At 71.7% G+C, this 57,055-nt stretch carries 47 protein-coding genes (1 of these 47 cut by a window edge); 21 read left to right on the top strand and 26 right to left on the bottom strand.

From position 1 onward, the window contains the following. Positions 1–328, bottom strand: the start of a protein-coding gene (locus tag AB0F03_RS30830) for a response regulator transcription factor (RefSeq protein ID WP_361997811.1). The gene continues 395 nt to the left of window position 1, outside the view; 328 of the gene's 723 nt are visible here — the first part of the coding sequence; it begins with the start codon at positions 326–328; its stop codon lies beyond the left edge, outside the window. Positions 329–555: 227 nt separating this feature from the next. Here AB0F03_RS30830 and AB0F03_RS30825 point away from each other — a divergent pair, with 227 nt between their 5' ends. Genes AB0F03_RS30825 through AB0F03_RS30810 form a run of 4 tightly spaced genes read left to right on the top strand, consistent with a single transcriptional unit; the run spans position 556 to position 3,397 of the window. After that, entirely contained in the window at positions 556–2,103 is a 1,548-nt protein-coding gene (locus AB0F03_RS30825; RefSeq protein ID WP_361997810.1) for a tryptophan halogenase family protein, read from the top strand. Then, positions 2,103–2,348, top strand: coding sequence for a hypothetical protein (locus tag AB0F03_RS30820; protein ID WP_361997807.1), 246 nt, complete (start codon positions 2,103–2,105; stop codon positions 2,346–2,348). Before AB0F03_RS30825 ends, AB0F03_RS30820 begins: the two co-directional genes overlap by 1 nt. Next, positions 2,335–2,910, top strand: a complete 576-nt coding sequence (locus AB0F03_RS30815) for a flavin reductase family protein (RefSeq protein WP_361997804.1) — start codon at positions 2,335–2,337, stop codon at positions 2,908–2,910. The genes AB0F03_RS30820 and AB0F03_RS30815 overlap by 14 nt, the downstream gene beginning before the upstream one ends. A gap of 1 nt (position 2,911) precedes the next feature. Next, positions 2,912–3,397, top strand: a complete 486-nt coding sequence (locus tag AB0F03_RS30810) for a YbaK/EbsC family protein (RefSeq protein WP_361997802.1) — start codon at positions 2,912–2,914, stop codon at positions 3,395–3,397. A 58-nt stretch (positions 3,398–3,455) separates the two neighbouring features. On the opposite strand, the gene AB0F03_RS30805 is transcribed toward AB0F03_RS30810, so the two are convergent. From AB0F03_RS30805 to AB0F03_RS30785, 5 genes are read right to left on the bottom strand one after another with little or no spacing between them, the layout of a single operon-like run. Further along, positions 3,456–4,658 (bottom strand): FAD-dependent oxidoreductase, encoded by a 1,203-nt coding sequence (locus AB0F03_RS30805; RefSeq protein WP_361997799.1) that lies wholly within the window; start codon positions 4,656–4,658, stop codon positions 3,456–3,458. Then, positions 4,648–5,640 (bottom strand): L-tyrosine 3-hydroxylase, encoded by a 993-nt coding sequence (locus AB0F03_RS30800; RefSeq protein ID WP_361997797.1) that lies wholly within the window; start codon positions 5,638–5,640, stop codon positions 4,648–4,650. The genes AB0F03_RS30805 and AB0F03_RS30800 overlap by 11 nt, the downstream gene beginning before the upstream one ends. After that, positions 5,637–6,137 (bottom strand): VOC family protein, encoded by a 501-nt coding sequence (locus tag AB0F03_RS30795; RefSeq protein ID WP_361997796.1) that lies wholly within the window; start codon positions 6,135–6,137, stop codon positions 5,637–5,639. Before AB0F03_RS30795 ends, AB0F03_RS30800 begins: the two co-directional genes overlap by 4 nt. 23 nt (positions 6,138–6,160) lie before the next feature. Beyond that, the gene (locus AB0F03_RS30790) at positions 6,161–7,966 is read right to left on the bottom strand and encodes a gamma-glutamyltransferase family protein (protein ID WP_361997793.1); all 1,806 of its coding nucleotides are present in this window, start codon (positions 7,964–7,966) and stop codon (positions 6,161–6,163) included. 13 nt (positions 7,967–7,979) lie between these two features. After that, positions 7,980–9,347: a TrpB-like pyridoxal phosphate-dependent enzyme gene (locus AB0F03_RS30785; protein ID WP_361997790.1), complete on the bottom strand. Its 1,368-nt coding sequence runs from the start codon at positions 9,345–9,347 to the stop codon at positions 7,980–7,982. Between the two features lie 200 nt (positions 9,348–9,547). Between AB0F03_RS30785 and AB0F03_RS30780 the strand changes: the two genes are divergently transcribed. Continuing rightward, positions 9,548–9,922: a nuclear transport factor 2 family protein gene (locus tag AB0F03_RS30780; RefSeq protein WP_361997787.1), complete on the top strand. Its 375-nt coding sequence runs from the start codon at positions 9,548–9,550 to the stop codon at positions 9,920–9,922. A gap of 88 nt (positions 9,923–10,010) precedes the next feature. On the opposite strand, the gene AB0F03_RS30775 is transcribed toward AB0F03_RS30780, so the two are convergent. Next, positions 10,011–10,772 carry a DeoR/GlpR family DNA-binding transcription regulator gene (locus AB0F03_RS30775; RefSeq protein ID WP_361997784.1) on the bottom strand — a complete coding sequence of 254 codons (762 nt, stop codon included), beginning with the start codon at positions 10,770–10,772 and terminating at the stop codon, positions 10,011–10,013. An 89-nt stretch (positions 10,773–10,861) separates the two neighbouring features. Between AB0F03_RS30775 and AB0F03_RS30770 the strand changes: the two genes are divergently transcribed. Continuing rightward, entirely contained in the window at positions 10,862–12,064 is a 1,203-nt protein-coding gene (locus AB0F03_RS30770; RefSeq protein ID WP_361997782.1) for an MFS transporter, read from the top strand. 295 nt (positions 12,065–12,359) lie between these two features. Here AB0F03_RS30770 and AB0F03_RS30765 read toward each other — a convergent pair whose 3' ends face one another. The 4 genes from AB0F03_RS30765 to AB0F03_RS30750 are packed head-to-tail and all read right to left on the bottom strand — an operon-like array spanning position 12,360 to position 17,239. After that, positions 12,360–13,541: an XdhC/CoxI family protein gene (locus tag AB0F03_RS30765; protein WP_361997779.1), complete on the bottom strand. Its 1,182-nt coding sequence runs from the start codon at positions 13,539–13,541 to the stop codon at positions 12,360–12,362. Beyond that, positions 13,534–15,672, bottom strand: coding sequence for a xanthine dehydrogenase family protein molybdopterin-binding subunit (locus AB0F03_RS30760; protein ID WP_361997776.1), 2,139 nt, complete (start codon positions 15,670–15,672; stop codon positions 13,534–13,536). Before AB0F03_RS30760 ends, AB0F03_RS30765 begins: the two co-directional genes overlap by 8 nt. Further along, positions 15,669–16,661 (bottom strand): xanthine dehydrogenase family protein subunit M, encoded by a 993-nt coding sequence (locus tag AB0F03_RS30755; RefSeq protein WP_361997773.1) that lies wholly within the window; start codon positions 16,659–16,661, stop codon positions 15,669–15,671. The genes AB0F03_RS30760 and AB0F03_RS30755 overlap by 4 nt, the downstream gene beginning before the upstream one ends. Beyond that, the gene (locus tag AB0F03_RS30750) at positions 16,658–17,239 is read right to left on the bottom strand and encodes a 2Fe-2S iron-sulfur cluster-binding protein (RefSeq protein ID WP_361997771.1); all 582 of its coding nucleotides are present in this window, start codon (positions 17,237–17,239) and stop codon (positions 16,658–16,660) included. Before AB0F03_RS30750 ends, AB0F03_RS30755 begins: the two co-directional genes overlap by 4 nt. 282 nt (positions 17,240–17,521) lie before the next feature. Here AB0F03_RS30750 and AB0F03_RS30745 point away from each other — a divergent pair, with 282 nt between their 5' ends. Continuing rightward, positions 17,522–18,100 carry a TetR/AcrR family transcriptional regulator gene (locus AB0F03_RS30745; RefSeq protein ID WP_361997768.1) on the top strand — a complete coding sequence of 193 codons (579 nt, stop codon included), beginning with the start codon at positions 17,522–17,524 and terminating at the stop codon, positions 18,098–18,100. Positions 18,101–18,535: 435 nt separating this feature from the next. Here AB0F03_RS30745 and AB0F03_RS30740 read toward each other — a convergent pair whose 3' ends face one another. After that, entirely contained in the window at positions 18,536–19,708 is a 1,173-nt protein-coding gene (locus AB0F03_RS30740) for an alpha-lytic protease prodomain-containing protein (RefSeq protein ID WP_361997766.1), read from the bottom strand. Positions 19,709–20,059: 351 nt separating this feature from the next. On the opposite strand from AB0F03_RS30740, the gene AB0F03_RS30735 reads away from it, so the two are divergent. Beyond that, a complete protein-coding gene (locus tag AB0F03_RS30735) occupies positions 20,060–20,869 on the top strand; it encodes an SGNH/GDSL hydrolase family protein (RefSeq protein ID WP_361997764.1) in 810 nt (269 codons plus the stop codon). Between the two features lie 19 nt (positions 20,870–20,888). Here AB0F03_RS30735 and AB0F03_RS30730 read toward each other — a convergent pair whose 3' ends face one another. The 4 genes from AB0F03_RS30730 to AB0F03_RS30715 form a co-directional block, all read right to left on the bottom strand. Beyond that, the gene (locus AB0F03_RS30730; RefSeq protein WP_361997761.1) at positions 20,889–21,845 is read right to left on the bottom strand and encodes a hypothetical protein; all 957 of its coding nucleotides are present in this window, start codon (positions 21,843–21,845) and stop codon (positions 20,889–20,891) included. A gap of 280 nt (positions 21,846–22,125) precedes the next feature. After that, on the bottom strand, positions 22,126–22,614 hold the full coding sequence (locus AB0F03_RS30725) for a glutathione peroxidase (protein WP_361997758.1): 489 nt from the start codon (positions 22,612–22,614) through the stop codon (positions 22,126–22,128). 36 nt (positions 22,615–22,650) lie between these two features. Further along, positions 22,651–23,850, bottom strand: a complete 1,200-nt coding sequence (locus tag AB0F03_RS30720; RefSeq protein ID WP_361997755.1) for a DegT/DnrJ/EryC1/StrS family aminotransferase — start codon at positions 23,848–23,850, stop codon at positions 22,651–22,653. Beyond that, on the bottom strand, positions 23,847–25,553 hold the full coding sequence (locus tag AB0F03_RS30715) for a carbamoyltransferase C-terminal domain-containing protein (protein ID WP_361997753.1): 1,707 nt from the start codon (positions 25,551–25,553) through the stop codon (positions 23,847–23,849). The genes AB0F03_RS30720 and AB0F03_RS30715 overlap by 4 nt, the downstream gene beginning before the upstream one ends. Positions 25,554–25,825: 272 nt before the next feature. Between AB0F03_RS30715 and AB0F03_RS30710 the strand changes: the two genes are divergently transcribed. Both AB0F03_RS30710 and AB0F03_RS30705 read left to right on the top strand, forming a co-directional pair. Continuing rightward, positions 25,826–26,944 carry a radical SAM protein gene (locus AB0F03_RS30710; protein WP_361997750.1) on the top strand — a complete coding sequence of 373 codons (1,119 nt, stop codon included), beginning with the start codon at positions 25,826–25,828 and terminating at the stop codon, positions 26,942–26,944. 57 nt (positions 26,945–27,001) lie between these two features. Further along, the gene (locus AB0F03_RS30705) at positions 27,002–28,081 is read left to right on the top strand and encodes a class I SAM-dependent methyltransferase (RefSeq protein WP_361997747.1); all 1,080 of its coding nucleotides are present in this window, start codon (positions 27,002–27,004) and stop codon (positions 28,079–28,081) included. On the opposite strand, the gene AB0F03_RS30700 is transcribed toward AB0F03_RS30705, so the two are convergent. From AB0F03_RS30700 to AB0F03_RS30690, 3 genes are read right to left on the bottom strand one after another with little or no spacing between them, the layout of a single operon-like run. After that, positions 28,082–28,609, bottom strand: coding sequence for a hypothetical protein (locus AB0F03_RS30700; RefSeq protein WP_361997745.1), 528 nt, complete (start codon positions 28,607–28,609; stop codon positions 28,082–28,084). Further along, the gene (locus AB0F03_RS30695) at positions 28,609–29,244 is read right to left on the bottom strand and encodes a hypothetical protein (RefSeq protein WP_361997743.1); all 636 of its coding nucleotides are present in this window, start codon (positions 29,242–29,244) and stop codon (positions 28,609–28,611) included. The genes AB0F03_RS30700 and AB0F03_RS30695 overlap by 1 nt, the downstream gene beginning before the upstream one ends. 58 nt (positions 29,245–29,302) lie before the next feature. After that, positions 29,303–30,244, bottom strand: a complete 942-nt coding sequence (locus tag AB0F03_RS30690; protein ID WP_361997740.1) for a PIG-L family deacetylase — start codon at positions 30,242–30,244, stop codon at positions 29,303–29,305. A gap of 570 nt (positions 30,245–30,814) precedes the next feature. Between AB0F03_RS30690 and AB0F03_RS30685 the strand changes: the two genes are divergently transcribed. The 7 genes from AB0F03_RS30685 to AB0F03_RS30655 all read left to right on the top strand — a co-directional run bounded on the left by AB0F03_RS30685 (position 30,815) and on the right by AB0F03_RS30655 (position 40,241). Beyond that, positions 30,815–32,716, top strand: coding sequence for a KedN5 family methylcobalamin-dependent radical SAM C-methyltransferase (locus AB0F03_RS30685; protein WP_361997737.1), 1,902 nt, complete (start codon positions 30,815–30,817; stop codon positions 32,714–32,716). Between the two features lie 79 nt (positions 32,717–32,795). Beyond that, positions 32,796–33,023: an acyl carrier protein gene (locus AB0F03_RS30680; protein ID WP_361997734.1), complete on the top strand. Its 228-nt coding sequence runs from the start codon at positions 32,796–32,798 to the stop codon at positions 33,021–33,023. A 59-nt stretch (positions 33,024–33,082) separates the two neighbouring features. Next, positions 33,083–34,006 carry a glycosyltransferase gene (locus AB0F03_RS30675; protein WP_361997731.1) on the top strand — a complete coding sequence of 308 codons (924 nt, stop codon included), beginning with the start codon at positions 33,083–33,085 and terminating at the stop codon, positions 34,004–34,006. Continuing rightward, a complete protein-coding gene (locus AB0F03_RS30670) occupies positions 34,003–35,766 on the top strand; it encodes a beta-ketoacyl synthase N-terminal-like domain-containing protein (protein WP_361997729.1) in 1,764 nt (587 codons plus the stop codon). The genes AB0F03_RS30675 and AB0F03_RS30670 overlap by 4 nt, the downstream gene beginning before the upstream one ends. Beyond that, a complete protein-coding gene (locus AB0F03_RS30665; RefSeq protein ID WP_361997727.1) occupies positions 35,759–37,486 on the top strand; it encodes a radical SAM protein in 1,728 nt (575 codons plus the stop codon). The genes AB0F03_RS30670 and AB0F03_RS30665 overlap by 8 nt, the downstream gene beginning before the upstream one ends. 49 nt (positions 37,487–37,535) lie before the next feature. Beyond that, positions 37,536–39,272 carry a radical SAM protein gene (locus tag AB0F03_RS30660; RefSeq protein WP_361997724.1) on the top strand — a complete coding sequence of 579 codons (1,737 nt, stop codon included), beginning with the start codon at positions 37,536–37,538 and terminating at the stop codon, positions 39,270–39,272. Between the two features lie 3 nt (positions 39,273–39,275). After that, positions 39,276–40,241 (top strand): Gfo/Idh/MocA family oxidoreductase, encoded by a 966-nt coding sequence (locus AB0F03_RS30655; protein ID WP_361997723.1) that lies wholly within the window; start codon positions 39,276–39,278, stop codon positions 40,239–40,241. A 43-nt stretch (positions 40,242–40,284) separates the two neighbouring features. On the opposite strand, the gene AB0F03_RS30650 is transcribed toward AB0F03_RS30655, so the two are convergent. From AB0F03_RS30650 to AB0F03_RS30630, 5 genes are all read right to left on the bottom strand, one after another. After that, entirely contained in the window at positions 40,285–41,049 is a 765-nt protein-coding gene (locus AB0F03_RS30650) for an alpha/beta hydrolase (RefSeq protein ID WP_361997721.1), read from the bottom strand. Positions 41,050–41,267: 218 nt separating this feature from the next. Next, positions 41,268–46,547 carry a beta-ketoacyl synthase N-terminal-like domain-containing protein gene (locus tag AB0F03_RS30645; protein ID WP_361997719.1) on the bottom strand — a complete coding sequence of 1,760 codons (5,280 nt, stop codon included), beginning with the start codon at positions 46,545–46,547 and terminating at the stop codon, positions 41,268–41,270. Continuing rightward, positions 46,544–47,605 carry a ketoacyl-ACP synthase III family protein gene (locus AB0F03_RS30640; RefSeq protein WP_361997717.1) on the bottom strand — a complete coding sequence of 354 codons (1,062 nt, stop codon included), beginning with the start codon at positions 47,603–47,605 and terminating at the stop codon, positions 46,544–46,546. Before AB0F03_RS30640 ends, AB0F03_RS30645 begins: the two co-directional genes overlap by 4 nt. Further along, a complete protein-coding gene (locus tag AB0F03_RS30635; protein WP_361997715.1) occupies positions 47,595–49,112 on the bottom strand; it encodes a class I adenylate-forming enzyme family protein in 1,518 nt (505 codons plus the stop codon). Before AB0F03_RS30635 ends, AB0F03_RS30640 begins: the two co-directional genes overlap by 11 nt. Next, the gene (locus AB0F03_RS30630) at positions 49,109–50,428 is read right to left on the bottom strand and encodes an aminotransferase class III-fold pyridoxal phosphate-dependent enzyme (protein WP_361997713.1); all 1,320 of its coding nucleotides are present in this window, start codon (positions 50,426–50,428) and stop codon (positions 49,109–49,111) included. Before AB0F03_RS30630 ends, AB0F03_RS30635 begins: the two co-directional genes overlap by 4 nt. Before the next feature lie 175 nt (positions 50,429–50,603). Here AB0F03_RS30630 and AB0F03_RS30625 point away from each other — a divergent pair, with 175 nt between their 5' ends. Together AB0F03_RS30625 and AB0F03_RS30620 are read left to right on the top strand one after the other, a co-directional pair. After that, positions 50,604–51,356, top strand: a complete 753-nt coding sequence (locus AB0F03_RS30625) for an SDR family oxidoreductase (protein ID WP_361997711.1) — start codon at positions 50,604–50,606, stop codon at positions 51,354–51,356. Between the two features lie 36 nt (positions 51,357–51,392). Then, positions 51,393–52,043: a histidine phosphatase family protein gene (locus tag AB0F03_RS30620; RefSeq protein WP_361997709.1), complete on the top strand. Its 651-nt coding sequence runs from the start codon at positions 51,393–51,395 to the stop codon at positions 52,041–52,043. Positions 52,044–52,208: 165 nt separating this feature from the next. On the opposite strand, the gene rsgA is transcribed toward AB0F03_RS30620, so the two are convergent. Then, the gene (rsgA, locus tag AB0F03_RS30615) at positions 52,209–53,333 is read right to left on the bottom strand and encodes a ribosome small subunit-dependent GTPase A (protein ID WP_361997707.1); all 1,125 of its coding nucleotides are present in this window, start codon (positions 53,331–53,333) and stop codon (positions 52,209–52,211) included. A 609-nt stretch (positions 53,334–53,942) separates the two neighbouring features. Here rsgA and AB0F03_RS30610 point away from each other — a divergent pair. Then, positions 53,943–55,136, top strand: coding sequence for an FAD-dependent oxidoreductase (locus tag AB0F03_RS30610; protein WP_361997705.1), 1,194 nt, complete (start codon positions 53,943–53,945; stop codon positions 55,134–55,136). Between the two features lie 10 nt (positions 55,137–55,146). Next, a complete protein-coding gene (locus AB0F03_RS30605; protein ID WP_361997703.1) occupies positions 55,147–56,085 on the top strand; it encodes a sigma-70 family RNA polymerase sigma factor in 939 nt (312 codons plus the stop codon). Positions 56,086–56,249: 164 nt separating this feature from the next. On the opposite strand, the gene AB0F03_RS30600 is transcribed toward AB0F03_RS30605, so the two are convergent. Beyond that, on the bottom strand, positions 56,250–56,735 hold the full coding sequence (locus AB0F03_RS30600; RefSeq protein ID WP_361997914.1) for a DoxX family membrane protein: 486 nt from the start codon (positions 56,733–56,735) through the stop codon (positions 56,250–56,252). Positions 56,736–57,055 lie beyond the last annotated feature (320 nt).

Here is a 57,055-nt window from a genome sequence, read left to right as displayed (position 1 = left end):
TCGCGTCATTACTCAGCAGCAGCATGCGCGAGACACCGGCACCGGCATAGTGGGCGGCCCGGTGCATCAGGTGCACCACGTCGATGGACCGGCAGGCGGTGTTGATCACGAGCACGTCCAACGACGAGTCGAGAGTGGCTTCGAGCGCCGTCGCGCTGTCCCGGGCGCTGCCGATGAGCGTGAGGTCGGGGTAGGCCCGCAGAACATCGACGAGCCCGGCGTGCACGAGGCTGGAGTCGTCGATCAGGAAGATGCGCAGGGGCGCCCGCTTCTCGCCACCGTCCAGGCCGTCCGATGTTGGATTCCGGTCGGTTCGAGCGTCACGCACGAGGCCCTCCTGTGCCGCGAGCCGCAGCCTTGGACCGAATCGAACAAAGCGTCATCCTCTCCCACACCCCCAGTCCGGAGTGCGCGTTTTTTCGCCATATCCGATTGGCAAGTGCATGAAGGCGGGAATTGGCTACTTCGACCTAGTCCGTTCGACGCGATGTCCTGCCGCGATCCGTCCGATCTGCCGAAGACGCCGCCCGGCGCTCGCGCCTAGGGTCACCCGACATGACACAGAGCGTGGTGATCCTGGGTGGTGGAACGGCTGGGTGGATGACCGCCTCCTACCTACGGGCGGCCTTCGCGGACAGCGTCGACGTCACCGTGGTGGAGTCCCGGCGGATCGGTACCATCGGGGTCGGGGAGGCGACCTTCAGCACGGTCCGCCACTTCTTCGACTACCTCGGTCTCAGCGAGGCCGACTGGATGCCGGAATGCAACGCCACATACAAACTGGCGGTACGGCTGGAGAACTGGCGCGCACCTGGCACGTACTTCTACCATCCGTTCGAACGGATGCGGGTCGTCGACGGGGTGCCCCTCACCGACTGGTGGCAGAAGGTCGGCGAGACGGACCACTTCGACCGGGACTGCTTCCTCATACCCTGGCTCTGCGACGCGAAGGCATCCCCCAGGTACCTGGACCACCGGCTGTTCGAGCAGGATTTCGACGAGGACCCCCACCGTCCCCTCTACCGGACCACGCTCGCCGAGCAGAACACCCAGTTCCCCTACGCGTACCACTTCGACGCCTCCCTCCTCGCCGACTTCCTGAGCCGCTACGCCGTCGAGCGCGGTGTCCGCCGGATCATCGACGACGTCGTGGACGTACGGCTCGACGAGCAGGGCTGGATCGACCACCTCGTCACCCGGGAGCACGGCGACCTGACCGCCGACCTCTACGTCGACTGCTCCGGATTCCGCAGCAGGCTGCTCGGCGACGCCCTGGAGGAACCGTTCATCTCCTTCCAGGACTCCCTCCCCAACGACCGCGCGGTGGCCCTGCGGGTCCCCGTCGACACGGCCGTACAGGGCATCAGGCCGTGCACCACGGCCACCGCCCAGGAGGCGGGATGGATCTGGACCATCCCGCTGCTCGACAGGATCGGCACCGGATACGTCTACGCGGCCGACTACTGCGAACCCGAGGACGCGGAGCGCCTCCTGCGTGACTTCGTCGGACCGGCGGCGGCGGACCTGGAAGCCAACCACATCCGCATGCGGATCGGCCGCTCCCAGCGGGCCTGGGTCAACAACTGCGTGGGTATCGGGCTGTCCGCCGGGTTCGTCGAACCGCTCCAGTCGACCGGGATCTTCCTCATCCAGCACGCGATCGAACAGCTCGTCAGGTACTTCCCCGGCACGAACCGCGACCGGGTGCTGCGCGACACCTACAACCTCAGCACGGCCAGGGCGGTCGAGGGCGTCCGTGAGTTCCTGATTTTGCACTACCGGGGTGCCGCCCGCGTGGACAACGACTACTGGCGCGACGCGAAGAAGCGCCCACTGCCCGACGACATGGCGGTGCGCCTGGAACAGTGGACGAGCAGACTCCCCGACAACAACACCACCTACCCCTACTACCACGCCTTCGAGCCCTACAGCTACGTCTGCATGGCCCTCGGGCTCGGCGGCCTGCCGCTGCGTCACCCGCCCGCGCTCGACCTGGTCGACACCCGCGCGGCACGGCACGAGCTGACCCGGGTACGGCAACAGGCGCGCAAGCTCGTGGAGACGCTGCCCAGCCAGGTGGAGTACCTCTCTGGGCTGCGCTGATGATGGTCGCCGCCCAGTCCCTGGCGGCGCTGTCCGTGGCGCCGGCCGTGGCCCGGCCGGCCCGCCGGACGGCGACGCCCGTACGCCGGCCACCGCTCACCGGGGACATCGCGCACGGCCCGGTCCCGATGGCGTCGGTGATCACGGTCGTCACCGGCCCGCTGCCGGTGCTCGCGATCGGGTGCCCCGCCGCCGGAGCACCGCCACGGCCCGCGTCCCAGGAGCCGTTCCATGACGGGGTCTGACACGGCCACTCAGGACACGACTGCGGGTGAGGAGGGCTTCAGGGCCCTGATGTCCCTGTTCCCCACCGGCGTTGCGGTGATCGGGGCCCTCGACAGGGCCGGCCGGCCCTGGGGCATGACCTGCTCGTCGCTGTGCAGCGTCTCCCTCAGTCCGCCCACACTGCTGGTGTGCGTGCGCAGCGGCAGTCCCACGCTGGACGCACTGGAGAGCACCGGGGCGTTCAGCGTCAACCTGCTGCATCACTCCGCCCGGGACGTCGCGGAACTGTTCGCCTCCGGCGACCCGGACCGCTTCCGGCGGACGGCCTGGCATCTGCCCGGCACGGCGGCCGGCCCCCATCTGCGGGACGCCGCGCACGCCGTGGGCGACTGCCGGGTGGACAGCGTGCGGCAGGTCGGGGACCACACCGTGGTCTTCGGCCGTGTGACGCGGGTGAGCGTCGGCACCGGACCGGCCCGGGCCCCGCTGCTGTACGGGTTGCGGCGGTACGCCGCATGGCCGTCGGCCAGTAGCGTGGCGGAGCCCGGCCGGTCCCGGCCGGCCCCAGCCGGCGAGGAGTGAGATGTCGCAGCCCGTGGAGCCCACCCGTGTCCTGTCGCCCGAGGAGGTGCTCCGCAGATCCGGAGTGCCGTTCACGGTCCTCGACCACGTCCCCATCGTGGGACGTCAGGACGCCGAGACCAAACTCGGCCTCGCCACCGAGCAGTTATTGAAGACCATGGTCTTCAGGACCGCCGACGGCGGCTTCGTGCTCGCCGCCCTGCCCGTCACCGGCCGCGTCCACTACGGCCGGCTGGCCCGGGCGGCGGGCGTGTCCCGCTCCAAGCTCCGGCAGGCCGAGCCCGGGGAGCTGAGCCTGCTGGGCATGGAACCGGGCGGCGCGAGCCCGGTGTGCGACGTGGCGGACGCCGTGATCGTCTTTGACGTGTCGGTGACGCGCATGGACATCGTGTACTGCGGCAGCGGACGTGCCGACCGGACCGTACGGATGGAGGCCGGGCGCCTGATCGAGGTGGTGAATCCGAGGATCGAGGAACTCTCCTCGTGAACCGGGAAGGCGGTGTGTGCCGGGACAGCCGGGCCACACCGCCTTCCGTGTGTCCGGGTCAGCCGTCCTGGTCCCGCCGGCCGTCGAACCGCTCCGCGGCGAACGGCTCGGCGCCCGCCGGACAGCGCCCGGCCATCAGGTACTCCGCCAGCAGTCTGGCCGTCCCGGGCGCCAACGGCATACCGTCGATACCGAAGCCGGTGAGCAGCCACAGGCCCGGAGCGCCGGGCGCCGGGCCGACGACGGGCAGACCGTCGGGGGACATCGGGCGCACACCCGACCACGCCGCGCGCACCGGTGTCTTGGCCAGCACCGGGGCGTGCCGGACCGCCGCCGCCGCGATCATCGGGACCGCCTCCGCACCGTCCCGTATGTCGTCGAGCTGTAGCGCCGGGCCGCTGCTGGAGCCGAGCACGACCTCCCCGCTCGGCAACGGCTGCAACGAGAAGACGACCTGGGCGCCCCCCGCCGGCGCGGGAGCGGCGACGTCGGCCAGCAACGGCGGTCCGTTGCGCTTCAGTCCGACCGGGCCGTGCCAGGTGGACTGCATGAGTGTGTGGCGGAACACCGCACCCGTGACCGGCGCGGTGCGCAGCAGCCAGCCACGTGCTCCGAAGACCGGCACATCGGTGCCGGCCTGCTGGGCCAGGCTGCGCGACCACGGTCCGGCCGCGAGGACCACCGCGCCCGCCGCCAGCGGGCCACCGTCGGTGACCACACCGGTGACCCGCTCGCCGTCCGTCAAGAGCCCCCGGACCGGCGTGTGCGTGCGGATCTCGGCGCCCGCACGGGCGGCCCGGACAGCCAGGGCCGCGGCCGCCAGTACCGGGTGGAGGGCGTGCGCTCCCTCGACCACCACCGCGCCCGCCAGGTCGGGGGCGAGCCCGGGCTCCAGTTCCCGCAGTTCACGGGAGCCGATCCCATGGGCCGGGAACCCGCCTTCGGACAGCGCCTCGCCGTGGCCTCGCGCCCGGTCCATGCCGTCTTCGTCCGCCGCGACCAGCAGATAGCCGTGCGGACGGAACCGGAAGGGCACCTCGCTCTCCCGGTCGGCCTGTGCGTAGTAGGCGACCGCCTCGGCGAACAGGCCACCGCAGGCGGGCAACGGGCTCGGCAGCAGACCGCCCTGATTGCGGCCGGTCGCCCCGCCGGCCAGGGCGCCGCGCTCCAGGAGGAGCACGCTCAGCCCCCGCTCGGCCAGCCGCTCGGCGGCAGCACAGCCCGCTATACCACCGCCGACCACGATCACGTCATGCGCCATGGCATCCGCTTCCTTCCATCGAGTGCTCGACCGTGCGGGTGGAGGGAGAGGGGAAGGTGCATTCGGGGGAGGAATGCCGTACGACGTCGCGGGCGATGTTCCCGAGGAGCTCCGGGACGGCAGGCTCGATCTCCTCGACCCGGGGCGCCCGCAGTGCCTCCGGCTTCTCGGCCCGGCTGGAGGCGGACGCCGGGTACAGCCCGTTGGCCGCGAGGTCCTCCCGCACTGCGCGTAGCCGGCGCAGGAGTTGTGCGGCGACCTCCTCGGGGGCGCACGGTCCTCGAAGGGTGAGGAAGTAGGTGTCGAACAGAGCCGCCCGGACGTCGCGTGGCAGGGGACGGCAGTTGCCCGTCGCCGACTGGAGCAGCGAGGGGGCGTTCGGCACCAACTTCGCGCCGATGCCCTCGTGCACCCTCTCGTTGAGCGCGCACTCCTCGCTGAGCGCGTCGGACCGGCCGTCCCAGGCAGCGGGGAGCCGGCCCCGCAACAGTGCCCGCACGGGCCCGTAGTCGCGGGCCCAGGCCCCGCTGAAGGCGGGATGGTGCAGCGCCATGCTCGGTCTGATGATCCGGAGGTAGACGTCCCGCGTGCAGGAGGCCGTGTACAGCAGCATGGCGGAGTAGCCGCGTACCAGGCGCGCCATGGCGGCCGCGTCGTCCGGCGGCGCGGCGACGCCTGCCTCGGCGGCCCGCCGTCCCAGCTCCTGCCAGAGCATGAAGGTGACTTGGTGGCCGGTGATCCACCGGAACCAGAACAGCTGCTCCGCGGAGTCGGCGGCAACCGGGGCGTTCGCGGACTCGGCACCCGGGTCCGGTCCCTGGCCGAGAAGCTCCGCGTACCGTCGCGTCAGCTGACCGTCGGCGTTGCAGTGCACCGGGTCGGGAGGCAGCATCAGGGGTTCGAGCCCGTAGGCTCGGCCACCGTACTCGGGGACGAAGGCTTCCAGCAGGCCGGTGGTCGAGTTGGCGTCCAGCGCGCTCACCGGCCCTCGGCCTCCGCCGGTATGTGGGTGAACTCGTACTCCAGCCCGTTGACGTCGTAGGCGTAGAAGCTGCTCACCCCGTCGTCGTCCACGACGATGTCCGTGGGAGGCTCCGGGCGGGCGAAGACGTAGCCGCCCGAGGCGAACAGCTGTTGCCAGCGGTCCCGCCACTGCTTCAGTTCCGAGACGGACGCGGCGGTCATGCACACGTGCTGGAACTGGAGCGTGTCCGGGTGCGGCGGAGCGTAGGCGGCCGAACGGGTGAACACGTGGAACCGGATACCCGCGGCCGTCACCTCGGTCAGCCGGGTGATGCCGGGCAGCCGGTCGCGGGTCAGGTCGGAGAAGGTGTCGAGGGTCCAGGCGGCGGTGCCGCCGAAGAAATCGGTGTACCACGCGACGCAGTTGTCGAGGTCGGCCGTCTCGACCGCCAGATGGTGCAGTGCGGCCCGTGGGGGGTGGCCGGGCGGTTTCGTTTCGTCCGCGGGGAGAGACACGGATGTGGATCCTTTCGAGGGGTTCATCGAGCGATCGCGTACGCCTGCTCGCCGCGCGGCGAAGCAGCGGCGAGCAGCAGCCCGTCGCCGGGTTCGACGCCCACGGCGCACACCTTTCCCAGCGACCAGTCCGGAACGGACACGAGAACGTGCCCGCGGCGGGTCAGGCCCGAGGCGGCCTCGTCCGATCGACGGCTCTCGATCCGTACGGCGAGCGGCCGGTGCGTGCGCGGGGTGAACGAGGACGGGACATGCTCGGAGTGGAAGGCGAGGGTCTCGACGGCGCGTTGCAGATCGAGCCCGAAGTCGACGTGCGCCAGGAAGAAGCCCAGCGTCCACTGGTCCTGCTGGTCGCCGCCCGGGGTACCGAACGCCAGCCGGGCCCGGCCCTCCTGGGTGACGAGAGTGGGGCTCAGCGTGGTGCGGGGTCTCTTCCCCGGCGCCAGGGAGTTGGGGTGTCCCTCCTCCAGCCAGGCCATCTGGCCCCGCGTGCCCAGCGGGAAGCCGAGACCGGGAATCACGGGGGAACTCTTCAGCCAGCCGCCGCTGGGGGTGGCGGCCACCATGTTGCCGTGCCGGTCGGTGACCGTCAGACAGCAGGTGTCGCCGCGTGCCTCGGTCGCCGCCACGACAGGGGGTACCACCGTGGGCAGCCCGTCGTACAACTGCCCCTGCCAGTGGGGGCCGACGGGTGGATCCGCCCGGTCCGGCGGCAGGATGCGCGGCGGCCGGCCCGCGGGGGCGCCGGGGCGCAGGGTGTCGGAGGCCAGGTCGCCGACGAGCCGGCGACGGTCGTCGGTGTAGTCGTCGGCCAGGAGCGCGGCCAGGGGCACGTCGGTGAAGTCCGGGTCGCCGTACCAGGCTTCCCGGTCCGCGTAGGCCAGCTTGGCGCACTCGATCACGGTGTGCAGATGGTCGGCGCTGTCCAGGCCCATGGCCGCGAGGTCGAACCCCTCCAGCAGGGCGAGCTGCTGGAGGAAGACCGGGCCCTGCGACCACGGGCCCGGCTTGTGCACCTCCCAACCTCGGTAGTCGCGGCTCACCGCGGCCTCCGTGCGCGGCTGCCAGCGGGCCATGTCGTCCCCGGTGAGCAGCCCCCGGTGACGCCGTCCGGTCGCGTCCAGTACGTCGGTGCTACGCAGATGGGCATCGATGGCCTCGGCGACGAAGCCACCGTAGAACGCCTGGTGGGCAGCGCGTATCTGCTGCTCACGGCCGGGCCCGGCGGCTTCGGCCTCCTTGAGGATGCGCCGGTAGGTCTCGGCCAGGGCCACGTTGCGCAGCCGGGAACGTGGTCGGGGCGGTGCGCCGTCCACCAGGTAGGTGCGGCCGGACTCCGCCCACTCGCCACGGAACAGCTCCGCCAGGACCGCGATGGCCTCGGCGGCCTTCGGCAGCACCGGATAGCCGTGCGCCGCGTAGCCGATGGCGTGGTGGAGCACCTGGCCGAGGCGCATCGTGCCGTGCTCTTCCAGCACCTTCAGCCAGGCCCCGAACGCTCCGGGGACGGTGGCCGGGAGCACCCCCGAGCCGGGTATCCGGGACAGGCCGAGCGCCCGGAACGCCGCTGGCGTGGCCGCCTGCGGCATCGGGCCCTGTCCGCAGATCACCCGGGCGCGGCCCGAGGCGGCTTCGAAGAAGAGAATCGGCACATCGCCGCCCGGCCCGTTCAAATGAGGTTCGACCACCTGGAGGACGAAGCCGGCGGCGACGGCGGCGTCGAAGGCGTTCCCGCCGGCCTCCAGCGTGGCCATACCTGCCGCCGATGCCAGCCAGTGGGTCGAGGACACCGCGCCGAAGGTGCCCCGCAACTCGGGACGCGTCGTCACCACCGCAGCCCCCTCAGACCGACGAGGCGGGCGACGGGAGGACGCTCAGGCTCTCCGCGATCTGCTCGTCCGTGACCGACGGGTTCTCCATCGTGCCGGCCAGGAAGGAATCGAAGGCAGCCAGGTCGAAATTGCCGTGCCCGGAGATGTTGAACAGGACGACCCGCTCCTGTCCGGCCTCGCGAGCGGCCAGTGCTTCCACGATCGCCGCCTTCAACCCGTGCGCCGACTCGGGAGCTATGACGAAGCCCTCGCTCCGCGCGAAGCTCACCGCCGCTTCGAAGACGTCCGTCTGCGGGAACGCCCGGGCCTCCAGCAGACCGTGCTCCTTGAGCAGGCACAGGCTGGGCGCGTCACCGTGGTAACGCAGCCCGCCGGCGTGGATGGAGCCGGGGATGAAGTCGTGCCCGAGGGTGTGCATGTACAACGGCGGGGTCAGGCCCGCGGTGTCCGGGTAATCGTAGGCCAGCTTGCCCCGGGTGAGGGTGGGGCAGGCATCGGGTTCGGCGGCGACGAACCGGGTCCGCGGGCGCTCGCCGCTGAGCCGGTCCCGCATGAACGGGTAGGCGAGCCCGGCGTAGTTGGAGCCGCCGCCGACGCACCCGATCACGACGTCGGGGTACTCCCCCATGATCTCCATCTGCTTCTTCGCCTCCAGACCGATCACGGTCTGGTGCAGCAGCACGTTGTTCATGATGGAGCCCAGCGCGAACTTGGTGTCGTCCCGGCTCAGCGCGTCGGCCACGGCCTCACTGATGGCGATGCCGATACTGCCGGGCGAGTCCGGGTCCTTCGCCAGGATCTGGCGCCCGGCTTCGGTCCGCTGCGTGGGCGAGGAGTAGACCTCGGCGCCCCAGCTCCGCATCAGCGACTTGCGGTAGGGCTTCTGCTCGAAGGACGCCCGGACCATGTAGACGTTCACTTCCAGCCCGAACAGCGCACCGGCGAACGACAGCGCGGAGCCCCACTGGCCCGCCCCGGTCTCCGTCGTCAGCCGGCGGACCCCCTCCTCGGCGGCGTAGTACGCCTGGACGACGGCGGTGTTCGGTTTGTGCGAGCCCGATGGGGACACGCCCTCGAACTTGAAGTAGATGTGCGCCGGAGTGTCGAGCGCGCGTTCCAGACGCTCGGCCCGGACCAGCGGGGAGGGCCGCCAGATCTTGTACACGTCCCGCACCCGGTCCGGGATCTCCACCCAGCGCTCCTGCGTGAATTCGTGTTCGATGACTTTCTGCGGAAGCAGATCGGCCAGATCACCCGGCTGAAGCGGAGCCATGGTCAGTGGGTTGAGCGGACCGGGGAGCGGGGCGGGCAGATCGGGAAGGATGTTGTACCAATGGTCGGGCAGATCGGTCTCGGAAAGCAGAACTCGCTTCACCATCGGGGCTTCCCTTCGAGTGCCAGGACATTCTTGCCACGGAATCCTAGGAGGGAGAAAGTCGGACAGCGTCGCCTTTTCTGCTTGTTCGGCCGGACGATGGTCAGCAGATAGGACTAGGCCGAAATACGCAGGACGGGCAGCCGGGTGAACGTGCAGACTGGGGCGGCGAACGACGCGGGAGCCCGAGGTGGAGGAACACCGTGACCGCAACCGACGCGGACGTCATCCGCGACCTGGAGAAGCTCCGTTTCGACACCCTCGTGGAACGCGACCTCCAGGCCTTCACCGATCTCGCTCATCCCGATCTCGCCTACACCCACTCGAGCGGGACCCTGGATACGCTCGATTCGTTCGTCGCGAAATGCGAGAGTGCTTATTACGCGTACCACCGCATCGATCACCTCATTGAGCAGGTGACGGTGGCCGGTGACACCGCCGTGGTGATCGGCGAAATGAGCGTCGACATGACCGCCGGCGGAATACGAAGGAAATTGGCCAACCGCTCGCTCGGAGTGTGGACCCGGGCCGACGGCACATGGCGGCTCCTCGCCCACCAGACCACCGCGAAGCGGTAGGACCGGTCCGCGTGGGCATCCGGCCGGGGCACGGCCCGCTGCGGAGCAACTGCTCCTACAGCGCCGCTCCGAGAGCGGTGAAGCCTCGTCAGACAGTCTTGACGACGGTGCCGGCGCCCTCCAGCGCGGTCACCTCGTCGGCGGGAGCCGTGGTGTCGGTGACGAGGGCGTGCAGGAGTGTGGCGGGGCCGACGTGGGCGTAGGCGGTGTGGCCGAGCTTGCTGCCGTCGGCTGCGACGATGACGCGGCGCGCGGAGGCGATGCCGGCCTTCTTCACGGCCGCGTCATCAAGGTCGTAGGCGGTCAGCCCCTCGGCTGCGCTCAGGGCACAGCAGCCCATGACGGCAGTGTCGAAGCGCAGTGCCGCCAGGGAAGCGAGGGTGAGGGGGCCGGTGAGGGCTCCCTCCGCGGCCCGAGGCTGCCCACCGGGCACCATCAGCCTCGCCCGCCCCGGGCCCTGGCCGAGTACGTGGACGGCCTGCAAGGACAGGGGCATCACGGTGACCGGTCGCCGGCGCAGCAGGTGGGCGATTTCCAGGCAGGTGGTGCCGCTGTCGAGGAGGACGGTCTCCCCGTCGGCGATGAGCGAGGACACTTCGGCGGCGATGCGGCGCTTGGCGTCTACGGCCTCGTGCGCACGCAGCGCGAAGGGCGGCTCGTCGCCCCGGAGCAGCAGGGTGCGCGCCCCGCCACGGACCCGCTCGAGGACGCCTTGCGCGGCCAGCGCGTCGAGATCGCGCCGGATGGTCATCTCGGAGGCGCCGGTCAGTCGGACGAGGTCTTGGACCGTGACCCTTCCCGACTCCCTGACAGCCTGCGCGATCATCCCGTGTCGGTCCGCGTTGTTCATACCGCGATGGAACACCCTTCGAAACGAACATGCAATATGTGCGAAGCGACAGTATTCAATCACATTCCATGTTCGTTACGGTGACGACCATGAGCAATGCGCTTCGACATGCCCGAGTGGCGACCTTTGTCTACTTCATCCTTTGCGGCACGGCGATGGGCACCTGGGTGGTGCACATCCCCGCCGTCGAGGAGCGCGTCGGCGTCAGCCACGCGACGCTCGGGGGTCTCCTCGTGCTGCTGGGCGTGGGGGCGTTCATCGGCATGCAGGCGGCCGGGCGTCTGACGGACCGGCTCGGAGCGCGCGTCGTCGTCCCCGCCACCGGCGTGCTGTGCAGTGCGACCCTCGCGCTGCCCGGCCTGTCCCGGGACCCGTGGACCCTGGCAGGTGGCCTGCTGGCCTTCGGGTTCTGCAACGGCTGCCTGGACGTGAGCATGAATGCCCACGCCGTACACGTGGAGAAGGCGTACGGCCGCCCCGTCATGTCGGCCTTCCACGCCACGTTCTCGGTCGGCGGTGTCCTCGCCTCGCTCGTCGGAGCGGCCACGGCGAGCGCCGGCCTGGGCCCGGCCGCAGGCATGGCCGCCATGGGAGGTATTGGCATCGTGGTCGCCCTGGTGTCGGCGGGCGCCCTGCTGCCGGCCGCACCCACCGCTGCCGGGCCGGACCCGGTCGAGGTGGCCGAGCAGGCTCAGGCCGCCGACCGCCGCGGCACCAGCGGACGCATCCGGCTCCTCGCCACCCTGGCTCTGCTGGTCATGCTGTGCGAGGGAGCCGCCAACGACTGGAGCACGCTGCACCTGAAGGACATCGTCGGTGCACCCGCGAGCACGGCCGCTTTCGCGTACGGCACCTTCGCGGCGGCCATGACGATCGGCCGGCTGCTCACCGACCGCCTCGTCGCCCGGTTCGGATCCATGACGATCCTGCGCTACGGCGCGGCCACGGCCGCTGCCGGCATCACCGTCGTGACCGTCTCCGTGTGGATATGGGCGGCGTTCGCAGGCTGGGCGCTGTTCGGTCTCGGGCTGTCCGGCTGTGTCCCGCAGCTGTTCAGTGCGGCCGGGCACGCCGACCCCTCGGCTGCCGGGGCCAACGTCTCCCGCGTCGCCGGGCTCGGCTACGTCGGCATGCTCGCCGGTCCCGCGGTCATCGGCTGGCTGACCCACCTCGTCGCCCTGAACCACGCCTTCGTACTGCTGACCCTGCTGTGTGCGATCACCGCAGTGGCCGCCGGGACCCTGCGCACCGAATCCGACCGCGAGCGCGAGATGGCGGCAAGCGGCCGCTGAACACCCCTCAGGATCCTGCCGGGGCCGCCCTACCGCGACGGCGGTCCCGGCACGCCGACGCCGACACGATCGAGGAACTGCGCCTCACCGGCATCGACGGCTGGTCACGCGTCGACGACCGGATGGTCGCCTACGCCCACTCCCTGCGCGACGTCGCCGAGTGCGCCTTGCCGTCCAACATCCGACGGGCAGCCCGTCCCGATGAGGTGCGCCGAGGACATCGCCGCATACCTGGGCCACGGGATCCGCACGGCCCGTGCCGCCCTCACGGCCGTCCGCTCCTGGAGAAGGAACGTCAGGCGACCGCCGGCCGTCCGGCCTCCCCGTTCTCATGATGGATCGGCGTCTTCACCCCGGTCAGCGGGGCCCCCGTCCCGCCCCGTCGCGCGGCGACGATCTCCGCCGTGATGGACAGGGCGGTCTCCTCCGGTGTGCGGGCGCCGAGGTCGAGACCGATCGGTGAGTGGAGCCGCGACAGTTCCCGTTCGGTGAGGCCTTCAGACATCAGACGCCGGTTGCGGTCCTCGTGGGTGCGGCGCGAGCCCATCGCCCCGACGAACGCGACCGGCATCCGCAGGGCCACCTTCAGCAACGGTACGTCGAACTTCGCGTCGTGGGTGAGCACGCACAGGACCGTACGGGCATCGGTGGTGGTGCGTCGCAGATAGCGGTGCGGCCAGTCGACGACGACCTCGTCGGCGTCCGGGAACCGGTCCGGCGTGGCGAAGACGGGCCGGGCGTCGCAGACGGTGACGCGGTAGCCGAGGAACCGGCCGGCCCGGGCGAGCGCCGCCGCGAAGTCCACCGCACCGAAGACGATCATGCGCGGGGGCGGCACGTTCGACTCGACCAGCAGTGTCAGACCGCCAGGGCAGTGCCAACCTCCCCCGGACTCCGTCCGGGGGGACCCCACTCCCGCTCCGCTCGCCGACAGGTCCACCGTGCCGGTACGGCCCGCCTCCAGCAGGGCGCGGGCTTCGGCCGCCGCCACCCGGTCCAGCTCCGGGTGGCCGCCGAGAGCGCCCTCGGACGTGCCGTCGGAGCGGACCAGCAGGGCCCGGCCGAGGAGTTCGGCGGGGCCCCGGGCGACCCGGGCGAGGGCCGCCGGTTCGCCCAGCGCGGCGGCCGACAGCGCCGACCGCAGGACGGTGCGCACGCGGGCGTCCCCGGTCACCGGTGTGACCAGCACGTCGATCGTCCCGCCGCAGGTCAGGCCGACGGCGAAGGCGTCGTCGTCGCTGTAGCCGAACCGTTCGAGCACGCTCCTGCCGGTCCGCAGCGCCTCGCGGCACAGGTCGTAGACCGCGCCCTCCACGCAGCCGCCGGAGACCGAGCCGATGACCGTGCCCTCGCTGTCGACGGCGAGGGCCGCGCCGGGAGCGCGCGGCGCGCTGCCGGCGACCGCCACCACGGTGGCGACGGCGAACTCCCGGCCCTCCTCGGTCCAGCGGCGCAGTTCCCCGGCCAGATCAAGCATCCGGGGCTCCCGCGGCGGCCGACAGGACGCGGTCGGGCCGGATGGGCAGGTCGCGGTGGCGTACGCCGGTCGCGTGCCACACCGCGTTGGCGATCGCCGCCGCGGCGCCGACGATGCCGACCTCTCCGATGCCCTTGATGCCGACCGGGTCGTCCGGGTCCGTGTCCTCGAGCCAGTCCGCCTCGATACGGGGCACGTCGGCGTGGGTGGCGACGTGATAGCCCGCGAGGTCGGCGCCGACATGGCCGCCCGAGGCGCGGTCCCGGACGGCCTCCTCGTGCAGGGCCATGGAGATGCCCCAGATCATGCCGCCCAGCAGTTGATTGCGAGCGGTGAGCGGGTTGACGATCCGGCCCGCCGTGAAGATGCCGAGCATGCGCCGCACCCGCACCTCGCCGGTGCCGGCGTCCACGGCGACCTCCGCGAACTGCGCGCCGTAGGAGTGGCGTTCGGCGGGCGGCAGCGCCGCGATGGCCGCGGTGGTGTCGGAGCGTACGGTGATGCCCTCCGGCGGGATGTCGGCGCCGAGCGCCAGTCGTTCGCGCAGGTCACCGGCCGCGGCCTGGACGGCCCAGGACCAGGATCGGGTGCCCATGGAGCCGCCGGCGATCATGGCGGGGCCGAAGGCGCTGTCCCCGATGCGCACCCGGATGCGCTCCGGCGGCACCTGGAGCGCGTCCGCGGCGACCAGAGTGAGCGCGGTACGGGCGCCGGTGCCGATGTCGGCCGCGGAGATCCGCACGGTGAAGGTGCCGTCCGGGTGGGCGGTCGCGGCGGCGGTGGACGGCGCGGCGCCCGCCGGGAACGAGGCCGCGGCCGTACCGGTACCGAGCAGCCAGCGGCCGTCCCGGCGCACCCCGGGACGCGGGTCCCGGTCCGCCCAGCCGAACCGGCGGGCGCCCTCCCGCAGGCAGGCGGCCAGATGACGGCCGGCGAACGGCAGGCCCGACACCGGGCCCTTGTCCGGCTCGTTGCGCAGACGCAGTTCGACCGGGTCGAGCCCGCACTTCTCGGCGAGTTCGTCGAGCGCCGCCTCCAGCGCGAACGAGCCGGGTGCCTCGCCCGGGGCACGCATGAATGTCGGGGTCGGTACGTCGAGCCGTACGAGACGGTTGGCGGTGTGGTGGGCGTCGGCGTCGTACATCACCCGCGCCACCCCGGCGCTCGGTTCGATGAACTCGTGCACCGTGGAGGTGGCGCTGACGGCTCGGTGGTCCAGGGCGCGCAGGCGTCCGGCGGTGTCGGCGCCGAGCCGGACGCGCTGGGTGGTGGGGCTGCGGTAGCCGGCCAGCGAGAACATCTGGCGCCGGGTCAGCACCACCCGTACCGGCCGGTGCAGGACGGTCGCGGCCATCACGGCGGAGACCTGGTGGGCGCGGACCCCCTTGCTGCCGAAGCCGCCGCCGACGTGTTCGGAGCGCACGCGCACGGAGGCCGGGTCGAGGGTGAAGAGGTTCGCGAGTTCCCCGGCGACCCAGGTGACGCCCTGGTTGGAGTCGATCACCTCGAGCTGGCCGCCGTCCCAGCGGGCGGTCGCCGCGTGGGGCTCCATGGGGTTGTGGTGCTCTTCGGGGGTGGTGTACTCGGCGTCCACGACGACGGGCGAGGAGGCGAGCGCGGCGTCGAGGTCCCCCTTCTCCGTCACCGCCGGCATATGGCCGTCCAGTGGGTACGCGTCCGGCCGCTCGCCGGTGAACTCGACGTCGTGCGGCTCCTGTTCGTAGTGCACGACGAGCGCCTCGGCGGCCTCCCGCGCCTGCTCGGACGTCTCGGCGACGACCAGCGCAACCGGCCAGCCCCGGTGCGGCACCCGGTCGTGCTGGAAGACCGCGCAGGTCGGGTCGGGGCGCATGCCCATCAGACCGGTGTAGTCGGTCTCCAGGCGCAGGGCGTTGCGGTGGTCCAGCACGGTGATGACGCCCGGCATGGCCAGGACGGGCTCGGTGTCGAGGGCGCGTACGCGGCCCCGCGCGACCGTGGACAGCACCAGCCAGCCGTGGGCGAGGTCGGCGAAGGGCACCTCGCCCGCGTAGCGGGCCGCTCCGGTGACCTTGTCCCTGCCCTCGACACGGGTGTGGCCGGTGCCGACGGAGGGCGCCTGCGCGGGTGTTCCGGTGGTGACGGCGGTCATCGTGCGCTCTCCTCGGCGAGTTCGGTCAGGACGGCCACCACCAGATTGCGGACGAGGTCCACCTTGTAGCCGTTGTGCGGCAGCGGCCGTGCCGCCGCCAGCTCGGCGTCCGCCGCGGCGGCGTAGGTCTCGGCGGTGGCCGGTGCGCCGATCAGGACCCGCTCGGCCGCGGCGGCCCGCCACGGACGGGAGGCCACGGCGCCGAGGGCCAGGCGCGCGTCCCGGACGACGCCGTCACGGACGTCGAGCGCGGCGGCGAGGGAGCCGACGGCGAAGGCGAAGGAGGCGCGCTCGCGGACCTTGCGGTAGCGGGAGCGGGCGGCGACCGGGGCGGGCGGCAGTGTCACGCCGGTTATCAGCGCGCCCGGCGGCAGAGCGGTCTCCCGGTGCGGGGTGTCCCCGACGGGCAGGTAGAAGTCGGCGAGCGGCACCTGCCCGGGCCCGTCCGCCGTCTCGAACCGGACGACGGCGTCGAAGGCGGTCAGGGCCACGGCCATGTCCGAGGGATGTACGGCCACACAGTGGTCGGAAGCGCCCAGGATCGCGTGGTTGCGGTGCTCACCCTCGATGGCGGGGCAACCGCTGCCGGGAATCCGCTTGTTGCAGGGCTGGGTGACGTCGGTGAAGTAGCCGCACCGGGTGCGCTGGAGCAGGTTCCCGCCGACCGTGGCCATGTTGCGCAGCTGGCCGGACGCACCGGCCAGCACCGCCTGGGCGAGCGCCGGGTAACGGCGCCGGACCTCGGGGTGGGCGGCCAGATCACCGTTGGTGACGGTGGCGCCGATGCGCAGACCGCCCTCCGACGTGGTCTCGATCTCGTCCAGCGGGAGTTCGCGGACGTCGACGAGCCGCGCGGGCCGCTCGACGCCGGTCTTCATCAGGTCGACCAGGTTGGTGCCGCCACCGAGATAGCGGGCGTCCGGATCGGCGCCGAGCAGGGCGACGGCGCCGGTGACGTCGTGCGCCCGCTGGTAGTCGAACTCCCTCATGCCACAGCCTCCTCGGCACCCGTCACGGGGTGCGCGCGTTCCTCGTCCGGCCGGGCCCCGGCCGCCCGGGCCACCGCGTCGACGATCGCGACGTAAGCGGCGCAACGGCACAGGTTTCCGCTCATCCGCTCGCGGATCTCCTCGGCGGTCAGGGGCGGGGGCCCCGCTTCGGGACGGACGTCCTCGGTGACGGCGCTCGGCCAGCCCGCCGCGTGCTCCTCGATCATCCCGATCGCCGAACAGATCTGGCCCGGTGTGCAGTAGCCGCACTGGAAACCGTCCAGGTCGAGGAAGGCCTGCTGCACGGGGTGCAGCCGCTCACCGTCGGCCACGCCCTCGATGGTGGTGATCTCCCGGCCCTCGGCCGCCACGGCCAGTTGCAGGCAGGCGACGGACCGGCGTCCGTCCAGCAGGACCGTGCAGGCCCCGCACTGCCCCTGGTCGCAGCCCTTCTTGGTGCCGGTGAGATCGAGACGCTCGCGCAGGGCGTCGAGCAGGGTGGTGCGGTGATCGACGGGCAGTGTGTACTTCTCGCCGTTGATCCTCAAGGTGATGGCACTGGACGTCGATGAGGCCATGAGCTGCTTCTTTCGCATTTCCAGGACAGACGGGGGGCCGGCGGCCGAGGGGTGGCGGCGCGGGGAGTACGTCGTGCGGTTGGTGACGCGAGCGCGGGGCGAACGAAGGTGCGGGGCGCAGGGCCCCGTGGAGGGCGGCCGGCGACTCCCGCAGGGCCGCCTCCGCCGCTATGGTGAACGTAACCGGATAGCTGTCCGTTCCTGGAAAACGTAACGGACAGTTGTCCGCTTAGCAAGGGCGAGGTTCGGCCACGCCGTTCGGCCACGCCTTGAGGAGGACGAGTGCCGCAGCAGAAGGACTCACGCCGGCGCTCGGACGCACAGCGCAACCGCGAGCGCATCCTGGAAGTGGCACTCGCCGAACTGTCGCACTGCGCCGACACCCCCCTGAGCCAGATCGCCAGGAAGGCGGGCGTCGGGCAGGCCACCTTCTACCGCAACTTCCCCAACCGCGAATCACTCGTCCTGGAGATCTACCGCCACGAGATGCAGCAGGTCGCGGACAGCGCGGAACACCTGCTGGCCACTCGCGCGCCCGACGAGGCCCTGCGCGCCTGGATGGACCGGCTCGCCGAGTTCGCCATGACCAAGGCCGGACTGGCCGACGCGATACGGCAGGTCACCGGCGCGCCCGGCGGCCCTGCCAAGCCGTCCCCCACACCGGTGGCCCACGCGGCGGAACGTCTGCTGCGCGCCAACGAGGAAGTCGGCGCCATCCGCCCCGCGGTCACCGCCGACGACTTCCTCCTCGCCATAGCGGGCCTGTGGCAACTCGACCCTCACGAGGACTGGCGCCCCCGCGCCGCCAGACTCCTCGACCTGGTCATGTCCGGTCTGCGCAGCGGGGCGCCTCGGGGGTGAGGTGCGGCCGGAAGCGGGTGGGGGCGTTCTGTGGGTGAGGCGCCGCCGTGGTGCGGACGGGACGCCGCGCGGGTGACGCGCCGCCCGCCGTCCGGTCCGGCGCACTGTCGGCACCGCGCGCGGTGAGGCCGCGTCGGCGCCGTGTGACGGACCGGTCGCCGGCGGGCCCAGCCGGTCGGCGCGCAGGCGTCGAGCTGGGCAGGGTGGCGTCGACCGCGACGCACACGTGGTGGGCATGCGGTCCCGGGACGGGTGGTCGAGGTGCCGGACGTGGCGGACGGAGATCCGTTCCGCGGTGGTGTCGTCACGCGGACGGTCCCGGCGACGCCGGGGGTGACGGGTGGGGGCCCGCACGGACGGTCCTGGCGACGCCAGGTGTGACGGGTGGGGGTTCCGCGTCGGGCGTGCGGAACCCCCCGGGCTGCCGGGTTCCGGTCAGGAGGTGTGCAGGGTCAGACCGTACCGGCCCAGGATCTCGTTGATCGGCTGGAACCAGGTCTCGCCGCCGCTGGAGCAGTTGCCCCAGCCGCCGGAGGTGACGCCCTGGGCCTGGTCCCCGGTGATGAAGGAGCCGCCCGAGTCACCGGGTTCGGCGCAGGCGCTGGTCTTGGTCAGCTCGTGCACCGCGCCCTGGCTGTAGTTGACGGTCTCGTTCAGCGCCAGCACGGTGCCGCAGTGCCAGTGCGAGGTGGAACCCGAACGGCACACCGAGGAGCCGACGGGCGCCACGGCGGAGCCGCGGACGAGCTGGTCGGACACCGTGCCCCAGCCGAGCACCACCGGCACCGTCCACCAGCCGCTGCCCACGCTGACCCAGGCGTAGTCGTTGTCCGGGAACGAGGAGCCCTGGAAGGTGCCGATGTAGGAGTGGTCCCAGCCGCTCACCCCGGCGCCGGGCTGCCCGCAGTGCCCGGCCGTGACGAAGCCGCCGTACACCGAGAAGCCGATGGAACAGCGGACGTTGCCGGTGTAGTAGGGGTCACCGCCCACGGTGCCGGCGGCGAGGGTTCTCGGGGCCGCGGAGACCTCGACGGTGACGGGCCCGGTCCTTCGGGCCCGGGACAGGAAGCGCCGGACATCGTTGTCGGTCCGCTTGCCGCGTACGACCTCGACGACGACCGTGCCCGCCTTCGGATCGACATGCCAGCCGCTGACCCCCGTGGGCGCGGTCAGCCGGTCGATGCGCGCCTTGGCCGCGTCGAGTTGCCGGGCACTGTGCTCGGCGGTACGGACGGTGGCCCCGGAGCGTTCGATCGCCCGGCGCGTGGCGGCCGGGGCGTCCCGGGTGAGCGCCACGGTCAGACGCCCGCTCGGGGCGTCGAACCAGGAGCCCGCGTAGGCGGCGCCCGCCGTGCGGCGAGCCTTGGGGGCGAGGTGCGCGGCGGTCTTCTCGGCCGCGAGCCGGGCCACCGCCTGGGTACGGGTCAGGCCGAGGTCCCGCTGCATGGCGGTGACGACGCCGTCGGCGGCGGGCTGGGCGGATCGTGCGGAGGCGGCGGGCTCGGCGGCGGAGCCGGTCGCCGACGCCGGGAAGGTACCGGCCGCGCTCAGTCCGCCGAGGACGAGGAATGCGGCCGCGACGGCGTGCGCAAGTCTGGTGCGTCTCACGGAGGTTGCCCTTCGTCGTTCCAGGGGTGGGGGTGGAACAGCCGATGTCTGAGAGCGCTCTCATGCGTGGCGGGGCAGAGCCTAGTCGCGTCCGCGCGTCAGGTCCATGCCAATGCAAGGCCCAATTCAACGATGTAATCGGCGGCCCGGTACGCCGCCGGGCGGGTGACGGCTCATCGGGTGAAGTCCGCCGGGTGGACGGCCCCTCACCGCGTGTCCGCCTCCGGCCCGCGTGCCCGCCGTCACGGGGGTGTCCCCGCCGCGCCATGAGCGGCGGCATCCGTCAACTCGGCCGGGTCTCGCAGGGGTCCAGGGCGGGCGGAGCGGGCCGGGCCGGGATAGAGGAGAGTCATGAGAAAGTCCCGAATACCACCCTGGGCGGCCTCCCTCCTCCTCGCGGCCGCCTGCACCCTCGCCGGTCCCGCGGCCACCGCGGCGGCACCCGGCATCGCGGCCACGGGCTACGTAGCCCTCGGTGACTCCTACTCGGCGGGGGTCGGAGCCGGCAGCTACCTCACCGCCATGCCGCGCTGCCTGCGCAGCAGCCTGTCCTTCCCCGCCCTGTGGGCCGCGGCCCACTCCCCCTCGTCGTTCGGCTTCACCGCCTGCGACGGCGCCAGGACCGGCGACGTGCTCAACAACCAGCTCGGCCCGCTCGGCCCGCGCACCGGTCTGGTCACCCTCACGGCAGGCGGCCGGGACGCGGGCTTCACCAGCGTGATGGCGGCCTGCGTGGTGGGCGGCAGCGGCAGGTGTCTGTCCGCCGTGGCCAAGGCCCGCTCCGCCACGGACGGGACGCTGCCGGGCAATCTCGACCGTCTCTACTCGGCCATCCGCGGCAGAGCGCCCGCCGCCCGTGTCGTGGTGCTCGGCTATCCGCGCCTGTACCAGTTGCACGGCAGCTGTTCGGGCGGCTTGTCGGACACCGAGCGGTCCGCGCTCAACGACGTCTCGGACCATCTCAACGAGGTGCTCGCCGCGCGCGCCGCCGCCCACGGTTTCACCTTCGTCGACGTGCGGAGCGCGTTCGGCGGGCACGAGATCTGCTCGCCCGAACCCTGGCTGCACAGCGTCGACTGGCTGGATCTCGGCGAGTCCTACCACCCTACGGCGACCGGGCACTCCCTCGGCTATCTCCCCCTGCTCACCGACGCGCTCTGAACCGGGGCACGGGCTCCGGTCACCTACCGGCCGTCGCCTTGCGCCGCGCCTGCTCGAACTCCTGGACCGGGTCGCCGCCGGCCTGCCAGGGCCAGGCGGTGACGGTGCCGTCGAGCGCGTCGAACACCGCTCGGGCCTCCACCCGCCGGTCGGCGGCCAGCAACGCGTAGGCGAGGACGTTGAGATCGGCCATGGCCGCGGCGTGGGTCAGGAACCCCGGCCGTACCCAGGTGGACACGACACGGTCGAGGGCCTGGGCCGCCATCGCCTGGGACCAGTGGTTGCGCGCCACCAGCGCCTCGAACCCGCCCCGGTCGAGCACCGCGTGGTACTGCTTGACCTGGGCGGTCAGTTCCGTCGCCGCGCAAGGGGCGTTCGCGGGCATGCGGGCCCGCAGGGTGTCCACGAACTCCAGGACCTGGATGCGCGATCCGGCCTCCTCCGGGCTCAGATAGCCCAGCATGCCCAGATACGCCTCCCGGTTCCAGCGGTCACGCGCGAGCACCTCGTTCCACACCCCGAACACCCGGGGCTGTGCCCAGCGTTCCACGCGCGCCACCGCCAGGAGGACGACCCACGGGGTGGGATCCTCCGGTGCGATCTCGGCGGCCCGCAGACAGCTGTCCACGGTGCCGGCCGCGTCCTCCAGGCCCCCGCGCGTACGGGCGTGGGCGACCTGGGTCCAGGCGTGCAGGACGAGCGCGTTCACGTCACGCGGCTCGCGCGTGGCCCAGGTCCGCGCCAGATGCGATCCGGCCAGGAAGCCGGCCAGCACGCCCATGCGGTGCGTCCGGCGGTCCCAGTCGCCCGGCTCCTGGCCCAGCAGCCGGGACAGTTGCGCGGCGCACAGGTCCGTCGTCGCGATCGTTCCGGTCCGCGTGGTCGCCAGCAGGGACTTCAGCAGCCTGCCCAGGTCCTGGTCACCGAGTTCCGGCGCCAGACGTGCCGCTCCGCGGCGACGCGATAGAAAAGCCATGGCCGGAGGCTAGACGGGCTTGTGGATTACGCAAGGTATGCGCCGAGATCGTTATCTGTCACCGACCGTTTCGTCCGTGCGCGCCCGTCCCCCGGCCATCACCAGGCCGCGCTCCGCGGCGGGCGGGAGGCCCCGGTTCACGAGCTTGCTCCCGGGGTACATCGCGATGACCCGACCGCCCGGGCAGGAGGCGAGGTGCCGCCCCTCCCCCCGTGACGCGGTACGGGCGCCTTCCCGCCCGCGCGCGCCTCCCCCGAGGGGGCGGACGCCCGGGGCGGGGTCAGGTCGGCAGGAGCGCTTCGATCCTGGCGATGACGTCGGGCGTGTCCGGCCTGACGCGTGAACCGATGCGGTGCGCCACCAGGCCGTCGGGCGAGACGAGGAACTTCTCGAAGTTCCACTCCACGTCTGCGGCCACCCCGTGCTCGTCGGGGGCGGCGGTGAGGAACTCGTAGATCGGGTGCCTCCGCGCGCCGTTGACGTCCACCTTCTCGAAGAGGGGGAAGGTGACGTCGTAGGTGGTGGAGCAGAACTCCCGGATCTCCTCGGGGGTTCCCGGTTCCTGTTCCCCGAACTGGTTGCAGGGGAAGCCCAGAACGGCGAACCCGCGGGGCCCGTAGCGCCGGTGCAGTCGTTCCAGCGCCGCGTACTGCGGTGTCCGCCCGCACTGCGAGGCGACGTTGACCACGAGCAGTGCCTTTCCCCGGTAGGCGCTCAGGTCGCCGGGCTCCCCGGCGAGTGTGCGGACGGGAATGTCGTACAGGGTCATGTCGGCGTGTCGCTCCGCTCCTGTCGGGGTGCTCGTTCAGTCGGACCGGGTGATGCCCGGGTAGGTCTTGCGGAAGGCGCTGACGACGGCATCGACGTCCTCGTCGGTCATGCCGGCGCCCAGACCGATGGTGACGGAGCGGCCGAGGAGCCCCTCGCTGGTCCGGTAGCGCGGCGGACGGTCCCACTCCACGCCCCAGGGCGTACGTCCTTCCCGCACGGCGCGGTTGGCCGTGACCGGCTGCCCCTGGTACATGGTGTGCGCCGGGATGCCCTCGGCGTTCAGGCCGGCGACGAAGCCGCGCGCCGCCAGGCGCGAGTCGAGGAACAGGGTGAGGTCACCGCCCGATCCGTCCTCGTCCGGCAGCCGCCGCCAGCGCACCGGCAGATCGGCCGTCTCGCCGCGCACCTGGCGCGCCACGTCGCGCAGGCGCCGGCACATGGGGACCAGCCGAGGGAGCTGCGCGGACAGGATGGCCGCGGTCAGCTCGGTCATACGCTGGTTGGCGCCGATGAACGGCGGGCTGTCGGCGGTTCCCCGCGTCGCGCCCTTGGAGGTGGTGAACTGGCCGCCCTGGTCCTGGTACCGGGCCACCCGGTCGTACACGTCGGCATCGGCCACGGTGACCGCGCCGCCCTCGCCGGCGGTGATGTTCTTGTCGAGCTGGAAGCTGAAGGCGCCCGCGTCGCCGAGGCTGCCGACGGGCCGTCCCCGGTAGCCGACGCCGGCGGCCTGGGCCGCGTCCTCGATCACCCGCAGTCCGTGCCGGCGCGCGACCTCCGTGATCGGCCCCATGTCGGCGGCGGCGTTGTTGAGGTGGACCGGCATCACGCCCCACGTGCGCTCGGTGATCTGCTCCTCCAGCTTCGCGGGGTCCAGCGTCAGCGAGTCGTCGACCTCGGCGAAGACGGGGATGCCGCGGGCGGCGACGACGGCGCTGACACTGCCGACGAAGGTCACGGCGGGCACGATCACCTCCGCCCGGGGCGGAATCGCCAGGCCGATCATCGCGGCGGTGAGCGCGGCGGTGCCGGAGGACACGGCGACCGTGTGCGGGACCCCCGCCACCGCGGAGAACGCGGCCTCGAACGTGTCGGTCCGGTGGCGCAGGTCCGGCCCGTAGTAGCGGAACAGCGACCGGGACCGGATCACCTCCATGGCGGCGGCCGCCTCCTCCTCTCCCCACAGCGCGAGGGCCCGCCAGGTCTCGTACCGCATCCGCGGGCCGTCGGTCACGCGGCCGCCTCCGTCACCGTGTCGAGGTCCGTCGTGCTGTGGGCCACCACGAAGTCCTCCAGGAAGAGGTAGTCGAGCCGGCTGGGCCCGAAGAAGGCCAGCGCCTGTTCGGGGGTCTCCACGATCGGCTCACCGCGGTCGTTGAAGGAGGTGTTGAGTACGACGGGTACGGAGGTGAGCTCGCCGAACCGTTCCACCAGTTCGTAGAAGGCGCCGTTCGCCTCGGGGGTCAGCGTCTGGACCCGTGCCGTCCCGTCGACGTGGGTGATGGCCGGCACCTCCTGGCGCTTGTCGTCCCGCACGGGCGCGACGAGCAGCATGTACGGGGACTCGATGTCGAGTTCGAAGTACTCGGAGGCCCGGTGGGCGAGGACGGCGGGGGCGAACGGCCGGAACGCCTCGCGGTGCTTCACCTTGCGGTTGAGGATGTCCTTCATCTCGGCGCGGCGCGGATCGGCGAGGATGCTGCGGTGGCCGAGGGCACGCGGCCCGAACTCGGAGCCACCGGTGAACCAGCCTATGAGCGCGCCCCGCGGGAGGAGTCCGGCCGCCAGCCGGGCCGGCCGCGCCACGCGCCGGTGGGGCAGGCCGGAGGCGTCGAGGGCGGTCTGGATCTCCTCGGTGCTGTACGACCGGCCGAGGTAGGTGTGGCGCTGGGGCCGCGGGGCCGTCCTGGGCGCCTTCGGGCCGCGCGGCCGCGGCTGCTCGCCGAGGACGTGACAGCCGTAGTACGCGCAGCCGACCGCGCAGCCGTTGTCGCCCGCGGCGGGCTGGGCGAAGACGTCGGTGAAGGGTGTGTTCCGCAGGATCTTGCCGTTCGCCACCGAGTTGAGGACCACACCGCCGGCCAGGCAGAGGCGGGAGAGTCCGGTCTCCCGGTGCAGCCAGTGGGCGGCGTGCAGGACGGCGGTCTCCAGGAGGTCCTGCGCGGCCCAGGCGAGGTCGGCGCCCCGGGCGAAGCGCTCGTCCCCTTCGAGTCCGTCCAGGGCGTGCTCGACGATGTGCAGCAGTCCGCCGCTCTTCAGATGCAGTTGGAACCGGCCCTCCGGCAGGAGGTCGAGGTAGCGGTGGAACTCGGCCCGGTAGCGGTCGGTCCCGTAGGGCGCGAGGCCCATGGTCTTGCCGTCCTCGGTCAGGTACCAGCTGCCCTCCTCGTAGAGGCTGAAGCCGATGGCCCTGCTGACCGCCTTGTACATGAAGCCCAGCGAGTGGTCGCTGTCACCGGCCTGGTAGACCTTGGCCTCCCGCAGGCCGTCGGTGCTCCAATTGGTCCCGTACACCTTGGAGATCTCGGTGATCTCCGTGCCGGTGCCGACCGACATGGTCATGGTCTCGACGCCGTGCCCCTCGAACAGGCTGCCCGCGCCGTCGACCACGAGGACGGCTGCCTCGGGGAAGGGCGAGGGATAGAAAGCGCTGGCGGCATGCGCCATGTGATGCCGGATGAGCGTCATCCGACTGCGGAACGGGAAGTAGCAACTGGGCAGGAGGGTGTCGTCCGCGACGATCGCCTCCACCTCACCGAGCCGGACTCCCCGGGTTGTCAGGCAGTACCGCCAGCACTGGTTCGCCAGTGAATTCACATTGACGGCGTATTTGCGGCGTGTGAGCCGCTCCTCTTCAATACCGACGACGATCTCACCGTTCTCGACGAGACAAGCCGAGAAGTCATGGTTGGAACCACCGAGCCCGAGAGCCAGCATACTGCCGTCCTTACTGCCAGTTCAGCCTACTGATTTGGCGAGCACGTGGAGGTAACGCTACCTTGTTCCAACTGGTCGGCCATCAGGCGAAGATGAGCCATCCTCCGGCCGGATCGGGTCGCGTTCCAGCCGAAAGGCAGCACCGCGGGCCGCGCACATTGACCCTGCGTTCAGAGTGAACTTAGACTCGTCGGTCAACGGAGCGTCATGCGTGAAAACGACCCTGGGTTCGGTGATAAGGCATGGCCCTGAAAAGCGAGTTCCGTGAAGCGATGTTCGCACACCGCGACGGTCAGGACCGTCTCAAGCTCCTCATGAACGACATGGTCATCGAGGAGCAGTTGTGCCAGATGCGATGCTCCTACTGCCTCACCGAGGACTTCAACCTCCTCATGCAGGTCCCGGACGCGAGGCTGCGCCTGACCACCGACCGGCGCGCGGACTGGCACGAGATCCTCGACGCCTATCACCGTCATGTGGACAGCCCCATCATGCGCCTCAGCGGTGGCGAGTTCTTCTGGCTGAAGGGCTCCACCGAGTTCGTCGCGGAATGCAGCGAGAAGTACGAGGTCGTGCAGGTCATCACCAACGGCGCCTTCCTGACGCCGCACCGGCTGGAAACCCTCGCCGAGCTGGGCAACGTCCAGCTGTGCCTCTCCCTGGACGGCCATACGCTGGAGCTGAACGGCCACCGGCTGCCGCCGAAGCAGCACAAGCTCTTCGACGTCATCATGCGCCACCTGGACCACGCGGTGGAGCTGGGCATCCCGATCGAGATCCAGTCGGTGCTCAGTGACCTGAACGCCGGCAGCCAGGCGGAGTTCGCCGAGTTCCTGCTGGAACGGTACGGCCGTGGCGTGATGCTCTACTTCTTCCCCGTACGCGGAGAGACCAGGACCACTCACGCGCCCCCGCTCGGCGACCATTTCGCGCCACTGCTGGAACGCTACGACGAACTGTCCGCGGTCCTTCCGCCGCGCGCCTTCGTGGAACACATAGGCAATCAACTGCGCACCGGTGTCCGCACCCTGAGGTGTTACGCGACGGCCACCATGGTTCAGCTTTTCGGCCAGGGAGACGTCTCCTGCTGCCCGTACGCCTGGCTCAAGCCCATGGGAAACATAAAGGAGAGTCCCGAACTGATCCATGAGCAGTTCGGAAAGCACCAGCACTACGATATGTTCATGCAGTCCCGGCCCCGCTTCCCGTATTGCAAGAGCTGCACCGGGCCGATCGACGTGGTCAACCTCTATCTGTTCGGGGGTATCTCCGAGGAGGAGATCGCGCGTTGCGCGCCGTACGCCGGACCCCGCGCTCTGGAACGGCTACGGGAGCTGAAGTCGGCGTTCACGCCGATCTTCGAGCCGGCCGGGGAACCGTCCGCCCACTGATCCCGCGGGCGGCGGAATGCCGGAGAACCAGAGCATACCGAGGCCTCGAGGAGAGTAATGCTTTCAGTGGATGGGATTTCCGGCGACGACTTCGCGGGTGCCGGGCTGGAGAGGCTTCTCACGCTTCCGCAGCACGATCTGCTCACGCTCGCCGGGGACTGGCTCGGTGAACTCGCACCGTGGCGGAACGCCGAGACCCTGGCGGCGATCTCCACCACCATCGGCGCCGAGTCCGTCCTCTCCTCCCTGTTCGTCTTCGGGGAACAGGTGGCGGAGTCCGATGTCCGCTCGCAGGTCCCCGGTCCGCTGCTCGATCTCCTGCTCCGCGCCCGGGTGCTCGCCGAGGACTCCGGAAAGGTGTCGGCCGACTACTGCCTGGTCCGCGGGGACGGTATGTCGCTGCTGGCCGCCTGGCGGGCGGCCGGACGGGACACGGGATCGTACGCGCCCTGGGTCGGCACCGACTCGATGACGCTCTCCCGCCTCGTGGCGGCGCGCCGCGGTGCGCGGTCGGCCCTGGACCTCGGGTGCGGCACCGGCATCCTCGGCCTGTCGGCGGCCAGGAACGGCGCCGAGGTGCTGTCCGTCGACGTCAATCCGGAATGCACGGCGGCTGCGACGCTCAACGCCCATGTCAACGGGCTGGGAGACCGGCTGACCGCCGCCGAGGGGGACATCATGTCCCTCTCCCTGAGCTCCCGGTTCGATCTCGTCGTCTCCAATCCCCCCTGCCTGCCGCTGCGTCGGGGCTCGCTCGGCTGGTTGGCCGGCGAGGCCGGGCTGGACGGCCTGGAGTTCTTCTGGGAACTCCTGCGCCAGGTTCCCGGGTTGCTCACCGAGGACGGCGAGGCACTGCTCCAGGCCGCGGCCTACGGGGACGAGCGAGGGCCGTTCTTCGTCCCGGAGCTGGAAGCCGCGCTGCGGCGCCTGAAGGTCTCCGGGCGCCTGCTGCTGCGGCCCTCGACGCCCCCGCGCTGGCCGGCCTTCGCGCCGCGCGACGAACAGCAGCAGCTCACGGGCCCGCTCGGCGACGAGGTCCGGGAGTATGTCACGCGGATCGGTGCCACCCACTACTACGGATTCGTCCTCTCGGTGCGACTCGGCGGCGAGGGCATGGAGGTGGGCCGCTTCCGGTGATCACCCGGGCGCGCCGAGCCAGTCCGGCCCCAGCTCGGCGCGTTCCAGGGCCGCGACCGCGTCGGTCGCCTCGATCAGGGTCAGGCGCGTGGTGTCGACCAGCCGGACGCCGGGCACATCGGGCACCTCCGCGTCGAGGTGACGCTCGGCGAGCCGGCCCTCGATGAAGTGCCGGCCGCCCGCGTCCTTCTCGATCCGGGTCGCCAGCGCCTCCGCATCCGCCCGTAACCCGTAATGGACCGGGTCCGCGCCGAGTTCCTCGAACACCTTCTGAAAGCGTTCGTAGACCCGGCCGACGAGGACCACTCCGGTGACGATCACGACGCGCGCCCCCCACTCCCGGTAGACGGGCAGGGCGGCGCGCACGGTCGCGGCCATCAGGTCGTACACCTCCTCGCCCCCGTTCCACGGATGGACGATGGGATCGCAGTCCATCGCGGCGGCCGGGACGCTGTACCGGGTCACCAACTGGTGGCCCAGCCTGGTCTTGCCCACGCCCGGAGCGCCGGTGATCACCACGGCGCGCATCAGTTCGCGCCCTCGCGGACGGTCCCGACGAGGCGGAAGCCCAGGTGAGGGACCTTGAGGAGTTTCGCACCGGAGTCGAGGTCCAGGAACTTCTGCTTCAGGACCGAGGTCACCTTGTTCACGTCCTCCCCACCCGTGGCCTCGGTGAGTTCCTCACGGGAGACGATCTGGCCCGACCGGTCGGACAGCAGGCGCAGCAGCTCCGCCTCGGCGTGGGTCACGGGCAGCGACTTCGCGGGGCTACTCAGTGAGCCCTTCCCGTCGAGGGTGAGCACCTGGGTGTTCTCGGACGGCGTGACGTTCTTGAGGTAGCTGAGGGTCTCCACGAGCCGGGGCCGCCGCAGGGGGCTGGCCAGCGTGAAGCTGAAGCCGCGGGAGACCGCGGCCAGGACCTCGGTGGCGGAGATGCCGTCCAGCACGGCCACGGGGTAACCGCCCCCGCGCTTCAGCTCCTCCATGGACAGGTCGTCCGGCCGCGCGGCGGCGATCCGGTGGAAGGAGACCAGCAGCGCGCCGGGCGGCGGGGCATGGCCGGCCTCGGGGTCCGTCACATGCAGGGGGAGGCCCACCTCGGCGCATGCCTCCGTGAGGACCTCCAGGTCCGCCGGTATCAGGGACTGAGCCAGTGCGTACATGAAGAAACCCTTCACAGAGCGGCGGGGCCGCGGTTGCCGGTCGGGGGGAGAGAGACGGTCAGCCGTACATCAGCCAGACCCGTTCGGCGGCCGGAGGTGCCGGAGCCGCCGCGCCCTGCGCGCCCTGCGCCAGGCGCATGTCGTGGCGGCGGATGCGCTGGATGATGCCCTTGCGCACCTGGATGCGGTAGGCGCCCAGTGCTTCGCACTTGGTGAGCGCCGCCGTCTCGTCCACGGGCAGCAGCCGCGGGCGCAGTGCGCCGAGTCCCGCTTCGGCCAGGCGCGCGCCGAGCCGCTTCGCGGTCTCCTCCGCGGCGGAGAACAGGGAGTACGGCTGGTCCTCGTAGAAGGCGACCTGCGCACCGCCGAGCCGTCCGCCGCGCGCCAGTTCCAGCACCGCTTCCCGGCAGGCGAGGTGGTCGACGTGACCGCCGACGCCCAGGGGCACGTAGACGAGGCCGGCGCCGTCCAGCAGGGGGGCCAGCCGTTCCGTGACCGCCTCGAGGAGCTCCGGCTCCTCCCGTGCGGAGCCGTCGGACCAGGCCGGGTCGGCGAAGAAGCGGTCCCGTCTGAGGTCGCGGTCGGCGGCGTCGACGAAGCCCAGCAGCTCGACCCGGGCGCCCAGCACGCGGGCGGCGACCGCCTCCTCCGCCAGCAGGAGGCGCCGGGTCGTCGCCGGACGTCGGCCGTAGTACGGATCCCTGGTCCACGTCTCGACGCTGAAGACGTCGAGGAACCGGCCCCCCTGCCGGGCCACGGTCCCGCCGAGGGCCAGAGCGGCGTCGTCCGGGTGCGGGGACACGATCACGGGCGCTTCCGCGACCGCGTGGCCGGCTGTGCGCGGGGGTGCCATGAGCAGCAGCCCGTGCCGCCGCCAGCGGCCGATGGTCCCGCGGTCCGCCGCGGTGAAGCCGTCGAGGGGCCGACTGCCGTCGCAGTGGGACAGCAGGACGGCGTCACGGTCCGGCACGGGGCCGGGCACATCGACCTGACGTCCCATGAAACGGAGCCGACCGTCGACTGTTTCCACATGCGGCAGGACGGTCGGGCACCATGTGTCAGGAATCTCTGTCATGTAACTCCCGAGCCCGAGCGGTGACGAATGACAGACGCGATATGGGCGGAGCATACCGATCGCCGCCACACGCGCACAGGGCAGGTTCCAGACCGGCAGAAAATGAGGGACGGGTGGCCGAAATTACCCCGCCGGGGCCGTTCTGATCTTTGTTCGCGGACCATCGAGAGGCGGATTGGTTTCCGGTCATTCATTCCGTCCCGAAGGCCGCTTCCGGCGACATCCCCCGGCCCGCGCCGCCCGCCGGGAACACGCCGCGCACCCTCGGCCGAATTCGCACGTCAGCCGCCCCGCACCGGAGGAGTTCCGGGCCGCCCGGCCGCACCCGGACGGTGACCTTCACCAGTGCGCCGGCATGGTTGAACAGGTGCCGAACGCAGGGAATTGGCCATGCCGGCGGCCCGGTGACGGCGGCCCCATTGCGTCGGGGATCTTCTGCTGTAGCCTCAAAGTTGCGATTTGGCCTGCCGGAGCGATTAGAGGACGAGGCAGTGAATGGAGACTCGCGTACTACTTGTTCAGCAAGGAGTCTGGGGGAATTCTGCGGCCTCCATGCCGCTGGCCATCGGCTACCTGAAGGCGTACGCCGACGCCGATGAGCGCATTCGACGGCGGATGGACATCTCCATCCGGAACTATCCCGGCGACGTCGCCCTGAACGCCATGTCCCGGGATCTCATCCGGGACGGGTGTCCCGACATCCTCTGCTTCTCCGTCCTGGGCTGGAACTACCGCTCCTTCGGTACCCTCGCGGAGACGTTCAAGCAGATGAACCCGCAGGGCTGGGTCATCTTCGGCGGCAACCACGTCGCCCACCAGGCCGAGCGGGTCTTCCGTATGTTCCCCCAGGTCGACGTGGTGGTGAACGGCGAGGGAGAGCTGATCTTCCGGGACCTGATGAACGGCTATCTGGACGGCGCCCGCCGCACCGGCCTCCACGAGATCAGCGGCATCTCCTTCCGGGAGGCCGACGGGAACCTGGTCACGACTCCCGAGCGGGAACGTATCGAGGATCTCGAGATCCTGCCGTCCCCCATCCTGACCGGAGCGGTGCCGCTCGTCGACAAAAAGGGTCGTTTCCTCTACGACTACGCGCTCATGGAGACGAACCGCGGCTGCCCCTACAAGTGCGCCTTCTGTTATTGGGGAGGCGCCACCGGGCAGAAGATGCGGGCGTTCTCCCGGGAGCGGCTGCGCGAGGAACTCGAGGTGCTGGGGCGGCACGGCGCGGAGATCCTCATGCTCGCCGATTCCAATTTCGGGCTCTTGCGCCAGGACGAGGAATTCCTCGACGATCTGCTCCGGGTGCGCAGCACATACGGGTTCCCGAGGAGACTCGAAACCTCCTGGGCCAAGAACAAGTCTCCCGGCTTCTACCGCATCATGGAAAAGATGAAGCAGTCCGGGATGCACAGCGCCTTCATCCTCGCTCTACAGACGATGGATGATTCCGTGCTGGATCTCATGCGCCGGCGGAACATGAAGCTGAACGACTGGGAAAGTCTCGTCGCCTGGCTGACCGAACACGGCATCACACCGTATCTGGAACTGATCTGGGGAGCGCCGGGCGAGACCATCGCCTCGTTCCTGGACGGTTACGACCGGGCGGCACGGCATACGCCGTTCATTGCCGTCCATCCGCTGATGCTGCTGCCGAACACCGAGTACCACGACAAGCGGGAGCAGCACGGACTGGTGACCGTGCGCGGTGAGCAGGACGACTTCGACTACGTGCTCGCCCACAGGACCATGACGCTCGCGGACAACGAGCGCATGCTCCGCTTCATCTGCTGGAACCGGGTGCTGGCCCGGAGTCTGCTGCTGCACAACATCTGGGTCGCCCTGCGTGAGCTCGCCGGTGTCCCCCAGTCACGCGTCATCCTCAGTTTCTCCGACTGGATCGAGAAGAGCGACGACCCCGAGGCCCGGCAGTTGCACGCGGTCGCCAAGCCGGCGAGTTCCGCCAGCGAACTGGTCGACCCCAACGTCTGGCGCCTGCTCACCAAGCGGCTGTTGCGGCAGTGGTGGCAGGAGGCCATGCGCCCCGACGTGCCCGAACACCTGCTGCCGCTCCTGGACGAGGTGTTCCGGTACGACCTGCTGTGCCAGCCCGTCCGCCCGCTGCCCGACGGTTCGGGTCCCGAGGAGGACCTCCCGGTCGTCACGAAGTACGGGGAACGCTGGTACCTGCGCAGTGACGCGGAGTTCACCCACCCTGTGCCCCGGTTGATCGCCGCGCTCCGGCGCGGCGAGACGGTGAGCACGGAGCCGGAGCGCCATACCGCGGACTTCTACTACCGCGTCGAGTTCGGTGGCGACCTCCAGCACTACTTCCGCATGGACCGCTTCCGCGGGCTGACCGAGCAGCAGCTCGACGAACAGTTCACGAAGGTTTGACCGAGACTCTGACCACGGGAGACGAGAGACGATGGATCGCGCCGGACTCATTCGGGAACTCCACGAGATCGCAGCGGGCATGACCAAGGGCGATCACCGGCAGGCGCCCGAGGAGGGCGACGCCAGCCTCGTGGAGCAGTACGGATTCAGCTCCCTGGACGCTCTGGAGTACCTGCTGATCCTCGAGGAGAAGTTCGATGTCGTCTTCGAGGACGAGGATCTGACGGAGGAGACGCTCTTCTCCATCGAGGGCCTCGCCACCTACATCATCGAGCAGAGGGCCGGCGAGAGCCGCTCCCTGACGTGACGGCCATGACGCCGACGGCCGCGCGGCCGGGTGGAGCGGCCGGCGAGGTAGCGGTCAGTGTGGTCGTTCCGACCCGTGACCGGACCACACGACTGCTGCTCACTCTGACGGCCCTGGCACAGCAGACCATGGACCGTGAGCGCTTCGAGGTCATCCTGATCGACGACGCCGACGCCGACGCCGACCGCGCACCCGGCCGCGGTGCCGTGGAGCAGGTGCTGTCGGCCGGACCGGCGGGACTGCCGATCCGGCCGGCCGCCACGGGCGGGCGTGGTGCGGCCTGCGCGCGCAACAGCGGGGCGCGGCTGGCTCGCGGGGAGGTCCTGCTCTTCCTCGACGACGACACGCTCGCCACACCGGGGTTGCTGGAGGCGCACTTCGCCGCCCACGAGGACGCCGGTGCCGCCGTGGTGCACGGCGGCATCACCGATCTGTCCGCGTTCGCGCTGACACCCGATCCCCGGCCGTTGCAGGCGGCCCTGACCGGTGCCCGGGGGCGGAGGATCGAGCCCGGTACCGTCGCCGACCTCGGCTCCCGTGCCCCTCTCCTCGGACCGCGCGTGTCGTTCATCGAGAGAACCGCCCGCAAGGTGACGCAGTCGCCCGACTACGCCGCGCTGCGCTGGCTGACCTGCATCGGAACGAACACCAGCATCCGGCGCACGGTGTTCGAGCGGGTCGGCGGCTTCGACGAGCACTACGGAGAGCTGTGGGGCGGCGAGGACCTCGAACTGGGGCTGCGGCTCTCCGCCTCGGGCTGCACGTTCGAACCGCTCGACGCGACCGCGTACCACCTGCCGACGGCGCGCCGGGACACCGGAGACCTCCTGCCCAGGTTCTGGCGGCGGGTCGCCGACCGGCACGGCGACCCGCGCCTCGCGGACGTGGGCACCTTCCTCGCCGGCCGGCTCTCCCTCGACGAACTGGCCCAGCGGCTCGCTCGCGTGGACGGCGCCGGGGCACCCGGAACGGCGGTGTCATGACGACCCCGGAGGCGGCCACCGTGATCGTGGGCGGTACGGCCCCACAGATGCTGGACGGCCTCCGCTCCCGGCGGGACCTGTCCGTCCTGGCCGCCGGTGAGACCCTGGGCGCCGCCTTCGTCGGCGTGCTGTCCGCGGCGCTGGGCCGCCTGCCCGCCTCCCTGCGGACCGGCGCCCCCGTGGTCATGGCGGCCACGGACTACTGCGTCTCGGCCACCTCCCGGTACGTCAGCCGGTGCGTGGAGGCGGAGGCGGGGGGCCGCAGGCTGCGGCCGTCCGAGGCCATGACACCGGAGCCGGCGCAGCTGCTCCAAGAGCTGGCGGCGGCCGGTGACTGGGACGGGCCGGGTTATGTGCTGATCAGCCCGCGTGCGGCCACCTTGCAGGCGGTGCGCTGGGCATGGGGCACGATCTCCGCGGGGCTGCACGAGGCGATGGTCGTGTGCGAGCTGGTGCGCGACCCGCACGGCGAGGGCTACCGGGTCGCTGCCGTTCCCGTGACCGCTGCCGGCAGTGCCCGCTCCTCACCCGCCGACGGCAGCGGTGGCACGGGCGGCACCGGCCGGACGGCGGCACGGCGGCCGTCGGAATCGTCCGGGCCGTCGGGGCCGTCGGTGGTCCTCTCCGGCACCGGCCTGGTCACCGCCTTCGGTGACGGAGGGGCCGTGTTCTGGCAGAACCTGCTGGCCGGCGGACGAGGGCTCTCCGAGCTGACCCGCTTCGACGCGTCCCGCTTCCGCAGTACGACCGTGTGCCAGACGAAGGTCGAGGCGGAGCCCGGACAGCCGACGCGGCGTGCGCTGGTCGACCGGGCGCGTGCCGAGGCGCTGCGGGAGGCCGGACTCCCGGAGCTGCCGGACCGGACCCTGCTGGTGTACGCCGGGGTGGTTCCGCACCTCCCGCAGGTCAGCGACGCGCCCCGGATCGACGAGATCGCGCTGGAGCCCGACTGGGACGGGGACGGCTCGGGCATCGCCCCACGGAACGCGGTGCTGATGGCACACGCCTGCGCGTCGGGTGCCTTCGGGCTGGCGATGGCGCGCGAGTGGCTGCTGTGCGGGCTGGCCGACACGGCGGCCGTCATCGGCGTGTCGGCCCTCAACGCGTACGACTACGCCTGCCTCGACGTGCTGCGCGCGACGAGTACGACCGCCGCCCGCCCCTTCGACGAGGACCGCTCCGGCGTCACCGTCGGGGAAGGCGCCGGGGTGATCGTGCTGGAGACCGCCGAGCGGGCGGCGGCCCGCGGGCACGCCCCCCTGGCGACGCTCAGCGGGATCTCCTGCCGGGTGGCGGGTCAGGGCGTCAGCCGGCTCAACGCGCACATCGGCGCCGCGTGCATGCGGGAGGCCCTGGTCATGGCCGGGCTCACCACCGTCGACTACGTCCACGGCCACGCTCCCGGCACCCGGCAGGGCGACGAGGCGGAACTGCTGGCTCTGGACCGGATCGGCGCCGAGCACGGCTGGCGGGGCGTGCCGGTCAGTTCGTACAAGGGGGCGGCCGGCCATCTGCTGCACGCCTCGGTGTTCCCCGGAGTCGTGGCGGCGGTCCGGGCCCTGCGTGCTGAGGTCCTCCCGGGCACACCCGGGCTGCGCAAGCCCCTCGACACGCGGCATGTGCGGGTGCTGCGCGATCCGGAGCCCTGTGCCGGGATCCGTTCCGTGATGGTCGACAACTTCGGGTTCGGCGGCAACAACGCCGCGTTCCTCCTCACGGGGGGCGCGGCCGGGCGCATGAAGTGGAGTAGGGATGGCTGACGCGGTGCTGATGACGCCACGGGAGATCCTCACCGGATTCTCCAGTGTCAACAATCAGAACGTCCTGATCAACGATGACGAGTACCTCCGCCTGGACCCGGCGATGCGCCTCTTCTACGAGAAGGTCCGGGAGAACCTTGGCGTGGCCTGCATCGCCGGTCACCTGAGGTCCTGCGGATATTCGGTGCGGGCGCTGAACCTGCACGGGCGCAACCCCAGCGACGAGGTGATCACCGATCTGATCCGGCGGGAGCGACCCCGGTTCGTCGGCATCAGCATCATGTACGACCTGCACATCATCGACGCGGTCCGGCTGCTGCGCTGCGTCCGCAAGGCCGACCCCTCGGTCTTCGTCGCGATCGGCGGGGCGTTCTGCACGTACAACGCCAAGCTCATAGCCGAGCGCATCCCGGAGGCCGACTGCGTGGCCTTCGGCGAGGGCGAACTCACCGTCGAAGGCGTCATGGAGTGCCTGGCCGCGGGCCGGGACTGGCGCGGCGTGCCCGGCCTGTGGTTCTGGCGGGACGGCCGCGTCCGCAGCAGCGGCCCGCCGAAACTCCCCGATCTCACCAAGGAACCGTGGCCCGCCCGCGACCTGCTCGTCCACCACCGCAAGCACGGCATCCCCACCCCCGTGGCGTCGACGTACACCAGCCGCGGCTGCCACGCCAAGTGCACCTTCTGCTACGTGCCCCGGGCGCCGGGTGTCGTGGCGGGCGAGGCCTGGCGGGTCCGCTCGCCGGTCGACGTCGTGGACGAGATCGAGTTCCTCCAGCGGGAGTTCGGCACCCGGTTCCTCTGGTTCAACGACGACAACTTCGGCGGCGCCTTCCAGGAGGGCTACCACCACGCCGTCGGGTTCGCCGAGGAGATCCTCCGCCGCAACCTCGACATCTCCTTCCACAGTGAGTTCCGCGTCGACACCGGACTCATCGACCGGGAGGCGCTGCGCACCCTGCGCCGGGCGGGGATGGCCTCCGCGCTGCTCGGCATGGAGACCGGAGCTCCGACGATGGCCAAGAGGTTCCGCAAGGGAACCATGGTGGAGTACAACTTCGACGCCGCCCGCATCTTCAAACAGGAGGGCATCGAACTCGAACCCGGCTGGATCATGGTCGAACCGGGTACGACCCTCGACGAACTCTGGGAGAACCTCCAGTTCATCGTGGCGGCCGGCATCGCCATGAGCGAGAACCCCTTCTCCTTCATCAGCCGCGCCATCGCGCTGCGCGGCACGGAGATGTACGACAAGATCACCGATCCCGCTCCCCCGGAACTCCCGGACGTCGAGGGGCCGGCCAGGGATGTCCTGCTGGAGGCCCGCCGGGAGTACCGGATCCCGGACCAGCGGGTCGAGGACGTGTGGGCGGCCTGGAGCAAGGTCAGCGCGGAGGTCGCCGACCACAAGGAAGAGCTGCCCTTCGTCGCCCAGCTCATCGTCGACGCGACCAGGGCGCGCAGGTCCCGGGGTGAGCGGGGCCTGCGCCCGCTGCTGAGCCGGCTGCGCGGCTGGGTCGAGGGCCTGCCGGATCTGCTGGTCGCCTTCCTCAACGTCGGGCTGCTGCTCGCGGACGAGAACCCGCCCCGGCTCGCCGAGCGGCTGGAGGCGGAGCTGCGCACGCTGGTCGACGCCTACGACAGCAAGGTCCTGGGCCGGCCCTATCCGGTGTTCGTCGAAGAGACCAAGAGGCTGTGCGGAGAACAGGCCATGGCTGGGTGACCCGGCCGGTGTCGGGACGTGCACGCAAGGACGAGAAAGGAGACCGGACATGGCGGATGTGGTCCTGCTGACCCCCCGGGAGATCCCCACCGGCGCCGCGAGCCTGAACAACCAGAACGTGCTGATCAACGATGAGGAATACCTGTCCCTCGACCCGGCGATGCGGCTGTTCTACAAGCGGGTCCGGGAGAACCTGGGCGTGGCCTGCATCGCGGGCCATCTGAGGGCCTGCGGGTATGCGGTGCGGGCGCTGAACCTGCACGGGCGCAACCCCAGCGACGAGGCGATCGTCGATCTGATCCGGCGGGAGCGGCCCCGGTTCGTCGGCATCAGCATCATGTACGACCTGCACATCATCGACGCGGTCCGGCTGCTGCGCTGCGTCCGCAAGGCCGACCCCTCGGTCTTCGTCGCCATCGGCGGGGCCTTCTGCACGTACAACGCCAAACTCATAGCCGAGCGCATCCCGGAGGCCGACTGCGTGGCCTTCGGCGAGGGCGAACTCACCGTCGAAGGCGTCATGGAGTGCCTGGCCGCGGGCCGGGACTGGCGCGGCGTGCCCGGCCTGTGGTTCTGGCAGGACGGCCGCGTCCGCAGCAGCGGCGTACCCAAGCTCCCCGACCTGGCCGAGGAACCGTGGCCCGCCCGCGACCTGCTCGTCCACCACCGCAAGCACGGCATCCCCACGCCACGCGCCTCGACGTACACCAGCCGCGGCTGCCACGCCAAGTGCACCTTCTGCTACGCGCCGCGGCAGCCTGGAGTGGTGGACGGGTACTGGCGCGTACGGCCGGTGGAGGACGCGGTCGACGAGATCGAGTTCCTCCAGCGGGAGTTCGGCACCCGGTTCCTCTGGTTCAACGACGACAACTTCGGCGGCGCCTTCCAGGACGGCTACCACCACGCCGTCGGGTTCGCCGAGGAGATCCTCCGCCGCAACCTCGACATCTCCTTCCACTGCGAGTTCCGCGTCGACACCGGGCTCATCGACCGGGAGGCGCTGCGCACCCTGCGCCGGGCCGGCATGGACCTGGCGCTCCTCGGCATGGAGACCGGGTCGCCCGGCATGATGAAGCGGTTCCGCAAGGGAACCACCGTGGAGTACAACTTCGACGCCGCCCGCATGTTCAAACAGGAGGGCATCGAACTCGAACCCGGCTGGATCATGATCGAGCCGGGTACGACCCTCGACGAACTCTGGGAGAACCTGAAGTTCATCGTGGCCGCCCGGGTGCACGAGAGCGAGAACCCGTTCTTCCTGATCAACCGGGCCATCGCGCTGCGCGGAACCGAGATCTACGAAAAGGCCACACGGTACGAGGAGCCCGACATCCCCGGCGTGGAGGGCGCCGCCTGGGAGGTGCTGCGCCACGCCCGCCGCGACTACCGCGTCGAGGACGAACGCGTGGAACACCTGTGGACGGCCTGGAGCCGGGTCTCCTCGGAGATCAACGACCGCAAGGAGAACGAGGTCCCGTTCCTGGCGCAGAGCATCGCGGACGCCGTCCGTGCCCGGCGCGGCACCGGCGCCCAGTCCCTGCGCCCCCTGCTGGGCCGGCTGCGCCGCTGGGACCAGGGGCTCGCCGGGCTGCTCGTCACCTTCCTCAACGCCGGGCTGCTGCTCGCGGACGAGAACCCGCCCGGACTCGCCGACCGGCTGGAGACCGAGTTGCGGGCCATGATCGCCGCGTACGACCGCGAACACCTCGGCCACACCTTCCCGGACTTCGTCGTCGAGACGGCGAGGGCGTGCGGCGAGCACGCCCTCGCTCAGGTGAGGGGCTGACCGATGACCCGCGAGAGAGTCCGGTTCGCGGCCGTGGGCTGCGGCAGGGTGTTCCAGCGCTACCACCTGCCCTGCGCCGACGCCCGGGACGCCATGGAACTGGTGGGTGTGGTGGACACCGACGTGGAGCGGGCCCGGGCGCTGACGGCGGACCGTCCGCAGGTGTGGACCGGCACCTGCGTCGACCTGCTGCTCCAGGAGACGCGGCCGGACGTGATCAGCGTCTGTACGCCCAACGACGCTCACGCGGAGCCCGTTCTGGCGGCGCTGGACGCAGGCATCGCGGTGCTGTGCGAGAAGCCCCTCGCCGCCACGGTGGAGGAGGCGCGGCGGATGGCGGCCCATCCGGCGGCCGAGAAACTGCTCGGGGTGAACATGCCCTTCCGCTTCCACCCGCTGCTGGAGGCCTTCGCCGACGTGGCGCGGTCCGGCGCGCAACGTGTCGGCTTCACCATCGCCACTCCCGGCAACAGGGTGTGGCGGGCCTGTACGCCCTGGTACGGCGACGCGCGGCGGGCCGGCGGCGGCGCGCTCCTGGATCTGGGGCCGCATGCCATCGACCTGCTCATGACGGTCTTCGGACGGCCGGACGTCGTGGCGTGCGAGGTGGACGCGCCGGGCGTCGAGGAGCGGGTCCGGCTGGAGCTGTCGTTCCAGGGCGTGCCGGCGACGCTGCGGATCGATCGGGCCGCGCGCAAACTGGAGACGTCGGTCACCGTCACCACCGCCGACGGTGACCACGTCCTGGATCTGCGCCGTAACGAGCTGCGGCTCGCGGACGGCACGGTCGAGGCGGCCGGACAGCGACCCGAACTCGCCGCCGTCTCTGCGTACTTCGACCTGCTGACGGGCGCCGCCGCCCCACGCGGAAAGGTGAGCGCAAAGGACGCCCTGGAGGTGCAGCTGGTCGTGGAGTCGGCCTACGAGCACACCAGGGGCGCGCACGGTCCCCTCGTGCGAGGCCGGTGACGGGGGCCGGTGAGGGGTGTCGTCCGAGATGCGGGCCCCCGGGTCATCCGAGGAAGGTGGCCACTTCGCCGCAGAAGCGCTCAGGCTCGGTGCGATGCACGTAGTGGCCCGCGTCGATGGCCAGCAGCCGCCCCTGCGGCACCGCCTCGGCGACCTCGGCCAGCAGTGACCGGGGCACGGGGCTGGACAGCCCCCCGCTGATCACCAGCGTCTCGGCGGTGACCTCCCCGAGCCGCCGCCACCACCCGGGATCCGCCTTCCTCAGGCCGTCGATGACCGGGCGCACCGCGGCGCTGTCCAGCTCTCCCGCCCTGCGCAGCTCGCGGAACTCCCGGTACAGGGAGATGACGGGCGCCCGGTCACCGCTCGACCGCGCCGACAGCTCCGCCTCGGCCGCCGCGTCCCGAGGGGGCGGCGGCGTGTCCTCGATCACCAGCCTGCGGACCCTGGAGGGATGGCGCTGGGCGATGAGCCAGGCGACATGACCGCCCATGGAATGCCCCACCAGATCGACGGCGCCCAGGCGGTGACGGTCCAGCAGGGACATCACGTCCCGGTACATCGACTCGAAGGTGTAGGCGTCGGCCCTGGGGCTTCGCCCGTGGCCTCGGAGGTCCGGAACGAACAACCGGTGCCCTTGAGGCGCCAGCGCGGAGACGAGCCGGTCCCAGCTGCGTCCGGTGTTCCCCAGCGCGTGCAGCAGAACCGCCGGTCTGCCCGCCGGATCGCCGGTGATCCGGCAGTTCAACGTCACAGGTGCGTCGGCCGCCCCACCCTGACCCAGCGTCTGATCCGCGTCACGCAGCACGCCGCGATGCTAGTCGCCGACGGCGCTGGGATACAGAGGACCCGTGCCGGTCCGCCCCCCGGGTGTTCCCGCGCGGATCCTCGACCGGGTTCTTACGGCTCTTCGTCGCCGAGGAGGCCGCGTTCACGGCGGACCGGATCCCGGCCCGCCGCGTCGGCGGCCGGGCCGGCCGGGATCGGTTCCTTCCGCGAGTGCTCTCCTGCGACTCCTCCTGTGGCTCAGGAGTGTGTACTGGCCACGAGGTAGTCCACGATGGCCGTGACCGTCTGCTGATGCCAGACCAGATTGGCCGGGAGCTTGCGCTCCAGCAGCCGTTCCAGCCGGCGGCGGATGACGATCGCCATGACGGAGTCCATCCCCGTCTTCAGCAGTGACCGGTCGGGATCGAGCTCCGCCGGATCCAGCTTCATCTCGCTGACGATGACGGAGACCGTCTGCTCATGCAGCAGAGCCCGGAGCGCGTCCTCGGACAGTTCCCCGAGGTCCCGGGCCCCGGCCGTCTCCTCCCCCGCCGGCGCCGTCGGTCCGTCATCGACGATGTCGCGCAGCAGGCCCGGTCGGCGCGCGCCGTCCGGGAGCGGCACGGTGCGCAACACCGCGAGGGAGGCGGCGCCGGTCCGGCTGGCTCGTTCCCAGGCGCCGAAGGCCTCGGGCGCCGTGATGTCACCGACCCCATGGGCCTCGAGCTCGGCGTCCACCGCCGCGTTGGCCGCCATGCCCATGCCCCGCCAGGACGTCCACGCCAGACTCATGCTGCCGACGGCACCGAGAGTGTGGTCGTAGGCGGCCATGGCGTCGAGGAACGCGTTGGCGGACGCGTAGGCGGCCTGGCCGGTGAGGCCCAGGTACTGCCCGCACGACGAGAAGTGGACCAGGAAATCGAGGGATCCCGGCGGGAAGAGCCGATGGAGGGTCAGGGCGCCACCGGCCTTCGGCCGCATCACCGCCGTCAGGGCGTCCAGGCCGAGCCGGTCGACGAGCTGGTCCTCCAGCACACCGGCGGCGTGGACGACCCCACGGATCGCGGGCATGCCCAGAGCGTCCGGGGTCAGCACGGCCGCCGCCGCCTCGGCGTCGGACAGGTCGACGGACACCACCCGTACGGTCGCCCCGGAAGCTTCGAGCCCGCGGACGGTCTCGATACGGCGCGCCTGGGCTCCGTCGGTGACGGCGTCCCATTCCGACCGGGGTGGCAGGCCGGCGCGGCCGGCCAGTACGAGACGACGCGCGCCCCGCTCCACGAGCCAGCGGGCGATCTCGCCGCCCAGGCCGCCCAGGCCACCCGTGACGAGATACGTGCCGTCCTGCCGGCACCGCAGCGGGGCGTGGTCCGCGCCCGCGCCGGAGCGGACCAGCCGGCTCGCCCGAGCCCCGCCCTCGCGGATCGCGACGACGTCCTCGCCCGGGTTCCCGGCGATGACGCCCAGCGTGGTGACGAGGTCGTCCCTCGTGGGCCGCGGGCCCAGATCGAGCGTCCCGCCCCACAGTTCGGGGTGTTCGCCCCCGACGACCCGGCCCAGACCCCACCGGGCGGCCTGAGCCACGGCCTCGAGACGGTCCGCCTCACGGACACCGGAGGTCACCGACCAGAGCCTGGCCGTGCCCGGCGGCCAGGTGCCGAGCCGCTGTGCCGCACCCGCGAGCAGCCAGGCCTCCCGCACGGCGCGCTCCCCGGCCTCCTGCGCCGGCGGGTCCGTCAGCGGCAGCAGGATCACGTCCACGGGTCCGGACACCTGATCGCGCAGGCCGTCGAGACCGTCCGGATCCTCCGTCGCCAGGCACGGGATCCCCAGGCCGTCGGCCGTGGCCCGGAGTGCCGCCGGCAGTGCTCCGTCCGCGCCGACCAGCACCAGCGGCCGGGCGGCGTCGGAGCCGCCGGGAGGCAGCGGCTTCCAGTCCATCCGGAACAGCAGTTCCCCAGGGGCGCCCGGACGCGTCCCGGCCTCCGCGCCCGCGTACCGCACCCCGGCCAGCACGGCCACGGTCCGCCCGTCCTCCGTCGCGATACGCACGCTCACCGTGCCGTCGGCGTCGGTGACCGGGCCGTCGACGCGTGCCTCGATGCGGGCGCGGGACGGCGGCCCGCCCGTGGCCCACAGCCGGCCCACACCGGCCACCACCCGCAGGGCGGCGGGTCCGGAGAAGGCGACGGCCGCCATGGACAGCGCGGCGTCGAACAGCGGGGCCCAGGTGGCCGGGGAGGCCGGCTCGTCGCCCGCGACGACAACCGCGCGCAGCCCCTCCCGGACGCGCTCCAGCCGCTCCACCCGCCAGGGGAAGGCCATGCCCGGTACGCCGACGGAGGCGAGGGCGGCGACGATCCGGTCCGGGGCAAGCTCCGTCCCCGGTCCGGCGTCGGCGGGTGGCAGGGGTGGCGGCGAGGGGTTGCCGGACACGGCGGCCACGGCGTGGGTCAGCCAGGGCTGCCCGTCCGCACCCGCGTCGCCCGTGCCCGGATCAGCGGCGGCAGGTTCGTCCGGGCCGGTGGTCCTGGACAGCAGGCGGACCATGCCGTCCTGTGCGATCACGTCGACGTCCCGCGCCGTGGCCAGGGTCAGCGGCAGGTCGAACGACACGTCGGTGAGGCCGTACGACCCCTCGGTCCGCCCCGCGGCGTCCAGGAACGTCTGGAGGACGACCGCCGCCGGGATGATCTCCACGCCGTGGATGGTGTGGCTGCCCGGATACGGCCGGGACTCCATGTCGACACGGGTGCGCCAGAGGTCCAGCGGCGTCGTCCCGGCCAGGGTGGTACGCGGCCCCAGCACGGTGCGGCTCGTCGTGTCGTGCCGTCCGCGGTCGGCCCTGCGTACCGGCAGGTCGCGCCAGTACCGCTGGCGCCGCCAGCTCCGCGCCGGCAGCGACAGGGGCGCCGCGTCGGGGGCCGGGGGCCGGTCGAAAGTGACGCCGTGGCAGTACAGCGTCCCCGCGTTGGCCAGCAGCTGCTCGCGCTCCCCGGTGTCACGGCGCAGGGACGCGGCGACGCAGTGCCGGTCGGCCCCGACCGTGTCCAGCGTCTCCTGGACGGAGTGCCGGACCACCGGGTGGGCCGACACCTCCAGGAAGGTCCGGAACCCGTCCTCGGCCGCCGCGGCCACCGCCCCGGACAGCCGTACCGGGCTGCGCAGATTGGTCGCCCAGTAGGCGCCGTCGCGGGGAGCCGCGTCGCGCGGGTCGTCCAGCGCGGTGCTGTAGACAGGGATCCGGGGGGCGTTGACGGTGAGCTCGGCCGCGGCCTCGGCCAGCTCCTTCATCAGGGGATCCATCTGCGGGCTGTGGAAGGCCACGTCACTGTCGACCCGGCGCACGAGCAGGTCCGGGTCCCCCGCCAGCTCCTGCGCGAGGGCGTCGATCTCCGCCACCGCGCCGGCCACCACGGTCTGCGTGGGCGAGGCGAGGACCGCCGGCACCACGGCGCCGGTGCCGCCGAGCCGGGCGGCGGCCTCGTCGGCGGGCAGGCCGATCATCAGCATGCCGCCCGCGCCGGCCACCCGTCGCAGCAGGACACTGCGGCGGCACACCAGCCGGGCGCCGTCCTCCAGCGACAGGACTCCAGCCGTCGCGGCGGCCGCGATCTCCCCCATCGAGTGGCCGATGACGGCCGCGGGCCTCACCCCGAGCGACTGCCAGACGGCGGCCAGACCCACCTGGACCGCGTAGATCATCGTCTGGGCGATGTCCACGCCGGTGACGTCCCCGTCCTCGATCATCCGCCGGGCCGTCGCGCCGATCTCCTCGGCGAAGACCGGCCCGATCCTGTCGATCACCTCGGCGAAGGCGGTGTCCGTGGCGAGCAGTTCACGGCCCATGCCCTTCCACTGGGCGCCGGTCCCGGAGAACACCCACACCACCCGGTCGCCGCCCTCGCCCGCCACCGTGCCCTCGGCGACACCGGGTACGGCGTCACCGGCGGTACCCGCGGCGAAGCGGCGCAGCCTGCTCTCCAGTTCGGCGTGGCCGGCGGCGACGACGGCGACACGGCGGTCCAGGTGGCTGCGCCGGGCCCGGAGGTTCTCCGCGAGTGAGGCGAGCGCGACGCCCGCGCCCGGTCCGTCCAGCCAGTCGGCGAGCCTGGCCGCGTCCTCCCGGACGGTCGTCCCGGACCGGCCGGAGAGCGGGAACAGTTGCGGCAGGGCGGGGTCGTCCCGGGACGCGGTGGACGGCTCGGGCCGTGCCGGTGCCTCCTCCAGGACGACGTGGGCGATGGTGCCGCCGTAGCCGAAGCTGGAGACACCCGCCCGGCGGGTTCGGCCGCCACGGGGCCACGGGGTGAGCTGCCGCGCCACCCGGAGCCGTGACTCCTCCCAGGGGATGCGCGGGTCGGGGACGGAGAAGAGCACGCTGGGCGGGATCTCCTCGTGCACGAGGGCGAGGATCGTCTTGATCATCCCGGCGATCCCCGAGCCGGCCTCAAGGTGCCCGATGTTGCCCTTGACGGAGCCGATGAGGCAGGGGCTGCCCTGCGGCGGGCCCGCGCCGAAGACCGCGGCGAGCGCACCGGCCTCCAGCGGGTCGCCCGCGACGGTCCCGGTGCCGTGGGCCTCCACGTAGTCGACGGTGTCCGGGGCGATGCCGCACCGCGTGTACGTCCGGCGCAGCAGGTCCGCCTGTGCTTCGCCGTTGGGCGCCATGATGCCGGCGGTGCGCCCGTCCTGGCTCACGCCGCTGCCGCGGATCACCGCCAGCACGCGGTCCCCCGCCCGCTCGGCGTCCGACAGGCGCTTGAGGACGAGTACGCCCGCGCCCTCCCCCCGGCCGTAGCCGTCCGCCGAGGCGTCGAACGGCTTGCTGCGGCCGTCCGGTGAGGTGGCGCCCGCACGGTCCAGGGTCACCGAGAGGCCGGGCGCGACCATGAGGTTCACCCCCGCGGCCAGCGCCACGTCGGACTCTCCGCAGAGCAGGCTCCGGCGGGCCAGGTGGACACCGACCAGGGAGGCCGAGCACGCGGTGTCCACGGCGAGACTGGGGCCGCGCAGGTCGAGGCTGTGGGAGATGCGGTTGGCGGTGGCGCACAGGGCCGCGCCGATGCCGGTCCAGGCCTCGATCCGGGCCAGGTCCTCCAGCAGCCGGCGCCCGTAGTCGTCCGAACCGACGCCCACGAACACGCCGCAGTCGCTGCCGCCCAGGCTGAGGGGCGGGATCCCCGCGTGTTCCAGGGCCTCCCAGGCCAGCTCCAGCAGCAGCCGCTGCTGCGGGTCCATCAGCTCGGCCTCGCGCGGCGAGATACCGAAGAACTCCGCGTCGAAGCCGGCGATGTCGGCGAGGAAGCCGCCCCGGCTCGTGGTGTTCCGTACGACGGCCGCGTGCTCCTGCCCGGTGTCCGCGTACGGCGCCCAGCGGTCCGCCCCGTCGCCGATGCCGTCCCGGCCCTGGACGAGAAGCTCCCAGAAGGAGTCGGGGGAATCGGCGTCACCGGGGTACCGGCAGCTCAGCCCGACGACGGCGACGGGCTCCTCACGCCAGGCGGTCTTCTCCTCCGAGGCTCCCGGACCCGTCACGCCCGGCCTCCTTCAGCGCCCGCGGCGCGCCGGGCGGGGGACTCCAGCACGGTGACCACCGCGGCGGTGACCATGAGTCCGGGTCCGGCGCTCAGCAGGAGGAGGTGGTCCCCGGCGTGCACCTGCCCGCCCTCGACGAGGTGGTTGAGCTGGAGCCCGACGTCGGCGGCGCCCGCGTGACCCATGTCGCGGAAGAAGTCCACGTCGCCCAGTGACGCGTCCAGGCCCATCGGCCGCAGGTGGCTGTCGAGGAAGTCGGCGGTGCCCGCCCCGAGGTGGAGCACCCTCGACAGGTCCGCCACGGAGATGCCCGCCTCGCCCGTCACCTGCTCGATCAGCTTCGCACCGCTCGCGGCGTACTCCTGACCGATCTCGGACGCCTTCGGGCCCAGCTCCTCGACCATCGCCTCCAGGTGCTCGTTCATGTCGAGCTTCCGCCCGGTGGTGACCGCCGGGGGGAAGATCGGATCGTGCCCGCGGTTGAGGATCTCGAACTGGGGAAGCGACACCGACTCGATGGAGCGCAGTGCGGCCCAGCCGGGCCGCTTCGACAGGACGACCGCGGTGGCCGCGTCGGCGAGCACCGCGTCACGGTGTGCGTACCACCGGTCGACCGAGGGGGCGCCGAAGTTGTCCGCGCTGCTCACCACGGCGCCGTTGCGGGACGGCGCGCACAGCAGATACTGGGCCGCCATCTCCAGGGCGGCGAGGAACGCGTTGCATCCCTGCTCCACCGTCAGCGCCGGGATCGGGGAGTTGAGGGTGGAGCGCAGGATGTAGTGCGGCGCCGACCAGCCGTCAGGGCCCTGGTGGTACGCGCAGGAGTGGACGAGGATGTCGATGTCGTCCGCGCCGAGGCCCGAGCGGTCCACCGCCTGCCGGACGGCCGCCACCGCCATGTCCGGCGCGGACGTGCCGTCGGCCACGGCGATGTTCCGCCACCCGCAGGCGTCCATCCGTTCTCTGTCGTACGCGCCGCGCCGGACCGCCTCCTCCACGCTCACCCTGGGCGGAATGTACGCCCCGGTCCCTGCCAGGAAGATGTTGTCAGTTCTCACTCTCACGGTTCCTTAACTGACCGGTCCGTGGCCTGATGACCTTCCCGGTCTCGGTGGTCGGCAGTTCCGCCACGGAGGCGAAGGCATGGGGGACGCAGGAGGGCGACAGCCGCTCCCGGCAGAAGCGGGCCAGCTTGCCGAGGTCGACCGTGCCGGGTGTCACCGTCGCGCTGATCCGCTGTCCGAGCACAGGATCGTCCACCCCGGACACCAGGCATGAGGCGACGTCCGGGAAGGCGAGCAGGACGGCTTCGATCTCCTCGGGGCTGACCTTGGCGCCCGCGACGTTGATGCCGGTGGACAGGCGCCCGGCGAGGACGAGTTCCCGCCCTTCCCACCGGCCCAGGTCGCCCGTGGTGAATCCGTCCCGCAACGGGGTCGCGTCGACGCTCTCCCCGTCGGCGTAACCGAGCATCATCGACGGCGAGGTGACGGTCACCAGCCCCGTCACGGCTTCCCCCGGAACGGCTTCTCCCCGCACCGCGGGAGGGCCGCCGGCATCGTCCCCGGCGGCGCCCGGGACCGGGGACAGCCGGACCTCCACACCGGGCAGGGGCGCGCCCGGCCCGGAGGTGCCCGGCTGCCACGGGGCGGGGCGGCTCACGCAGATCGGCCCGGTCTCCGTGGTCCCGTAGACCTGGCCGACGTGCCCGCCCAGCCGGGTCGCGACCAGTTCGGCGGTGTGCGCGTCCAGCGCCATGCCGGCGGACAGGAACCCGACCGTACGGCCGTCGTGCGGCAGGGCGCGGGCGGCCTTGGCGAGCAGGCGCAGCATGGGGGGCACACCGACGAACAGCGTCACGTCGGCGGCGGCGAGCTCCCGCAGCAGCAGGCGCGGCTTGTCGGGCGTCAGATAGCGGACCGGCGCACCCGCCAGGGTCGCGGCGACGGCGCACAGCCCGAAGCCGTACGCGTGCTGGAGGGGCACGGGACACAGCAGCCGGCTCTCCGGCCCCAGCCCCAGGACCGTACGGTAGCTCTCCGCCTCGGCCAGCAGGGCGGCGGCGGAACGCAGCGCGACCTGGGGGTGGCCGGTGGTGCCCGACGTGATCTGTGCCGTCGCCGCCTCCTGGAAGGCGTGGTGTCGCGTCGCTCGCCGGCCGGGTTCCCGGTCACCGCTCAGCGTCCGTCCGCCCCGGTCCGCGACCTTGACCGGCAGGGCCAGCGGCGACTCGTGCGGGGCGGAGAGGAAGTCGAGGGCGCAGCGGTCCCGGATCCGCCGGAGCTCCCACGGTGTCGTCCGGTGCGAGAGCGGAACGGCGGCCGCCCCGGTGGAAATGATCGCGAACACGTCGCTGACGAACTCGGCCGCGGGCCAGGCGACGGTTCCCACGAGGGCGCCCGGCCCGGCGCCCGCCTCACGTAAGGCACGGGCCTTGGCGTCCACGCGCTCGACCAGCCGGCCGGCGCTGGTGGTCCCGGAGTCGTCGCTGAGCAGAGGCGTGTCCCCCGGACGGGCGCCCTGCTCGTACAGCAGGGAGAGCAGCTTCGCGCGCGCGGCGGTCATCCGAGTTCGGTCAGCCCGCGTCGCAGTGCCCCCGCCGCCTTGTCCAGGACGTCCCCGGTGTGCGCGGTGCTCAGGAACCACGGTTCCAGCGCGTTGGGATGGAAGTAGACGCCCTCCCGCTGGGCGAGGACCTGGAGCCGGCGGTGCCGGGAGAAGTCGATGGCCTCGGTGAGATCGCGCAGCGTGTCGCTCTTCTCCAGCGGCTTCTTGAGGAGGGCCACGCACATCAGGGTGCCGACCCGGTTGATGTGCACGGGCCGCTTCTCCGTGGCGAAGATCTCGCGCAGGGCGTTCTCCGCACCGGCGCCGACGCCCTCCAACTCGTCGTAGAGGCCGGGCAGTGCGCGGATCTTGGTCAGCATGCTGACGACCGCGCGGAGGGCCGCGTGGTTCCCGGCGTAGACGCCGGCGTGGTACGCCTCGTTCGTGGCGAGCATCCGCATCGCGGTCTTGCGTCCGCCGAAGGCGGCGACGGGGAACCCGCCGCCCATGACCTTGGACAGGACGGTGAGGTCGGGCTCGACGCCGTACAGTTCCTGGGCGCCTCCTCGGGCGACCCGGAAGCCGGTGATCACCTCGTCGAAGATCAGCATCGCGCCGCTGCGAGCGGTGAGGTCGCGCAGCAGCTCGAGGAAGCCGGGTACCGGGGGAATCACACCGGCATTGGTCAGGACGGGCTCCAGGATGACGGCCGCGATCCGGCCGCCGTCGCGCGCGAAGAGCTCTTTGACGGCCTCGGCGTCGTTCCACGGCAGCTGCGCGGTGTGGGCGAGCGCCTCGGGGATCATGCCCGGCGCCCCGGGGACGACGTCCGTCGGCCGGGCGCCTGCTATCTGGAACGTGGTCTTGCTGCCCGCCCGCAGGATGGTCTCGCTCCACCCGTGGTAGTGCCCGTCGAAGGTGACCACCAGTGAGCGCCCCGTGGTGGCGCGGGCGAGCCGCAGCACGGAGGCGACCGCCTCCGTACCGGAATTGGCGAATCTGACCTGCTCGACGCCCGGCACCAGTTCGGCGATGAGGGAGCCGGCCTCGGCGTCCAGCTCGTGCGGCAGGCCGGTCATATGGCCTTTGGTGAACTGGTCGGCCACGGCGTCGGCCACATCGCGGTCGGCGTAGCCGAAGAGGTGGGGGCCATAGCCCATGTTGAAGTCCACGAGCTCGTTGTCTTCCACATCCCGGAGCAGGCAGCCGTCGGCGCGCCGCACGACGAGTGGCACGGGGACGGCCGCCGCTCGCATACTGCTGCTGACACCGCCGGCGACGACCTCCTTGATGCTTTCCAGACAATCAGCATTCGTCCGACGTTCTGCGTCCATGGCACCCACTGAATACCTCCGGCTTCGTCGGCCTGATCCGGCATCACAGAATGCCCCAGGGCTTTCGCGGCCAACAACGGTGATTGCCGGAATGGCCGGATCACGGGGGGTGATCGGCCCGTCTTGAGTGGCAGGATCGAACGGGTGATCAGCCGCGCTGCGGAAGGGGAATGTGATGTCGTCTCGGGGCGTCGCCGTGGTCACGGGGGCGGGATCGGGCCTCGGTGCCGCCATCGCGGTACGGCTGGCCGCCACCCATGATCTGGTGCTGACTCATCTGACGCGGGACTCGGGGCTCGCCGACACCGCCGACCGGGTCTCAGCGGCCGGTGCGGACGTTCTCGCCATGGTGGTCGGGGACCTCAGGCACGAGGAGACCGTGGACCGCCTGGGGAATTCCATGGCGGCATGCGGTCAAAGGCTCGACGTCCTCGTGTGCAATGCCGGGGCGTACACATATGCTCCATGGCAGGACACCACGTGGGACGATGTGCGCAAGGCCCTGGACGTCAATCTCCTCGCCCATATCGCCTGTGTACGGGCCGCCACACCCCATTTGGTGGCGCGCGGAACGGGCCGGATCGTGGCCGTTTCCACGGTGCTCACGCGGGTAGGGCGCGTGGAACTCGTGCCCTACATCGCGGCGAAAGGTGGCCTGGAAGCATTCGTCCGCGCCCTGTCTCGTGAACTCGGCCCGCACGGGATCACAGTGAATTCCGTCAGACCGGGTTCGATCGAACTGAATACCGAGCAGAGGTCTCACCCGGATTACCCGGCCTGGCGGCAACGGGAATTCGCCCGGCAATGCATCAAACGGCATGGGCGTCCCGAGGACGTGGCCGCGGCCGTGGCGTTCCTGGCTTCTCCCGAGGCAGGTTTCGTCACCGGCCAGAGTCTGACCGTCGACGGCGGCTGGGACCTAAACTGACCTGCGACGCAGGCCGAGCCAAGGACCTCCACGCGAATGGCGTACGCACAGGGAAAGAACTCCGCTACCCGTGTATGGCTGGTGCGGCACGCGCAATCGCATGCCAGCGTGAAGAAACTGATCGCGGGTTCCCGTACATGTCACGGCCTCACGGAGCTGGGCCGGGAACAGGCCGCGCGGCTCACGGCACGGCTGGCGGCCGAACCACCGCGGCCGGACGCGCTGTTGACCAGTCCGGTGCGCAGAGCCCGCGAGACGGCCGAGGTTCTGACGAGCGGCCTGGGACTCGGGGCACCGGTCGTCGAGACGCAGGTGCGGGAGCTCGACTTCGGGGTGGCCGACGGCCTGTCCGTCGACGAGTACCAGCGCGTCCACGGGGCCTTCGACATGACCGTTCACCCCGACCGGCCCTTCGCACCCGGCGGGGAGACGTGGAACCAGTTCCGGACCCGGGCCGGCCGTGTCGTCAACCACCTGCTGTCCTGTCACCGTGGCAGTACCGTGCTCGTGGTGTGCCATGCCGGTCTCATCGCCGCGGCGATGTCCGCGCTCCTGGACGTCGTCCCACCTGTGTTGTTCACGGACGCCACACCCGCGGCGACCTCGATCAACGAATTCGTCCACGACGGCTCTCGGTGGGACCTGCTCCGGTTCGACGACGCGCAGCATGTCGGCGAGGCCGAATGAGGAGGCCGGGACCGCGCGGGCGGTGGCCGGGAAGGCGGATGCGCACGAACCGGTCGCCGTAGGGCGGGCCCACGGCCGACCTACGGCGACCAGGCTCCGCATACAGCCACAGCGACCCACCGTCCGCAGGACGGCGCCCCGACGCGCTGAGCGAAGGCGTCGGTCTCAGTGCTGCGGGCCGCGCTTGCGTTCCATCATGTGGCGGCCCAGCGCCTTCTTCTGCTTCCAGTTCCGCAGCAGCTTCTCGTTCAGCCGCGCATCACTCCGGGCGGCGATCCGCTCGTTCTCGCGCAGCAGCTTGTGGTAGTTCTCGAGCCGCCGCAGAGGCAGGGTCCCCGCCTCGGCCGGCCCGCGCACCGCGCACCCGGGCTCCGTCCGGTGCGAACAGTCGTGGAAACGGCAGTCCCGGGCAAGGGCCTCGATATCGGTGAAGGCCCGGGCCACGCCGCCGTCCGCCTCCCACAGTCCCACTCCGCGCAGCCCCGGTGTGTCGATCAGGACACCACCACCCGGCAACGGCAGGAGATCGCGGGTCGTCGTCGTGTGCCGCCCTTTGCCGTCGCCGTCGCGCGTGACGTCGACCCGTTGCACGTCCGCTCCCGTGAGCGCGTTGGCGAGGGTGGACTTGCCGGCACCCGACACACCGAGGAGTACGGCCGTGCCACCGCCCCCGTCTTCTCCCCCGCCTCCGCCGCCGATGAGGGCCGCGAGGGTGTCCAAGCCCCGCCCCGTGGCCGCGCTGACGGGCAGCACGCGCGCCCCGGGGGCCACCCTCCCGGTGTCCTCGGCGAGATAGGAGAGCGTCACCGGGTCGGGGACGAGGTCGGCCTTGGTGAGGACTACCACCGGCTGCCCGCCGCTCTCCCACGCCAGGGAGAGGAAGCGCTCGACGCGCCCGAGATCCAACTCGTCGGCCAGTGAGACGGCGATGAGCACCTGGTCGATGTTGGCGGCCAGGATCTGGCCGTCGGACCGCTGCGAGGAGACGGCCCGGACGAACGCGGTGCGCCGTGGCAGCAGCGCCCGGACGACCCTCTGGTCCAGGTCGAGGGCCACCCAGTCACCGGTGCAGGGGTTCTGCACGGGATCGGGCGAGGCCACGGGCCTCGTACCGGCCCGTACGGACGTCACCTGCCCGTTCTCGGCGACGACGGCCTCGCAGCTCCCGCGGTCGACCCGCACGACCCGGCCGGGCCGGAGACCGTCGGTCTCGTAGGGGGCGAAGTCGGTCGCGAACGCGTCGTTCCAGCCGTAGCGGTGGAGCGGATGTGAGGCAGTGGGTGTGGACACGCTCCCCCCTCACGGGCCCGAGGACAGCGGAACCGGCCACGGCTGTGCGCGTACGGCCCGCTCAGGCCGGCAGTCTAGCCGCTGACACCGTGCGGAGGGCCGGACGCGTGTCCCGGAGCGACGCATTCCCGGTGTACGTCCGGCTTCTGGCACATCGTCAGGCGTACCGCCCGGAAAGGACTTGTCTCCGGCCGCCGGCAGGGTGATCCGGATGTCAGAACGGCGACCTCGTACAGCCCGGCGAGAGAGAAGGGCCGGCGGGAGAGAAGGGCCGGCGGGACTCCTGGGCGAGCAGCCCGGCCGGGGCTTCCGGGGCGGGAGCGTACGGCGTGGCGGACGCATGATCGAGCTGTGCACTCATCGGCCGGCTCTCCCGGTGGGTCGTACCGCCACAGCACGCGCGCCGGGTGGCCGTGGATGCGGGCATGGACGGACGCCCGCCTACGCAGTCGGCCATCGCCCCGTCTCGACTGCCCGAAGCAGGCCCGAACGCCCGTCGGAGGTTCAGCCGCTTCTCTCGGTTCGGTGACCCGGGTCACATCCGGCTCCTGTCAGCAATCGGGGCGCCGTCCCGTTCAAGGGGCACGCGAACGAGACAGGAGCAACGCCATGAAGCACCGCATCGTCGTACTCGGCGCCGGATACGCGGGGGCCTTCGCCGCCGGAGTCCTGGCGCGCCGGCTCTCCCCCGCCGACACCGAGATCACCGTCGTCAACGCCGAGCCCGACTTCGTCGAGCGGATGCGGCTCCGCCAGCTCGCGATCGGCCAGGACCTCGCGGTCCGCAAGCTCGCCGACGTGTTCGCCGGCACCGGGGTGCGGCTGCGCCTGGCGCGCGTCACCGGCGTCGACCCCGAGCGCAGGTCCGTCGCCGTGACCGGTGGGGGCGGCGAGAGCGGGGAACTCGCGTACGACACGCTTCTCTACGCGCTCGGCAGTACCGTCGCCCATCATGGCGTCCCGGGCGCGGCCGAGTACGCCTTCGATGTGGTCGGCCGGTCCTCGGCGCTGCGTCTGCGCGAGCGCCTGGCCGGTCTGGGCGAGGGCGGCACCGTGCTGGTCGTCGGTGAGGGGCTGACCGGCATCGAGACCGCCACCGAGTTCGCCGAGTCCCGGCCCGACCTCTCCGTCGCACTCGCCGCCCGCGGCGAGCTGGGCGCCTGGCTCTCCCCGAGGGCCCGCCGCCACCTGCGCCGTGCCTTCGACCGGCTCGGCATCACCGTCCACGAGCACACCGGCATCGCAGCCGTCGAACCGGCACGGGCGATCGCCGCCGACGGCAGGTCCGTCCCGGCCGACGTGACCGTGTGGGCGGCCGGGTTCGCCGTACACCCCATCGCGGCCGCCAGCGGCCTGGAGGTCACCGGGACCGGCCGGATCGTCGTCGACCGCACCATGCGCTCGGTCTCGCACCCGGACGTCTACGCCGCCGGTGACTGCGCCTACACGATCGGCGGGAACGGCCGGCCGCTGCCGATGTCCTGCGCCACGGCCGGCTTCACCAACATACGGGCGACCGCCGCGATCATGGCGCGCCTGACCGGCAGCGAGGTCCCGGCCACCGGGCTGAAGTACTACGGCAACCACATCAGCCTCGGACGGCGGGACGCGATCTTCCAGATGGTGGACGGGGACGTCCGGTCGACGTCCTGGTACCTGGGCGGCCGGACCGCCGCAGGGCTCAAGTCGGCCGTGCTCGAAGGAGCCGCGTGGGGCATCGCCCACCCGACCTTCGGCATGCCGAAGCGCAAGCGCCGCCTGACCACCGCGCCCGGCCAGGCCGGTGTACGGGCCGCCGCATAGCCTGTTCGGCATGGACAGCGCAGCCGTCGATCGATTCGAGGCCGGCCGGGACCGGCTGGCCTCGCTCGCGTACCGTCTGCTCGGCTCGGCCGCCGACGCCGAGGATGCCGTACAGGACACGTTCCTGCGCTGGCAGGCCACGGACCGGGAACGGATCGAGGTGCCGGAAGCGTGGCTGACCAAGGTCGTCACCAATCTCTGCCTCGACCGGCTCCGCTCCGCGCAGGCGCGCCACGAGCGGGCGGCCGGTGACTGGTTGCCCGAGCCGCTCCTCGACGGCGACCCGATGCTGGGGCCGGCCGACACCTTCGAGCAGCGCGAATCGGTGTCCCTGGCCGTATTGGCCCTCATGGAACGCCTCTCACCGGTCGAGCGCGCCGCTTACGTCCTGCGCGAGGCCTTCTCGTACCCCCACGCCGAGATCGCCGGGATCCTCGGCATCACGGAGTCCGCGAGCCAGCAGCACGTCCATCGGGCCCGAGGCCGGGTCACCGCCGAGCGCCGCGGCCGCGGCGAGGTGGACCCCGCGTCCGCGCGCCGGGTCGTCGAGGAATTCCTCGCCGCCGCCACGTCCGGGCGCACCGAACGGCTGGTGGCGATGCTCACCGCCGACGCGACCGCGATCTCGGACGGCGCCGGACTGGCCAGGCGGCTGCTGCGGTACCGGACGCGCGAGCGCATCGCCTCCTACGTACGGGCCGGCTTCAAGCCCACGCCGGCGAAGCGGCGGCTGGCCGGCGGCTCGCCCGCGTTCCACATCGCGCTGGTCAACGGCTCCCCGGCCGTCCTCGCCGTGATCGAGGACCGGGTCGTGGGCGCCGTGGCGTTCGAAGTCAGCGACGGCAAGGTCGCATCCTTGCGCGGCATCGCCGCCCCGGACCGGCTCGCGCGCCTCGACGAGGCCTGGCGGCAGCACAAGCCCGACGCACCGGTGGTCGCCGCATGGTGACCCGAGCCACCGGCCTCGGCAGGTGCGCGCGGTGGTGCTGGAGGCGCCGGCCCGTCGGGGCCGGCGCCTCCGGCGTCGCTCAGCTCACGACGGGGATCAGGGCGAGGGCGAAGAGCACGTGGGAGTGCCTCATGAGAGGCCGGGGTTGAGTGGGCGCTCGATGTCTACAGACTGAGTGTGATCGCGGCAGCGATGCCTCCCAGACCGAGGGCGAGAGCCGCCTCTGTCCAGCCGCCCTTACCCCACCGGAACGGGCGGTCGGCGGCCAGCCGGCCCGGACCGATGGCGGCGACGGCCAGCGCGACGACGGCGATGCAGACGCTGTATTCCACGCCGCCGTCCGTTTCCCACAGGCCGTGGGCGCCGGTGACCGTGGCCATCGCATTGATCATGACGCCGATCAGGGCGGCAGCCGCGAGCGGTGTCAGCAGCCCGAGAGCCAGACCGAGGCCGCCGAGCAACTCGGACAGTCCGCCGATCACGGCGAAGAGTTTCCCCGGGTGGTAGCCCAGGGCCGCGAACCCCTTGCCGGTCGCCGTCAGGCCCGGGCCTCCGAAGAGTCCGAAGACTTTCTGGGCCCCGTGTGCGGCCATCAGCAGGCCGAAGGTCAGCCGGATGAGCAGCAGGCCGAAGTCACCGGCGGTTGTCATGGGCTCGGTGGTGGAATGCGCCACCGGCTCCGCGGAGAGAACGAAATTGTTCAGGATGTGTTTGGTCAACATGGCAATGCTCCGGTTGGAACGCCAGAACGGGCGTTTCCCCCAGCTCGGCCGGATGCCGAGCACCGGTCATGGGTGAGCCCGCAGAAGGGGGTGAGCACCGTCCCATCCGACCTTCCGCTGCGGGCACGGTCGTGCATCGGGGCGGCGGCCCGCGGGAACAGGCGGCCGGCCTCGCGTCAGTGGTCCTGGGCCGTCCGGTCATCACGATCGGTGTCGGTGGGAGACAGCCGTACGCAGCATTCCCCGGG

The organism is Streptomyces sp. NPDC028722 (assembly GCF_040637655.1).
GTDB lineage: Bacteria > Actinomycetota > Actinomycetes > Streptomycetales > Streptomycetaceae > Streptomyces.
Note: the sequence above shows the minus strand (reverse complement) of the source record. Positions and strands in the feature narration are given on the sequence as shown.

Excerpts from the sequence above, each read along its gene's own strand:
- AB0F03_RS30825 (WP_361997810.1), top strand. The coding sequence starts at position 556 with ATGACACAGAGCGTGGTGATCCTGGGTGGTGGAACGGCTGGGTGGATG.
- AB0F03_RS30820 (WP_361997807.1), top strand. The coding sequence starts at position 2,103 with ATGATGGTCGCCGCCCAGTCCCTGGCGGCGCTGTCCGTGGCGCCGGCC.
- AB0F03_RS30815 (WP_361997804.1), top strand. The coding sequence starts at position 2,335 with ATGACGGGGTCTGACACGGCCACTCAGGACACGACTGCGGGTGAGGAG.
- AB0F03_RS30810 (WP_361997802.1), top strand. The coding sequence starts at position 2,912 with ATGTCGCAGCCCGTGGAGCCCACCCGTGTCCTGTCGCCCGAGGAGGTG.
- AB0F03_RS30805 (WP_361997799.1), bottom strand. The coding sequence starts at position 4,658 with ATGGCGCATGACGTGATCGTGGTCGGCGGTGGTATAGCGGGCTGTGCT.
- AB0F03_RS30785 (WP_361997790.1), bottom strand. The coding sequence starts at position 9,347 with ATGGTGAAGCGAGTTCTGCTTTCCGAGACCGATCTGCCCGACCATTGG.
- AB0F03_RS30775 (WP_361997784.1), bottom strand. The coding sequence starts at position 10,772 with ATGAACAACGCGGACCGACACGGGATGATCGCGCAGGCTGTCAGGGAG.
- AB0F03_RS30770 (WP_361997782.1), top strand. The coding sequence starts at position 10,862 with ATGAGCAATGCGCTTCGACATGCCCGAGTGGCGACCTTTGTCTACTTC.
- AB0F03_RS30765 (WP_361997779.1), bottom strand. The coding sequence starts at position 13,541 with ATGCTTGATCTGGCCGGGGAACTGCGCCGCTGGACCGAGGAGGGCCGG.
- AB0F03_RS30760 (WP_361997776.1), bottom strand. The coding sequence starts at position 15,672 with ATGACCGCCGTCACCACCGGAACACCCGCGCAGGCGCCCTCCGTCGGC.
- AB0F03_RS30755 (WP_361997773.1), bottom strand. The coding sequence starts at position 16,661 with ATGAGGGAGTTCGACTACCAGCGGGCGCACGACGTCACCGGCGCCGTC.
- AB0F03_RS30750 (WP_361997771.1), bottom strand. The coding sequence starts at position 17,239 with ATGGCCTCATCGACGTCCAGTGCCATCACCTTGAGGATCAACGGCGAG.
- AB0F03_RS30735 (WP_361997764.1), top strand. The coding sequence starts at position 20,060 with ATGAGAAAGTCCCGAATACCACCCTGGGCGGCCTCCCTCCTCCTCGCG.
- AB0F03_RS30730 (WP_361997761.1), bottom strand. The coding sequence starts at position 21,845 with ATGGCTTTTCTATCGCGTCGCCGCGGAGCGGCACGTCTGGCGCCGGAA.
- AB0F03_RS30725 (WP_361997758.1), bottom strand. The coding sequence starts at position 22,614 with ATGACCCTGTACGACATTCCCGTCCGCACACTCGCCGGGGAGCCCGGC.
- AB0F03_RS30715 (WP_361997753.1), bottom strand. The coding sequence starts at position 25,553 with ATGCTGGCTCTCGGGCTCGGTGGTTCCAACCATGACTTCTCGGCTTGT.
- AB0F03_RS30710 (WP_361997750.1), top strand. The coding sequence starts at position 25,826 with ATGTTCGCACACCGCGACGGTCAGGACCGTCTCAAGCTCCTCATGAAC.
- AB0F03_RS30705 (WP_361997747.1), top strand. The coding sequence starts at position 27,002 with ATGCTTTCAGTGGATGGGATTTCCGGCGACGACTTCGCGGGTGCCGGG.
- AB0F03_RS30700 (WP_361997745.1), bottom strand. The coding sequence starts at position 28,609 with ATGCGCGCCGTGGTGATCACCGGCGCTCCGGGCGTGGGCAAGACCAGG.
- AB0F03_RS30695 (WP_361997743.1), bottom strand. The coding sequence starts at position 29,244 with ATGTACGCACTGGCTCAGTCCCTGATACCGGCGGACCTGGAGGTCCTC.
- AB0F03_RS30690 (WP_361997740.1), bottom strand. The coding sequence starts at position 30,244 with ATGGGACGTCAGGTCGATGTGCCCGGCCCCGTGCCGGACCGTGACGCC.
- AB0F03_RS30685 (WP_361997737.1), top strand. The coding sequence starts at position 30,815 with ATGGAGACTCGCGTACTACTTGTTCAGCAAGGAGTCTGGGGGAATTCT.
- AB0F03_RS30680 (WP_361997734.1), top strand. The coding sequence starts at position 32,796 with ATGACCAAGGGCGATCACCGGCAGGCGCCCGAGGAGGGCGACGCCAGC.
- AB0F03_RS30670 (WP_361997729.1), top strand. The coding sequence starts at position 34,003 with ATGACGACCCCGGAGGCGGCCACCGTGATCGTGGGCGGTACGGCCCCA.
- AB0F03_RS30665 (WP_361997727.1), top strand. The coding sequence starts at position 35,759 with ATGGCTGACGCGGTGCTGATGACGCCACGGGAGATCCTCACCGGATTC.
- AB0F03_RS30660 (WP_361997724.1), top strand. The coding sequence starts at position 37,536 with ATGGCGGATGTGGTCCTGCTGACCCCCCGGGAGATCCCCACCGGCGCC.
- AB0F03_RS30655 (WP_361997723.1), top strand. The coding sequence starts at position 39,276 with ATGACCCGCGAGAGAGTCCGGTTCGCGGCCGTGGGCTGCGGCAGGGTG.
- AB0F03_RS30635 (WP_361997715.1), bottom strand. The coding sequence starts at position 49,112 with ATGACCGCCGCGCGCGCGAAGCTGCTCTCCCTGCTGTACGAGCAGGGC.
- AB0F03_RS30630 (WP_361997713.1), bottom strand. The coding sequence starts at position 50,428 with ATGGACGCAGAACGTCGGACGAATGCTGATTGTCTGGAAAGCATCAAG.
- AB0F03_RS30625 (WP_361997711.1), top strand. The coding sequence starts at position 50,604 with ATGTCGTCTCGGGGCGTCGCCGTGGTCACGGGGGCGGGATCGGGCCTC.
- AB0F03_RS30620 (WP_361997709.1), top strand. The coding sequence starts at position 51,393 with ATGGCGTACGCACAGGGAAAGAACTCCGCTACCCGTGTATGGCTGGTG.
- AB0F03_RS30610 (WP_361997705.1), top strand. The coding sequence starts at position 53,943 with ATGAAGCACCGCATCGTCGTACTCGGCGCCGGATACGCGGGGGCCTTC.
- AB0F03_RS30605 (WP_361997703.1), top strand. The coding sequence starts at position 55,147 with ATGGACAGCGCAGCCGTCGATCGATTCGAGGCCGGCCGGGACCGGCTG.
- AB0F03_RS30600 (WP_361997914.1), bottom strand. The coding sequence starts at position 56,735 with ATGACAACCGCCGGTGACTTCGGCCTGCTGCTCATCCGGCTGACCTTC.